The sequence below is a fragment of the Ruegeria sp. HKCCA6707 genome (assembly GCF_013033515.1).
Taxonomy (GTDB): domain Bacteria; phylum Pseudomonadota; class Alphaproteobacteria; order Rhodobacterales; family Rhodobacteraceae; genus Ruegeria.
In genome coordinates this window covers 1-57671 of record NZ_WQEG01000013.1, presented here as the reverse complement: position 1 = coordinate 57671, position 57671 = coordinate 1, and the positions used below count along the sequence as shown (strand labels likewise).

Here is a 57671-nt window from a genome sequence, read left to right as displayed (position 1 = left end):
CGGCGACTGCAGCAGTCCGCTTCGTCCTTGAGACGGACATAGCTTCAATTTTAGCCACCAACTGCTCTCTGATTTAAGCAGCCTTTCGCGGCCGGAACTTCGAAAATACCTCCGCAAACGTCGGCCACCCGCATCATACCAGTCATCTGAAAGAAACCGTCGTTAAACCGAGTCGCCGACGCTCGCATTTGTAACTCCTGTCGAAACAAAGTGCGTAGCGCTGCGTTGCGGTTAGAATGAAGAAGCCAAGCGCGCCACCGGGAACGGTGCGAATTGTTGGGTGAAAACCGTAGCAGGCCCCATGTGTAACGGACAACAACCCAGTCGAACCCGAAATCAGGGACAATCCGACCGCAGCAGCTAAATTAACCAGCCAGAGTTCGAATGTCATTTCTCTTTCCAGAATCTCATACGAAAACGCCATGCGCCGATACGAGTTCAAAAGCCTTTGCAGGAGTGAGACAAACCGAGTCGGTATGAGGATTACTCAAACGTCGGAGCGCGCATAACGACCGCTTTGGGTTACAAGAGCAGTGGGAGAATTGAATTTGATGTGTCGTTGAAGTGAACTAGACTGCCATCTATCAGTTCAGCTAGCTCACTAAGAGGACATCATGGCAGCTCCTTTAGTCCAAAACTGGGAACTGACCGCCGCCATACAGGACATAGCAGATTGGCTTGTTCAACAGGGCTTAGAGAATGCGCCGGTCGAGATCTGGCTGGAAGCATTCTGCAAGCGTCTTGTATCGGCAGGGATTCCGCTGCAAAGAGCTAACATTACCGTGCGCGCTCATCATCCCGAGATTGGGACGGTCGCTTTCCGCTGGCACAGGGATGGGGGAAATCAGCGAGAGGATTTTGCCCGAAGATCGGATGCACCTGAACAATATATCCAAAGCCCGATTTACTATCTTTTGGTAAACAACGTCGAAGAGATCAGACAAGATCTGACAGCCGAAGAACCCGAGCTTAACTTTCCAATCTTTGATGAACTTCGCGAGCGCGGTGCCACAGACTACTTCGCTGTTAAACGCTTTTTCCTGTTACAGGATAATGCTACGCCTGTTGACCCAATGCAGGCCGAGGAAGGGGCCATAATTTCACTGACGACTGACGCGAGCGGGGGCTTCACAAGTCAACAACTTGACGGTTTGCGTCAACTCATATCTCCACTTTGCCTGACGCTGAAATGTGGTGCGAACAGGCTGATGGCTGAGGACATTACCGCCGCTTACCTGGGCAAGGACGCGAGTAAGCGTGTGCTTTCAGGGGACATCACCAGAGGTTCATCGGAAACGATTTCGGCGGTGATTTGGTACTTTGATCTACGAGGGTTTACCAAGTTGTCAGAGGCGCTTCCGGGGCATTCAATCATTGAATTGTTAAACGACTACTTCGCGGAAGCTGTTGACGTCGTTGAACGCCATGGCGGTAACGTTCTGAAGTTCATGGGAGATGGAATGCTTGCCATCTTCGATATCAATCAAGTTCCGGACGCGCGCCGCGTCGCAATTCACGCGGCAGCGGAGTTGCGAGATACCTTTGACGAACTCAACCAACGACGGCAAGCGGATGGGTTGCCAACGACCGGCTTCACTCTTTCGTTGCACGCAGGTGATGTTCTTTATGGCAATATTGGCGGTCGGTCTCGCCTGGATTTCACAGTGGTTGGCCCGGCAGTGAATACGACTTCCCGCATTCTTGGCATGTGCAGCGCGCTCGATCAGAACATTGTTGTTTCCGACAAAGTGGCCGGCGACTTGGTGGGCTCCATTCCAAGTCTTGTTTCCCTGGGGCAATACAGATTGCGCGGTGTTGCTGAAAGGCAGGAGCTGTTTACGATAGATTAAACGCGAATTGAAAGGTGCCGCCTAACCAGAAGGACCCTCGGACAGTTTTGAATATTTACTTGTCCGAGGCGGTGGACTGTTACGACGTTCAGTCAGCCTTCGCCATAAACGCCTCGAAAGCCTCCTTATAGTCTGGATGCCATCGGCTTAGTGCGGGGCGATTTTCGACGACGTCTCCGACACTCCAGGCAATGCGTTTCTCATCGATATCTCGTGAGACATCATTGTCGGGGCAGAGGATGTAAAAGTCCCCTCGGTTCACGCTGTCGACAAAGAAGTCGACCGTCTGCTCTGCGGTCCAAGCGGAGGCAGGTTTTTCAGGCAGGGAGATCATACCAGTATAAACAAAGCCAGGCACAAGGAGATGCGCTGTGATCTGATGGCCGGGGCCGTTTCTCAGCTCATGTGATAGCGCCTCGGTGAATGCTTTCAGAGCCGCTTTGGAGACGTTGTATGCAGGGTTACCCGGCGGTGTGGTGATACCTTGCTTGGACCCTGTATTGATTATTGCACCTGGTCTGTTTCGCGCGATCATTTTTGGTGCGAATACCTGAGTGCCGTGGATCGGACCCCAAAGGTTCACGCCCAGCATCTTTTCCCACGCCGTGGGGTCCCCAATGGTCGATGATTTACCACCGACACCCGCGTTGTTCATTAAGATGTCTGTTCCGCCATAGCGGTCTGCTACCATCCGTTCCAACGCTTCTAACTGCGCGCGATCATTGACATCTGTCTCAGACGTCATCACATCGGCCGCACCGGCGGCAGACACCGTGTTTGCCGCGGTCTCTAGTTTCTCAGTGTCTTGATCAACAATAGCAATGCGCATGCCCATCTGAGCGAACTTCACTGCGGCAGCGAGGCCGATGCCGGAGGCACCCCCGGTGATCACGGCCACAGAGTCTGAGGTAAATGCGGGGTGTGTCATCGGCTAGGCTCCTCCTATGCCCGTGTTGGATCGACAGGCCCGGAATACCCCAGACCTGCCATAGTTATTAGGCCGCGTTGGCAACGTTAGTCTTGAGCTTCATCATACCTTCCATACCATAGGCGGTGAAGAGCACCTCGGTAGCCTTTTCCGCTTGCTTGTTCATCGAAATGACGGGGTCTGCCATGCCGCTCTTGTCCACTTCATTTCGGAACCGCCGCTGTCCAGGCGTGGCATGGATCACCCCAAGCACTGCGTCTGACACGATCTGCGGAACCTGTAGCGGGTTGTTGGCCAGGGATTCCCCCATGCTTTGCAGCATGGCCTCGGGCGCTCCGGCAAATTCGCCATAGCTTGCATCCCGATCACGCGAAGACGGCTGAATGAGGTTGGTGAAGAAGTTCGTCGGAAAGCCACCGGGCTCGATGACGGCGACATCAACGCCAAACTGGCTCAACTCCCAGCGGTAATTTTCGCTGAGCGCCTCCACCGCCCATTTCGCCGCGTTGTAAGGGCCGAGGAAGGGGACCGTCACGCGACCAAGAAGGCTAGTGACGTTCAATATCAGCCCGGATTGCCGCGCTCGCATCTTGGGAAGGACGGCGCGGGTCATTCGCTGCACTCCGACGACATTGACGTCGAAAACGCGCTGGAAATCGTCGCCAGAAAAGTTCTCTTGCAGACCGTGTGCGCCAGCCCCAGCGTTTTTGACCAACACGTCGAATTGCCCGAGCGTGGCTTTTACCGAGACCACGCCCGCTTCGACAGAAGCATCGTCTGTCACGTCGATTTCGACAACCTCTACGCCGAGATTGAGCAGGGTCTGCGCGGCCTCCTTGTTGCGTCCTGCGGGATCGCGCACCGTCCCGGCAACGCGATGCCCGGCCTTGACCAAATCCGCCACAATCAGATTTCCAAATCCGCTGCTTACCCAAGCACGTCTCGCGCTCATATTCGGTTTATCTGACATTCCGCCCGGGCTCGCGGCGCATCGCACGAGTGGACGCTGTCGCCTCGCTTGCAGAGGAACTGGTTCCGAAACTCCTTTCTGGCGGTTCGACTTAGGATCTTCGCCGCAAAGAATCACGGACTCGTGGACGGACCTCTGCGCAACAACTTCCCACGAAGACTAGAACTGGCCTCCAAGATCAGGCAACACTGCATGTGACCTGCGATTGACTTGAAAGGTTTGAACGAGCGCTTGCAGCGAATGACAGCTATTCAGGCTGCGTTCGAAGCATTTTTTGCGGTTGGTAAAAGGCGGGAATAGGCCGGACCATCACCTTGGCGAAACATCCGAAACACCTCGAAAATCAGATACAGCAGATAATGACTAGGTCTCCGCTTCGACAAAATCCTCGGTTTGAACCTAACAGATACGTGAGAATACGGGGTTTGATCTATGAAAGCTTTGCTCTCCTGACAGTCTCAATTCAATATTGAAGCAATTGACTTTTCTATCGGAGACTTACTTGCGATTCAGCGTGGGCATAGCTGTGTCAATTCTGGTGGCCGTGTCCATCGGAGTATCGACGGTTATCGTGCATTCCTTGTGGTGGACAACAGCGCGCGACAACAGCCGTATGCTAGCGGCTGAGATCAATAGCCAGATTGCGAACACCGTCCGTATCGAGGTGGGCGTGACCCTCAGGTCGGCAGAAGCCGCCTGGGCAGCCGTTCGCACTATCTTTGTTCAGAACGTTATCGCGACACGGCAGGCCGACAAGCGAGAGTTTGTTTTTTTGTCACAATTGCAGGCGCAGCCGAATATCTCATGGATTTTCTTCGGCTGGCCCGATGGAAATTTTTTTGCGTCACATCGCTTGGGTGACGGTGGGCTTGAGATGATTGAAATCGATGAGGATATCCGGGATCGAATGCTAAGGAAGGACCGATACATCTTCATTCCCGGTGACATCCAATTTGAAGAGCGGACCTTTACTGAAACATCCTATGATCCGCGCGAACATGCTTGGTTTGAAAACTTCATGGGGCTCAACTCTGCCGGGTGGATCGAAGCGAGAGATCTTCCAGAGAGAGACAAAACCATCTACGCCTTTGCCGGTCCGATAGATGTTAACCGAACGCGGCAAGGGGTTTTGGCGGTGGCGATCGAAACTGACCGATTGTCACGCTTTCTCGCCACGCTTGCACCGGGTGAGTTTGGTGCGGCGTTTATTCTGAACGCCGACGGAAAAGTCATAGCGGTTCCTGATGCAGAAGCGGATGAAACTACACCGGCACGCATGGGCGAGGGTAAGCTTTATGAAGCCGCCATGATCTCAGGCGAGAGGCTATTGGCTGAACCCCAAACGAATACTCCGGGCACTTTGACGAAACGTATCGTCGTCGACGGGGTGCCTTATGCGGTAGCGCTGACGCCGCTGGGGTTTTACGGCTGGCGCGTTGCCACGGTCATTCCTGAAGCGGCCTTTCTTTCGGGTATCGATGAAACGCTTATCAACCTTGTTTACGTGCTGATCGTTGTAGTGGTCCTCGCAAGCGGGCTGGCCATCTGGTTGATCCGCAGGGTTGTGGCAAATCCGTTGGCGCGCATTGCTGAAGACCTTGGTAGCATTGAACGCTTTGATGTCGAACGGATCGAGCGTAGGCCTTCCAAACTGTCTGAGCTTGAAAATCTCTCGGCGGCGACCGCAAGCATGGCTGCAGGTCTGTCTGCATTCCGAAAGTATGTACCGACCGATCTGGTGCGCATGCTGGTTGCCGAAGGCATCAAGACGCAGCCTGGTGGGGACATAAAGCGAATATCGGTGCTGTTTTGCGATGTCGCTGGCTTCACGGGAATGTCAGAAAAACTCGGTCCTAATGTCGTCCAATTGATGGAACCTTTTTTCAGCGCAGCCGCTTCGGCCATTACTCACAACGGTGGGACGATTGATAAATTCATTGGCGATGCAGTGATGGCATTTTGGGGCGCACCACGAAACGATTCCAACCACGCTGAACATGCCTGCCGCGCAGCGTTGGACCTTGTCGCTTCCGTGGACGCGTCCGGAATTGAAGATGAGGCGGGCAACCCGCTGCGCGTCAGGATAGGGCTGAACAGCGGTGAGGCTCTGGTCGGAAACATCGGTTCAGAACAGCGTCTGAATTACACTGCGATTGGTGATGTCGTGAACGTTGCCAGCCGATTGGAAGGGTCCAACAAAGACTATGGCACGCTGATCCTGATCGGGCCGGAGACGAGACGTCAGGCGGCCGACTCGATAGTGGTTCGCGAACTGGACACACTTAACTTGTCAGGGCGCACCGAAGAAATAGTCGTTTATGAACTGTTCGCGATGCGAGATGCGCTTGATGGACCCATTGCTTGGATTAACGCTTACGAGCAGGGACTTGCACACTACCGGGCCGGGCAGTTGCAAAAGGCTATTGCTGCATTTGAGGCGGCAGACCAGGCCCGAAACGGGGATCCGGCCTCAGTCGCAATGAAAGCCCGCGCCCAAAGCCTATTGGACAGGTCACTGGCAGAGGATTGACGTGCCGTGACGAGATCCAAGAAATAGTAACAGACTTCTTGAACCGCTCATTCGCATTTTGCAGCGCCCGCATCAGCGACAAGTGAGGCCTGTTGATTTCGCCAAAATCTCGGCGTTCGCGGCTACAAACTTAGATACTGTATCGGCCCAAGGCCAAAATGTTCGACATACCTTTAGACGTTGGTCTTCTTACGCCTGATAAACTTGTCGGCGTGTTTCCAAGGATATCTTATGACATGGGCGAGTTTTCTGCGATACGTGTCGCGCTCTGCCAGCGCGATGTCCCGTTCGGCAAAAGCAGCGTTTCGCTCTGACAGTGCTACGTCTCGTTCACGAATGAACTTTTCCTTTTCCGATTTCAGTTTTTCAATAACCAAGTTGGAGCGTTCCTCAAGCAGTTGCGCCTCTTCTTGGAACTGCCAACTTGATCTAACCTCGAGCATCTGCAACGACTCTTTCTCGGATGGGGGTCTGCCACGAAAGAAATCGTCAAGAAAAACGGGTGGTTTGGTTCGGACGTTGCTGCGAATATCTAACGGATGAGGCAATTCTACTTCGAAACGGTCCTTTCTCTCGAAGCGGTCGTCCCGAAGAAAGGTGAGTTCCAACAAGGGTGGTACGTAGATTTCCAGGTCAGGAATATGGAACGGCCTAAAGTAGTTGTTCGGATGGGCATGGACGCATGTGTGATATTGATTTAAGCGCTCGAAGAACGGCAATAGCACTGCATCTAGAATGGCATCATTCACCATTTGGTCCAGCCCGTGCACTTCGATCACAATGATGCGGAATCTTTTCAGAGTTTCGTCGCTGCAAGCGAGTAGGTTTCGATACTCTGCGCCTTCGATATCAATCTGCAACATAAGATCGTCGCCGGAATTAGGTTGATGCCGAGCGACCCAATCGTCAAGGCTAATGCTGTTTTCTGTTCCGTCGACGTCAAGCCAGAGCTTCTCAAAGCTTTGCTTTCCTTTGACTAACGGAGTTCGGATGCTGTCAGCTTCATTGGCACCGTCGTACATGAATGCGCTTATTTCATATTGGTGTGTAAGGACGTCCTCGAAGTCTTTGAAATTATTTGTACCTGGAGAAAAACAGGCAGTAATGCCGGTTAAGTCGTCTGGCACGATGTATGTTCCGTCTTGGCCCGGACCGATACGAATTAGGGGGACTGGCGCAGGTTGGGGGCAGAGCTTGCGTAGCAGTTTCAGTTGATCGATGGACGAGGACCGTTTGCCGGATTCTGGCAGATCTATCCCAAAGAAATTTGAACTATGTTTGTCTTGCATTGCCCGCGACTTACTGATTTCTGCCTTTTGTCACTACTATGGTGTGATTATTTTGGGAACTGTGAAAGTGCGCCGAGCGCTCGTTTGCTGCCAAAGTCACTGTGACCTATTTCTCTTGAAGCTTTTGCAAGTTTAACGAAGCGTCGCTTTTTGCCTTTAGACCTTTGGCCGCAAGGATTTAAGGTCGCGCCGGGAGAATTGTCTTCACGTTGTCAGCCCCTCAGGGCGAATTGGATCGCGACCATGTTCGAGATTGGTTCAAGGATCGCCGTGCATGATCGCGTTGGGTATCGCGTCCTGTCGGTGTCTGTTCTTGGGAATTCTTCAAGTCTTTCTAATCTGGGTTTGATCTTCGGGTTTGGGGTCGCACTTCGCCTCTCAATATTCCGCTGAAGACCGATAATAAGACCGCTTAGAATAAGAGAGTAACGTCAGGGACTCGACTCTTCGACGATGGAAATCTAAAAAGAACAAATAGCGAACAAATGGTACTTGGTATGATCGATGGCGAAGGGCGTCGTATTGTTTCTTTGTGGTTTTCTCGCTTGGCGAGTGACCGGGTTCTGCGCGCATGTCCTGTAGAGGGGCCGTTCGTTCTGACGGCGAAACTGCAAAACGCCAACAGGATTTATTGCTTGAACACAGCCGCGCTGAAAGAAGGGCTGCATCCGGGCATGTCGTATGCGGATGCGCGCGCGTTTTGTCCCGATCTGCAAAGCCGTGTGGCAGAGCCCGAGCAGGATCAGAGGTTTTTGCGCAGTCTGTGCCGTTGGGCCACGCGGTATTGCCCGTGGGTTGGGTTGGAAGGTGAGGACGGGCTGGTGATGGATATCACCGGGTCGGCCCATCTGTTTGGTGGCGAAGAGGCAATGCTGGCCGATATGCGCAGCCGTCTGATGCGGGTTGGCATTTCGGTGCAGATTGGTCTGGCTGATACGCGCGGCGCGGCCTGGGCGCTGGCGCATTACGGGGAAGGCATTGCACCGCGCGGTGATACGCTGAAGGCCTTGAGAGCTCTGCCCGTGGCCGGTTTGCGGTTGGAGGAGCAGATGTCTGTTGCCTTGCAGCGTTTGGGGTTGCGCTGCATCGGTGATCTGGCGCAGGCGGCACGCGGACCGCTGACGCGGCGGTTTGGTCCGGGTCTTTTGCTGCGGCTGGATCAGGCTTTGGGTGCACAGCCCGAAGAGATTTCACCGCAATCGGACCCGCCGCATTACGCCGTGCGCTTAACACTCCCCGAGCCGATTGGTCTGATTGACGATGTGATGGCAGGTACACAGAGGCTGTTGGAGCAGCTTTGCACCAAGCTGAACACGCAAAACATGGGCGCGCGCAGGTTATGTATGAGTTTGCGCCGGGTGGATCAGGGGCAACAACAGGTCGAACTGCGTCTGGCCCGCCCGCTGCGCGATCCCAAGCGTATCCTGCCTTTGTTCCAGCGTGGATTGTCTGAGATCGACGCGGGCTTTGGTATTGATATGTTGCGGCTTGAGGCCACACAGGTCGAGCCTCTGCCGGTCCAGCAAATGAACCATGTTTCGGATGGCGGGAAAGATAAGCTGGATGATCTGACGTCACGCCTTGGAACGCGGATTGGATTGGAAAACATCCAGCGTTTTCTGCCGGCGGACAGCCATATCCCCGAGCGCAGTTTCATTATATCCCCTGCGGCTTATTCGGATCCTGCCGAGACTGGGTTTGGTGCGCAGCCGCGCCCGCTCAGCCTGTTTCCTCCTGAACCGATCGCGGGATCAGGCGCGCGTCCGCCTGCGCGCTTTCGGTGGCGGCGCATGGCACTGACCACCCAGCGGGTAACCGGGCCTGAACGGATCGCGCCGGAATGGTGGCTTGAGGATGACAACTGGCGCTCGGGGATGCGCGATTACTGGCGGGTCGAAACGCGGCAAGGGCGCCGATTGTGGTTGTTTTATACGCCGCAAAACCCCGGCTGGTTCGTACAGGGGGAATTTGCATGACCGACGTCAATCGCACGCGTGTGCAGGACTATGCCGAGCTATGCGTCACCACGAATTTCACCTTCCTGACTGGGGCGTCCCATCCAGAAGAACTGGTGCTGCGCGCCGCAGAGCTTGGCCTGTCGGCCCTTGCAATCACCGATCAAAACTCTTTGGCGGGGGTTGTGCGCGCCTGGAGTGCTTTGAAACAGCTCAAACAGGAAACGCAAGACGTTTTGAAAATCCGGTCTCACCAGCAGGTGGATTCATCCTCGCGCCAGGATGTCGGGCACCACAGGCCGCTGGAAAACCCCAAGGCGCAACGGCTGCCGAAATTGATCGTGGGGTGCCGTCTTGTCTTGCAAGACAGTTCGGTGGACTGGATCGCTTTGCCGCGTGATCGGGCGGCTTATAAACGGCTGACGCGCCTGCTGACACTGGGCAAGAAGCGGGCGGAAAAGGGCGAATGCCTGCTTTACACACAGGATATGGTGCCAGCCTGCAGGGGGATGATCCTGATTGCCGCGCCCGGGGCAAAGTTGGGCGCCGCGACCGCAGATATTCAAAAGCTGGCCCGCCATTTTCCGGGGCACGTCTTTCTGGGGGCTGCTCCGCGTTATGATGGCAGTGACCAAGCCTATCTGGCGGCCTGCGCCCAATTGGCCCGGCGAAGCTCGGCCCCGATGGTGGCTTTGGGGGATGTGATCATGCACCGCGCCAGTCGCCGGCAGTTGGCGGATGTGCTGACCTGTATACGTGAACATATCACGATTGATCAGATCGGCACCCGCGCCTTGCCCAATGGCGAGCGCCGTCTGAAGGCGGGCTCTGATATGGCGCGGATCTTTCGCGCGCATCCGGCTGCCCTGCGCCGGACAGTAGAAATTGCAGATAGATGCAGCTTTGATCTGGGCGAGCTTTCCTATGAATACCCGCATGAAGAAACGGTAACGGAAACACCGCAAGAGCGTTTGGAACGGCTTGCACAGGAAGGGCTAAGGCGCCGCTATCCCAAAGGCCCGCCCCCCCGGGCACTTGAGCTGATGGAAAAAGAGCTGGCCGTTGTCAAAGAGCTGAACTTTCCGGCCTATTTCCTGACCGTGCATGACATTGTGCAATTCGCAAGGTCCCAGGACATCCTGTGCCAGGGGCGGGGGTCTGCTGCCAATTCGATCCTCTGTTACCTTCTGGGGATCACCGATGTCAGCCCGGACATGATCGCCATGGTGTTTGAGCGTTTCGTCTCGAAATACCGAGGTGAGCCGCCGGATATCGATGTGGATTTCGAACATGAACGGCGTGAAGAGGTGATCCAGTGGATTTATGAGAAATACGGTCGCCACCGCGCCGGGCTGTGCGCCACCGTGATCCATTTCCGCACTCGTGCCGCCATTCGAGAGGTTGGCAAGGTGATGGGCTTGTCTCAGGATGTCACCGCCGGTCTGACCAGCCAAATCTGGGGGATGAGCAATGGCGGCGTGGATATGGACCGTATCCGCGAGCTTGGTTTGGATCCAAGTGACCGCCGCCTGATGCAGACCATTCGCCTGATCGGCGAGATCATCGGCTTCCCGCGTCACCTGTCGCAGCATGTGGGTGGTTTTGTCATCACCCAGGGGCGGTTGGACGAACTGGCCCCCATTGAAAACGCGGCGATGGAAGATCGCACCGTCATCTGCTGGGACAAGGATGACATTGATGCCTTGGGCATTCTCAAGGTGGATGTGCTGGGGCTGGGGATGCTCAGCTGTATTCGCAAATCCTTTGCGTTGATGCAGCAGCACGAAAACATAACCCACAGCATCGCCACGGTCCCGCAAGGAGATCGTGCGACCTATGACATGCTCTGCCGGGCCGATGCGGTTGGGGTCTTTCAGGTGGAAAGCCGGGCACAGATGAATTTCCTGCCCCGGATGCGACCGCGTGAGTTCTATGATCTGGTGATCGAGGTCGCCATTGTCCGCCCGGGTCCGATCCAGGGTGATATGGTGCAGCCCTATATTCGCCGTCGCAACGGGCTGGAACAGGTTGAGCCCTTTGGTCCGGCGCTGGAAGAGGTGACCCGGCGCACTTTGGGCGTGCCGCTGTTTCAGGAACAGGCCTTGCAAATCGCCGTCGTCGGCGCCGGGTTTTCCGCTGAAGAGGCGGATCATTTGCGCCGCTCGCTCGCGTCCTTCCGGCGCATGGGCACAATCGGGACACATCGTGACAAGTTCATCAAAGGTATGCTGGATAACGGCTATCCTCTGGAAGTGGCCGAGCGCTGTTTTGGTCAGATCGAAGGGTTCGCGGATTATGGTTTTCCCGAAAGTCACGCCGCCGCCTTTGCCATGCTGGCCTATGTGTCGGCCTGGTTGAAATGCCACCACCCGGCGATTTTTGCCTGTGCCTTGCTCAATTCCCAGCCGATGGGGTTTTACGCGCCTGCCCAGATTGTGCGGGATGTCCGCGAACATGGGGTCGAAACCCGTCCGATCTGCGTGAACCATTCCCAATGGGACAACACGCTGGAGCGCCGCCCCGATGGCGCCTTGGCCCTGCGGCTTGGATTTCGCCAAATTAAAGGGTTCAAAGAAGAAGACGCCGAATGGATTGTGGCCGCGCGCGGCAATGGCTATCCCGACCCCGAGGCGCTTTGGCTGCGCGCCGGGGTACGTCCTGCGGTGCTGACACATCTGGCCGAGGCGGATGCGTTTGCAGATATGGGCCTGACACGTCGCGATGCGCTGTGGCAGGTGAAGGCCATTCAAAGCCCGGCGCCATTGCCCTTGTTCAATGACCCCATTGATGGCGAGGCGATTCAGGAACCGGATGTGCAACTGCCCGCCATGCATCTGGGGGAAGAGGTGGTGGAAGACTATGTCTCGACCCGGCTAACCTTGCGTGCCCACCCGATGGAACTGTTGCGCCCTGCGATCCCCGGCCTTGTGACACATGCATCCCTGCCCGAGATTGCCTTGGGGCGCCACAGTGTGTGTGGCCTGGTGATCACGCGACAACGGCCCGGCACTGCGTCGGGCGTGATTTTCCTGACCCTTGAGGATGAAACAGGGGTCAGCAATGTGGTGGTCTGGCAGCAGATCTATCAACGGTTCCGCCGGGCGGTGATGGGCGCGCGCCTGCTGCGCGTGACGGGGTATCTGCAACGCGAGGGGATCGTGACCCATCTGATCGCGCAAGAGATCGAAGATCTCTCGCATAAGCTGTCAGAGCTGGGCCATCCGCAGCCCGAAGCGCTGACCACCGAAGGACCAAGGGCCGACGACACCCCCAAGACAGCGCGCTACCCCAGCCGCGCCATGCATCCGCGCGATCAGGCCAAACGATTGTTCCCCAGCCGTGATTTCCACTGACAGCAAGGGTCCGGGGCAAGATGCAGCCTCAGCGAATTCTGGCAACGGCCTGTTCGACCGCATGGCGGGTTTGGTCCAGATCGTCGCGCGTTATCGCCAATGAGGGGTAAAGTTTGCCCGGAGATTTGAAGATGCCGCTGGCCCGCAAGCTGTCATTATAGGTTTTGTTGCGCGCCGGGTCATCATGTCTGGCCTCTCGATAATCCCGGCAGGGCGATGTGGTGAAATAGACATCAAACAGGGCCGCGTCACCGACAATGCGGTGCGGGATATCGCCCTGGGTCAGCGCTTGGCTCTGCATGTCTTGCAGTGCCGTGCCGATTTCACGCAGCCTGTCGTATTGTCCCGGGCGCTTAAGGATCTCCAGCGTTTTCAGACCGGCTGCGGCTGCAACCGGATTGCCTGAAAGCGTGCCCAGCTGCATCAGCCAGCGGTCATCGCCCACAATGGATTTGTCAAAATGCTTCATGATCTCGGCGCTGGCACCAAGGGCCGCCAAGGGGAACCCGCCGCCGATGACTTTGCCCAGGGTGCAAATGTCGGGCGTGACACCGTAACGTTCCTGCGCGCCGCCATAAGCAAGTCGAAATCCGGTGACGATTTCGTCGAAGATCAGCAGGACACCATGTTTGTCACAAAGCGCGCGCAGACCCTGAAGATAGCCAGGCTCGGGCGGGATGATCCGTTGCAGGGGTTCGGCAATGATTGCAGCAATGTCCTTATGCTCTGACAAAAGCGCGGCCACGGCCTCCAGATCGTTATAGGGCGCGACCAGAACCTCTTGGGCTACCGCGTCCGGGATGCCTGCGCTGTCGGGCACAGGTTGCGGAAAATTCACGCGTTTGGATGGCGCAAGGCTCATCTGCGCTTCGGCACTCATACCATGGTAACCGCCTTCAAACTTCAGCACTTTCGAGCGCCCGGTATAAGCCCGCGCCAGGCGGATCGCGTACATGTCCGCCTCGCCTCCGGTGGCTACGAACCGAACCTGTTCGCAACAGGGCACGGCGTCGATGATGGTTTCGGCCAGTTCGATGCCTTTGGCGTTGTTGGCAAAAAACGTCATGCCCTTGGGCAGTTGTTCCAGAACAGCTTCCATAACCTCGGGGTGGCCGTGACCCAGCAGCATGGGCCCGGATCCGATCAGATAGTCGATATATTCATTGCCATCCTCATCCCAGACGCGGCTGCCGTCGCCGCGCGCAATGACGATGCCGGGGTCGAAATTGCCGAACCCGCCAGCGGGCAGCACGGCCCGAGCGCGGGTGATCCATTCAGCTTGGGTGGTCAGTTTCTGCATGTCTCAGTCCAACTCCAATATCGGGGTCCCCAGAAGATCAAGATCGGGCGTTACGCCCAAGCCGGGACCTTCGGGTGGTGCGATGCGACCGTTCTTGCGTATAGGCGCGTCGGGGCAGAGGCGCGGTGCCACATAGGCCGACAGATCACACGTGTTCAGCAGCGATTTTTGCGGGGTTGAGGCCGCGAAATGCAATGAGGCGGCGGTTACGATATCCGACCCCCATGTACATTCGGCGCAAATCTCGGCCCCCAGATGCACCGTCAGATCACGGGCGCGCCGCATCGCGGAAAGGCCGCCGAATTTGGACAGTTTCAGGGCCACCGCGTCCAGACACCCCAATTCGTGCGCCCGCAGCAAGCTTGCCAGATCAAAAGCGTTTTCGTCGATCTTCATGGGTAAACCCGTGGCCTGACGCACGGCGGCACAGTCCTCCAGCGTCTGGCAAGGTTGTTCCAGCATGATATCCAGATGCGCCACCGCACGTCCTGTGCGCGTTGCCTGCAAACGCGTGGCACCGCAGTTCCAATCACCATAGACCAAAGGCCCGGGGCCAACGGTTTCGCGAACTTTGGCTAACCGCTCGGCATCTGCTTGCCAGTCATCATCCGCACCCAGTTTGACTTGAAACTGCCTGATCCCGCTTTGAAAAGCCACGCGCGCGATCTGCGCCATCTGATCCGGTGCGGTACATGTGATCGAATGGTAAAGCGGCATGTCTGCGCACCTTCGCCCGCCCAAAAGGGTATAGACAGGCAAGTTAATGGCTTTGCCGAACAGGTCCCACAAGGCGATGTCGATGATTGACTTGGCATAAGAATGACCGGGTAAAAATGCTTTCAATTCCGCCATCTTGGCCTCGATGCCCATTGGCGTTGCCCCCAGTAACAAGGGGGCCAACTCGGTCACCGCGATTGGAACGCCCTTGGCATAGGCGGGCAGATAGTGCGGGATGGGACAGACCTCGCCCCATCCTTTCAGGCCTGTGTCCGTCTCAAGGCAAAGGACGTGAGTTTCAACGGTCGCGCAGGTTTTGCCATCAGCCATGTAATAGGTTTCATGGCTTTTCAAATCGATGGACCACAGTGACAAGCGGATGATCTTCATCGGCTCGCCCTTTGGAGAGGCTTCGAAGCGTTCCACTTACTCATTGTGCCGTCTCAAGCGCGCTGTCAGTGCGCGGCAACAGGCTGCCTGGATCATAAGCGGGCTCACCCAGCACCCGTGCGGCCCGTGGCATTCCGTGAATAACGACGCTCAGCTCGGTGCCCGGTGAGGCGGCCTCGGGTTTGACATAGGCAAAGGCCAGGATCTTGCCGACCGTATGCCCGTAGGCGACAGAAGCGGTCGAGCCGACAACGCGCCCGTCCAGCATCACCGCCTCGCCGCCGTGCCCGTCAATCTCGCCATCCGGTTCGATCTCAAGATAGGCGCAGATCCACGGCAGATCGGTGTTGAGGGTCTTGTCCTTGCCCAAATAGTCCTTGTCGGTGCGCGCAAAGCGCAGCACATCAGCCTCGGCCAGCGTGACCTCATTGGTCAGTTCCCCAGCGCCTTTGAAACCTTTCTCCATTCGCATCACGTTCATGGCAAAGCTGCCATAGTCGGCGATGCCATGCGGCCCACCCGCCGCCCAGAGCGCGGTGTAGACATCCAGACAAGCGGCGTTGGGCATGTGCAGCTCCCAACCCAGCTCACCGGCATAGGACATGCGGAAGGCCCAAACCTTGTGGCCCGCGATGGTGATCTCTTGCGCCGAAAGCCAGCGGAACCCGGCATTGGTCAGATCAGCATCGGTGCAACGCGCCAGCACGTCGCGCGACCGGGGGCCGTTCAGTGACAGGGCCGACCAGTCGGCAGAGAGCGCGGTGATCTGCACAACCTCGTCGTAGCGCTGTTGGGTGAGGTGATCCAGCAGGCGCTGTTCAAAGAACGCGGCACAGACCAGATAGAACCGGTCTTCGGCCATGCGCACGATCGTGGTCTCCAACTCGATCCGGCCCCGGCGGTTCAGCATGTGGGTCAGGGTGATCGAGCCCAGTTTTTGCGGCATCCGGTTTGCGGTCAGCCGGTCCAGCAGAGCATAGGCGTCCGGCCCCGAAACCTCGACCTTGGTAAAGGCGGTGACATCCATGATACCCACACGCTCGCGCACCGCCTTGACCTCGACCGCGACCATGTCATCGGTTTGCGTTCGGCGGAAGGAATAGTGATCGCGCTGTTCCACCCCGTCGCGGGCAAACCAGCGAGGGCGTTCAAAGCCAAAAACCTCCTCATGCACGGCGCCTTTGGATTTCAGCAGATCGTGCAGGGGTGAAGGTTTCACCGGGCGTCCGGCCAGTCGGTTGAAATGCGGGAAGGGGATTTCGTGGCGCAAGCAGTAATCTTCCTCGGCCTTGATCACCTGCCAGTCCTTGGTGGCATAGCTGCCGAACCGGCGCGGGTCGAATTCTCGCATCGAGATATCGGCGGCCCCATGCACCATCCAGCGCGCCAGTTCGCGGGTCAGGCCCGGCCCCCAGCCGATGCCGATCTGCGTACCGCAGCAACACCAATAGTTCCGAACGCCCGGTGCGGGCCCGATCAGCGGGTTGCCGTCCGGCGGGTGCGAGATCGCCCCGTGCACATCGCGCTGTATTCCAAGCTCGGCAAAAATCGGCATCCGGTTGAGGCTTTCCTCAAGCCACGGCATCACCCGGTCGTAATCGGCATCAAATAGCCAATTCTCATATTCCCACGGACAGCGATCATGCCAGACCGAATTCGGGTTCTCTTTCTCATAGATCCCGATCAGCCCGCGCTGCTGCTCCATACGGATATAGCCCGAGACCTTGCGGTCGTCGCGGATCACCGGCAGTTCGGTATCCAGGTTCTGAAATTCGGGCACAGGCTCGGTCACGAAATAATGGTGTGTCATCGAAGTCATCGGCAGTTGCAGCCCCGACCATTCGCCCATTTGGCGAGCATAGGTCCCGCCCGCGTTCACCACATGCTCGCAGGTAATGGTGCCCATCTCAGTCTCAACCACCCATTCGCCGGTCTTGGCCTGCGTGATGTTGGTGGCGCGACAGTTGCGGAAGATACGCACGCCCTTTTGCCGCGCGCCCGCCGCCATCGCCATGGTCACGTTGGTTGGGTCCACATGGCCGTCATCGGGCGTATGCAGCGCACCTAAAACACCGTCGAGATTGTAGAACGGGTGCAGTTCAGCCACCCTCTCAGGCCCGACCAGTTCGATGTTGAAGCCCAGCGACCGGCCTACCGACAGGGTGTGGCGCAGCCAGTCCATCTCATCCTCGGTATAGGCCAGACGGAAAGAGCCGCACCCATGCCATGTCACCGGTTGACCGGTTTCCGCCTCTAAAGCACCGGAATAAAGGCCGATGTTATAGTCCACGCATTTGCCCAGCCCAGAGCTTGAGGTCGAATGGGTGATCTGCCCCGCCGCATGCCAGGTACTGCCGCTGGTCAGTTCTGCCTTTTCCAGCAGGATGGTGTCATCGCCCCAGCCTTCATGGGCCAGATGATAGGCCAAGCCGACCCCCATGACACCACCGCCTACGATCACAACGCGGGCATGAGTGGGCAGTTTCTTCTCGGACATGACATTTCCTCTTCCCGAGTCGCTTTTCTGCTCGACAGGCTAATTCCACATTTGTACCATCGTCAATCATGAATGACACAAATGTATCAATGACCGTCTTGACGCGCCTGACACAAGAGTGGGAGGCGCTGACCCCAGAAGCACAAAAAGCCGCGCGCTATGTGTTGGAGAACCCCACGGATGTAGGGGTCTCAACCGTGCGAGAGATTGCCGAGGCCGCCAAGGTCAAGCCCAACACGTTTGTACGTATGGCCCGGCAGGTGGGTTTTGACGGCTATGAGGATTTTCGCGCACCCTTCCGCGATGCGATACGCAAGGGCAGCGTGTCCTTTCCGGATCGTGCCCGTTGGCTGCAGGATATCGGCAAGTCGGGTGAGCTGGGCGGGCTTTATGCCGATATGGTGGGCGCGGCGATCCGCAATATCGAAGACACGTTTGCAGGGATTGATGCTGCTGCGCTGAAGGCTGCGGCCGAAGCAATATGGAATAGCCGCCAGATCTTTACGCTGGGAGTTGGCGTCAACAATTCGAACGCGCGCAATTTCACCTATCTGGCCTCTACCGGGATGAAGCAGTTCCATGCGATTCCGCGGCCTGGGTCCACACCGGTTGACGATCTGGCTTGGGCGGACGACCAGGATGTGTTGATCGCCATCACCTGCCACCCGTACCGGACCGAAGTGATCGAGGCCGTAAAGCTGGCGCGCGACCAGGGCATGACGGTTATCGGGATTTCCGACAGCCCGGCCAGCCCGGTGATCCTGAATGCGCAGCACGGGTTTGTGGTGGCCGTAGATACGCCGCAATTCTTCCCGTCATCAGTGTCCACACTCGCCGTTTTGGAAACTCTTCTGTCCTTCGTTATCGCCGTTGCCAGCGATGAAATTGTCGAACGGGTTGAAAGGTTTCACCGTCGTCGCCACCAGCTTGGCCTTTACGTGGAGGAGCCCGAATGAATGCCCCCCTGATCCATTCGCTCGACGCGCGTTATTACACCGATCCCGAGCTGTTTGCGAAAGAAATGCAGGGCCTGTTGGCGCGAACCTGGCAGTTCGCAGGCCATGTCGCGCAGGTGCGCGCGCCGGGCGATTATTTCGCGTTTGAAATTGCCGGGCAGAACCTCTTTTGCATCAAAGGGCGTGATGGCGAAATCCGCACGTTCTATAACGTGTGCCAACACCGCGCGCATGAAATGGTAAGCGGAGCAGGCAATACGCGCGTAGTGGTGTGCCCCTATCATTCCTGGACTTACGAGTTGACAGGCCAATTGCGTGCGGGGCCAAATATCAAATCGGTTCCGGGCTTTGATCGCAGCGCGATCTGTTTGACCCCGGTGCGCACCGAATTGTTTAACGGCTTCATCTTTGTCAACTTGGATGACGACGCGGTCCCGATGGATGAGTGGTTTCCCGGCGTGCGCGAAGAACTGCGCGCCTTTGTTCCGAATATCGACGCGCTTGAACCGCTGGAATGGGTCGAAATACCTGAGAACTGCAACTGGAAGGTCAGTATCGAGAACTACTCGGAATGCTATCACTGCCCGACCAATCACCCGACCTTCGCCGAAGGCGTGGTCAAGCCCGAGACCTATGACATTCAGCCTGACGCGGGCGGAGGCTATGTGCTGCGTCACACCACCGAATGTCAAAGCCTTGAGAATATGACATATCCGATTGACCTTTCGGTGCCGCATGCTGGTGATTATCAGTCGTGGTTCCTGTGGCCCATGTTTTCGTTCCAATGCTATCCGGGCAATGTGCTCAACACCTATCACTGGCGCGCACACGATGCCGATCACAGCACCGTCTGGCGCGGCTGGTATACCGAAGGTGGATCTGAAAGCGCCGTGATCCGACAATTGGCTGTGCAAGACCGTGAAACCACGGTCGAGGAAGATATCCACCTCGTCGAAAGCGTCCATAGGGGGCTGAAATCGCGCGGCTATCGCCCGGGACCACTGGTTCTGGATCCCAATTGCGGGGTATTGTCTGAGCATTCCATCGCGCGGCTTCAACAATGGATGCGCGACGCGGTGGACGAGTGAGCGCATACCAAACATTCAGTTATTCGAGCGGAGAGACAGCATGGCCGACATATTTGATGAAGACCTTTTTCTGAAAGGTCTGGAGCAGCGAAAAAGCACGCTGGGCGCGGAATATGTCGAGCGCAACCTCGAAGCTGCAGACGCGTTTACGCGCCCTTTTCAAGAGGCGATGACAGCTTGGTGCTGGGGCTTTGGCTGGGGCGACGATGTCATCGACGCCAAGACCCGGTCCATGATGAACCTGGCCATGATCGGTGCGCTGGGAAAGATGACGGAATGGGAAATTCATTGCAGGGGCGCCTTGCGCAACGGTGTCAGCTCGGATGAAATCCGCGCCATCATCCATGTCGTCGGCATCTATTGCGGCGTGCCTCAGGCCCTAGAGTGTTTTCGCGTCGCCAAAAAGGTGCTGTCAGAGGCGACCTGACCCCGTTGATCCGCCCCGAGGGATCGTTTCGCAGAATCCAGAATGTCTGTTACTGTGTCAAAGTGATCCTAAGGCTTGGGTGGGTTCTGCCTTTATTTCATCGCGTTAAGTTGGGCCTTGTTTAACGGCCTGGCACGCATTTTCGCGGATGCCATGAATGTGCTGTGCCCTTATCGCGCTGACAAAAGACACAGAAAACATAAAGGGTGAGGGACAAAAATGGCCGATCAGAAACTGCGCACAACCGATGGAAACGGACGCGTCTATGACAGCGTGCTGGACACGATCGGCAACACTCCGGCCATTCGGGTCAACAATCTGGGCCCTGAAGGGGTCGACATTTATGTGAAATTCGAAGCGTTCAATCCGGCAGGGTCGGTCAAGGACCGCTTGGCTGTGAACATCATCGAAGCGGCAGAACGTAGTGGAGCGTTGAAGCCCGGACAAACGGTTGTCGAAGCCACCAGTGGCAATACGGGGATTGGGCTGGCCATGGTCTGTGCGCAAAAAGGCTATCCGCTTGTGGTCACCATGGCTGACAGTTTCTCGGTCGAACGCCGCCGCCTGATGCGGATGCTGGGGGCCAAGGTGGTGCTGACTCCGCGTGCCGAGAAAGGTTTTGGCATGTATCGCAAAGCAGCAGAGCTGGCTGAGGCCCACGGTTGGTTGCTGGCGCGCCAGTTCGAAACGCAGGCCAATGCCGACATTCATGAGGCAACCACCGCACGAGAAATCATGTCGGATTTCGCGGGGCGTACTCTGGATTACTTTGTGACCGGGTACGGCACCGGCGGTACTCTGACCGGTGTGGCCCGTGTGCTGCGGAAAGAACGCCCCGAGACACGGATCATTCTGTCAGAACCTGCCAACGCGCAGCTGATCGGCAGCGGTATCGCAACCGAGCGTGGACCTGACGATGATCCTTTGTCTGGCCACCCAGCGTTCGAACCTCATCCGATCCAGGGCTGGACACCCGATTTTATCCCAGCAGTTTTGCAGGAGAGCATCGACAATAAATACTATGACGAATTGATCCCTGTGCCCGGACCAACAGGAGTGGAGTGGGCCCGAAAACTTGCCAGTCAGGAAGGCATCCTGACTGGAATATCCGGCGGATCAACATTCGCCATCGCAGTGGGCATCGCTGAAAAGGCCGCGCCTGGTAGCACCATTCTGTGTATGCTGCCTGATACGGGCGAGCGCTATCTGAGCACGCCTCTTTTTGAGGGTATTGCCGAAGAGATGACCGAGGAAGAGATTGAGATCTCAAAGTCCACGCCAGGTTGCCAGATGCCCTGAAAGGTCATGAAACCGTTACAGTTTGTCAGTAGTGGCTGACATTCATCGGTAAGTTCTGACCCAAAGACGGAAGAAAAATGAGCAAGTTCAAAGCGGTTGTGTTCGACTGGGCTGGGACCGTCGTCGATTTTGGTTCATTTGCGCCGATGGGGGTTTTTGTCAAAGCTTTTGCTGAATTTGGGATCACGGCGACAATCGAACAGGCCCGTGGCCCGATGGGGGCTGCCAAGTGGGACCACATCCAAACCATGATGGCGATGGATGATATTGCTGCCCAGTGGGAGGCAAAATTCGGTAACCCTCCCGGCGATGCGGATGTCGACAAGGTCTATGAAGTCTTTGTGCCCATGAACGAGAAGGTTGCCGCAGATTATGCAGATTTGGTGCCTGGTGCCAAAGAGGCCATCGACGCGTTGCGCGAAATGGGACTCAAGATCGGGTCGACCACCGGCTATACTAGATCGATCATGGAGAATGTGCTGCCGGTGGCCGCGCAGCAGGGCTATGTGCCCGACAATTTGGTCTGTTCTGACGATTTGCCCGAAGGGCGTCCAGGGCCATTAGGTATGTATAAATGCATGGTCGACCTGGTCGCTTATCCACCAGCAGCACTTATCAAGGTTGACGATACGGCCCCCGGTATCAAGGAAGGTATCGCCGCCGGATGTCTGACCGTTGGTGTGGCCATGTCAGGCAACGCGGTGGGAAAGACACCGGATGAGCTGGCCACGCTGGGCGAGGCTGAGGTTGGCGCGTTGCGCCAACATGCGACGAAGATCCTGAAAGACGCAGGCGCGGACTATGTGGTCGACACGGTGGCAGACTTGCCTGAACTGCTGCGCCAGTTGGACAGTGCAGCCTGATCTTGGCGTAAGCTTAACTTGGCAACACGCCACCAAATGGCTATCATTCTGGAAATTGAAGCGATCCGAGAATTCGGAGCCAGGTAATTTTTCTACCTACGGCCCGGTACCGGTCACACAAGGAATACCAGTTTATTGTGCCGTCCTAACGGCTTTTGAAATATTTGTTTTTAATTGGTACCAGGGACTGCGGCACGATGGACGTCAAAACCTGGTTGGAAAGCAACGCGTTGGGAAAATACGTAGATGCTTTTCTGGCCAACGCGATTGATCTGGATATCGTCGCATCGCTGAGCGAGGCGGATTTGGTTGAGCTTGGCCTGTCGCTGGGTGACCGCAAGCGTGCGATGCGCGCGATTCAAGAGCTTCCAAAATATGGTGCTGTCGCGGAATGGCCCGATCTGCAACAGACCGGGCACCTGGCGCATCATGCGATCCCAGAGAGGCGGCATCTGTCCGTCATTTTTGTGGATCTGATTGGATCAACGCAACTGTCCAATCAGATGAACCTTGAGGATTATCGCGGTACGCTACATCGCTATCAGAACCTGTGTCTGGATGTCATCCGCGCGCATAACGGACATGTGGCGCAGTTTCTCGGCGACGGAGTTGTAGGATATTTCGGCTACCCTCGAGTCGAAGAAAACGATGCCGAACGCGCGGTCACCGCCGGGTTAGAGCTCTGCGAAGCAATGGGCAAATTGCGGCGAACAGACGGGCGCCCATTGGCGGTTCGGGTGGGCATCTCTTCGGGTGAGGCGGTCGTCGACGAGCATTCGACCTTTGGCGGTCTGGTGTTTGGCAATGTTCCTAACCTGGCAGCGCGCATACAAGCCCATGCCGACCCAAGCTCGGTGGCTATCAGCGACCGGACCAAGGATCTGATCGGCAAAAACTTTGTCTGCGACTGGAAGGGCAAACATGCGCTCAAGGGGTTTGATGACCCGGTTGGCGTTTGGCAACTGGTGCGGGCAGAGAAATCGACCTTGCGCTTTAGAAACAGGCCGCGTGCGCGCGAAGATACATTTGTCGACCGCGAAGATGAGCGCCGGGTGCTGGAAGATTGCTGGCGCCTGACACGGGGTGGCAAAGGGCAAACCGTGATGATCTCGGGCCAGGCGGGGATTGGGAAATCCTGTCTGATCGAAGTGGTCAGTCAGTCCATAGCATCGGGTGGGCGGATGCAGCTGGATTTTCAATGTGCCCCCAATCATGAGGCCAGCGCCTATTTCCCGATCAAGACCTGCATCGAAACTCTGGCGGGCATCCGCATTTCAGACGACAACGCACAAAAGCTTAAGAAACTTGAAAAGCTTCTGGATGACAACGACGGCAAGACCGACAGCACACTCGCACTTTTTGCCAGCCTGATCTCTGTGTCGCTGCCGGGGCAGCAAGAGGCACCCGATCTTGCCTCTAGCCAGTCAAGCGACCAGATACAGGCCGCCTTGGTCAAGATTGTCGGCTCAATGGCTGCGCGCCAACCGGTTTTGATGCTGTTTGAAGATCTGCAGTGGGTCGACCCGTCGACAGAGCAGTTGATTGACCTGCTATCAAAGCAATTGCGTTCGGTCCCGGTAATGATCGTCTGCACCTACCGGCCGGGCTATCACCCTCCTTGGGCGGGGCGCGACGGCGTTAACACAATCGAACTGCGGCGGTTGGGGCAGGGGGATGTGCTTGAGATGCTCAACAACCTGCTCAAGACCATTCCTGTCTCGCCGGATGTGAAACAAAGGATCGCCACCCGCACGGGTGGTGTTCCGTTGTTCACCGAAGAAATGGCCCGGATGGTTGAGGATCGTTTTTCCGACACCGATCCCAAACGTTCCGAGGATGAGGCGCTTTTCCTACCGTCCACATTGAAAGAACTCTTCTGGTCGATGATCGACAGGCTGAATGAGGCGCGCGCGCTGGTGCCGATCTGCGCCGCCATCGGTCAGAACATCCGACCTGCCATGGTCAAGATGGTCAGTGAAAGCACGGATGCGGAAACGCAATCTGCGCTGAACGAGCTCGTCGAGGCTCAGATCCTTGTTCCGCGTGGCGACGATGCGGACCGGCTTTATGCGTTCCGGCACGGGCTTATTCAGGAAGCCGCGTACGAGCTGATGCTGCCCAGCCGAGCACGCGCTGTACACAAACGCATCGCCGCCGTGATGCGTGAAGACTTCAAGACCCTGTCCGATCAACATCCCGAACTGTTGGCCTATCACTTCTCACGCGCCGAGATGTTTTCCCAAGCGCGCGATGCCTGGTGTCAAGCGGCCGCAGTGGCGGCAAGCCGGTCGGCCAACGAAGAAACGATCCGGCATCTGAGATCGGCACTGAGCGAAAACGAAAAGACCGAAGCATCAGCGACGCGTGACCGTGAAGAGATCGCTGTTCGAAAAATGCTGAACCTTGCGCTGAGCAAGCGGGCCTTCGGCTCGGCCGAAGTGATGGAAAATTTTCGGCGCTATCGTGACCTTCTGGAGCGCACAAGCGGAGATGGCGCGGATACGTTTCTGGCCGTTCACGTGCAGTTTGGCGCGCAATTGATGCAGAGCGACGCGCCGGGAGCCTTGGTGCTGTGCGACTATCTTCAGGAAATTGCTGACCGCGCCGGGGATCCGACAATGCAGGCTCTGACGGCGCATAACCTCGGCATGAGCAACTTTATGTTGGGCCGCCTGGACGCGGCGATTTCTGCTTTCGATCAGGCCCTATACTTGCGCAAGCAAACTTCGCGGGCAGATGTGCTGACCTATCACGAGTCGGATATCCAACTTGTTGATGCGGTCATGCGGTGTTGGGCTCATGCGCTGAAGCCGGACAATCAAGCCACGGCGCAGCAGTTGATTTCCGAAGCGCAGGAATTGGTGCGAGCCGATCAACACGACTTCACCCGCTGCTATGCGCTGAACGTCCTGGCAACGGCCTACCAAAACCTTGGGGATGTTCCGCGCCTGCGTCGTCTTGTTGATGAGGCGATGGAGATCAGTGGCAAGCGCGAGTTCCGTTATTGGTACGCTTGGGGTGAAATTCTGCTGGGGTGGGCCCATACAACCCAAGGCGAATATGAACGCGGGATCGAAGAACTACGAAAAGGCATACAAGATTACCAGGCGACGGGCTCGACGCAGATCTTGCTTTATGCCCGCACATTGCTCGCCGATGCCTATCTTGAGGCCGCTCGATACGAGGAAGGTCTGGAAGAAATTCAGAGGATCCGTGAGGACGAAAAACGCCTGACTGTTCGCTATCAGATGCCACTGACAGACCGTGTGGAAAATACGCTGAGATTGACCCTGGGTGCGACCGTGTTGTGACGATGAATGTTGCGCTTTTCGCGTTATGTTTGAAATTTTTGGAAAAAATCGTTAATATGAATATGCATTAAAGCTTCTTAAAACCTTAGTTTCAGGAGAGAATAATGTTCACCAGCAAGACATTCAGAAGATTTTGCCTCGGGGCATTGACGTCTGTTGCGGTCCCGCTTGCGGCCATCGCCAGCGAGATTGAGTCCCAAGATGGTGAGGTCAAGATCGAGGGGGAACGCGGCGATTATTCTGGTGGACAGTACCAGTTTCGGTTCCATTATCACCCCGAAGCAGACAGCCGCGCGTTGTTGGAGGAGGGTTTGCCGTTTGACACCTCGGGCGGTGCGGTCGAAATCAATTCGGTCGACCTGTTCCAAAAGTACCGGGGTGAGGAATTGATTGAGGCCCCCGAGTTTCAGGCCCTGCAGCGCCAATCCGCAAGGGGTGGCGTAGCTGCGGCGTTCTCGGACATGGTTTTGTTTGAACTTGCGGTTTTACAGAAGAATTGCGTCGCGAATGGCGAGCCGATCGCAAATTCGGCGATCACGCCTGTCTATAGCAACATCCGATTGCACACCAACCCGATCCGCGGCAATGCGGTATTCAATGTGTTTTCCTACAAAGAGATCACCTGCACGGAAAACGGCAATCTCCTGACCATACCTTTGAAGCGGCGTTGGGTAATCTCGGCCTTGCGCGGCCTGGAGCAGCGCGACATTACCAAGACCATTACCTTCGTCGACGCAAGCGGCAATACGGTCCAGACCGATATGACTTATATGATGTCGGCGGGAGGCAAGGATTTGCGGTTAATGGCCTATTATTCGAACCTGACGCTCAGCGGGGACCGCTACCAGCAAGATATGAAGCTGGTTTCAGCTTTTGATGAGTTTGGCAATGTCGACCCGCGTAACAAATACTATCGCCCGCACGAAGACAGCTGTCTGGACATCGTGTTCAAGAACAAGCCAACCAATGACCATAAGATCTGGTCCAGCCCGACCTCGATGCTGTTCTGCGCGCGTGGCTGTATTCCAGGTGATGTCAGCGCAACCAAATAAAGCGAGCATTTCCGTGACCCCTCTGGGGTCACCAACCGCGTCGTCCGAACAGGGCGTGAATGCGGTTCTGGGTGGCAAACGGATCCGTTTCGGTGGGCTTTGAGAGGCGTGTCGTGACACGGCTGACCAACACCCATCCGATGGCCGCAAATATCACACCTCCAAAAGCTTGCCCGAGCAGCACCCCGGGGGCACCGGCCAATTGGGATCCGATCATCACAAAAATCCAGGTTCCGATCGAGTGCCGCCCCCAATTTATCCATGTGGAATAGATGGGGTGGCCCAGATTGTTGAAACTGGCATTGGTGACAAAGATGACGCCGTTGAAGAACGAAGCCAGCGCCAGCGGCCCGCAGAACAGGTAGATCAGCGTGCGTGTTTCACCTTGAGCGTCGAAAAGACCGGCGATCGGGGCTCGGAGCAAGAACAAGATGGTTGCCATGATCAGGACGTAGATGGCGGTGAATTTGACCCCTGCCAGAAAGGCGGCACGGACCCGGTCAAAGCGGCCTGCTCCGAAATTCTGCCCAATGATGGGCCCGATCGCACCGGACAGCGCAAAGATGACAGAAAACGCGACAGGCATCAGACGGCCTATGATTGCCATGCCTGCCACCGCCTCGGTGCCATAGCTGGCAATCTCGCGCACCACGATGGCGTTGCCAATCGGTGTGGCGACGTTGGTCAATACGGCAGGCACTGCGATAAGCCGGACGGCTGAGAAATCCCGGATCACCTGAGCGGGTGATGGGCGCGCAAACCCGTTATGCACACGGATCGCGGGCAAAAGCGCAGCGATCAACATCGTGATCCGCGCCAGGACGGACGCGACGGCCGCGCCGTCCAGGCCCAGACCGACCCCAAAGATCAGGATCGGGTCAAGCACTGCATTCACGATGCCGCCGTAGATTGTCGCCATCATTGACCGGCGGGCATCGCCCCGCGCGCGCAAGACGGCCATGGCGGTCATGGCAAAGGACATTACCCACATGGTGGGCAGGATGATCGTCATATACCGCGCGGCCAGACGCAGCACCTCACCTTCTGCGCCAAGCAGAGACAGCAGGCTATCAAGGTTGAGCAAGACGATAAGCGAGATCAAAATCGCGCTGCACACGCCCAAGGCGGCGACGCTCGCAGCATAAGTCCTTGCCTGATCAGATCGACCCGCGCCCAGCTCGCGCGCGACCAACGCTCCGGCTGCGATGGACAGGCCGATATTGACCGCATTGGTGAAGAACAACAGCGTGCCAGCATAGCCGACTGCTGCGGCCAGAGCGTCATTGCCCAGCATCGAAATGAAAACCATGTCGACAAAATCGACCGCGAAGATCGCCATCAGGCCAATACTGGTGGTCAGGGACATGCGCACGACGTGCCGCATCAGGCTGCCGGTCAGAAACACCGCCTTGGTTTCGGAAGCCTCTGCCATACCGTACTGATTCCCCGCTGTGTCAGGCCACACTGCCTTTTATTTCAACCTGCCGACAAGGGCCGTCTTCATCTCGCATTTTTCAAAACTCCGGTTTTCGTTTTCTACGATGCTGACGTGTTTCAGTTGCTCGAAGTGCCGTCAGGGCGGTGTAATTTGGAAAGGCATTGGGAGGTGTTGAATGAAATCGCGCACAAAAGTTGTGGTCATCGGCGGTGGTATTGCCGGATGTTCGACCTTGTACCATCTGACGCAAGAGGGTTGGAGCGATGTCGTTCTGGTCGAACGCAATGAGCTGACCAGCGGAACCACATGGCACTCTGCCGCGCAGGTGACGAACTTTGGCATGAACCAAACCATGGTTGGGTTAAAGACCCATTCGATCAACCTGTACAAAGAGCTGTCCGAAGATCCTGAGTATCCCATCAACTATCACCATGGAGATGGTGGCATCCGTTTGGCCAATACAGAGGCGCAGATGCAGGGCTATCGTCACTTCGCCTCGATGGCGCGCGGTATGAACGTGCATTTCGAGGTGATTGATGCGGCAGAGTGCGCGCGCCGTCATCCGTTGATTTCGACCGACAATTTGATTGGCGGGCTATGGGACCCGCTCGACGGCGATATCGACCCTGCGCAGTTGTGTCAGGCCTTGGCGCGGCGCGCGCGAAAGGCGGGCGCGGAAGTTTACCGCAACACGCCCGTCACAGGTCTGATCCAGCACCAGGATGACACTTGGACCGTGCAGACTGACAAGGGAGACATCGACTGTGACATCGTGGTCAATGCCTGCGGATATCGGGTGAACGAGGTTGGTGCAATGATGGGGGTTCATCACCCCGTGGCCTCGATGGAGCATCAGTATTTCCTGACAGAAGAAATCCCGGCGATCAAAGAGGCCGGTCACCGGATGCCCCTGATCCGCTGTCCGATCAGCGACTATTATTGCCGCCAGGAAAAAAATGGCCTGTTGGTCGGGTTTTACGAACAGGATTGCAAAACCTGGGGCATGGACGGGATTGACCCCAACTTTGTCAATGCGTTGTGCCCGGATGATCTGGACCGCGTGACCGATGTTCTGGAAGGCTCCTTTGCCCGGATGCCTGCCTTGATGGAGGTGGGGATTCACACCATCGTCAACGGGCCGATCACCTATACCATCGACGGTTCTCCTTTGGTGGGTCCGATCTCTGGCAAGCGCAACGCATTTTGCATCATTGGACTGCGCGCTGGGCTGGGCGAGGGTGGCGGGCATGGCTGGCTTTTGGCACAGCAGATCGTTCATGGTGAGGCGTGTTATGACACGTGGTGCCTGGACCCGCGCCGTTTTACCGGGCACGCGAATATCGAACTGACGGCGCTGAAGGCGATTGAGGATTATCAAAACGAGTTTCGCTTTCACTTCCCCCACGAACATCGCCCTGCCGGACGCCCAGCCAAGACAACGCCGCTGACACCCGTGCTGGCAGCGGAAGGCGCTGACTTTACAGTGGTGAACGGATGGGAAAGGGCAGATTACTTCAAGCCAGATCCGGAGTTCTATCACACGCCAGGCTTTCACTTTGACGAAGCGTTTGACGTCGTGGGTGCCGAAGTGCGCGCGGTGCAACAGGCCGTGGGCCTATGCGAGGTGAACGGGTTCAACCGGCTTGAGATCACCGGCGCAGATCGCCAACGCTTTCTGGACCGCTTGGTCTGCGGCGCGGTGACCAAACGCGATGGACGCATCGGCCTGGGATATCTGCTGAACCATCATGGCAAGATCAAAGCCGAAGCAACCATCGCCAACCTGCCCGCAAGTGATCGCGGGCCTCAGCGGGTTTGGTACGGGTCAGCAGCTGCAAGTGAATTTCACGATATGGATTGGTTGCAACAGCATATCCAGCAAGGCGAGGACGTGCAGATACGGTCCTTGACCAATGACCAGACCATATTGGTTCTAGCCGGACCCAAAGCGCGGGATGTGCTGACCGCTTGCACGCGCGGCGACTGGTCGAATGAGGGTTTCCCCTGGCTCAGCCTGCGCGAATGCTTCGTTGGTTTTGCACCGGCAACGGTCATGCGGGTCAGTTTCTCGGGCGAGCTGGCCTATGAAATCCATGTGCCGAACGCCTCGCTCTATGCGGCTTATCTGGCTTTGCGCCAAGCGGGCGAGGAGGAGCATGGGCTAAAGGTGTTTGGCGCGCGCGCTGTCGAGTCGATGCGGATGGAGAAGGGGTTTCTGCATTGGAAAGCCGATCTGATCACCGAATTCGATCCATATGAGACTGGGTTGAGCCGGTTCGTGAAGCTGGAAAAAGGCGACTTCGTTGGCAAAGATGCTCTGATCGCGAGAAAAGCCAAGGGCCCGCAGCGCAGGCTGGTCACGTTACAGCTTGATTGCGATCACGCGCCTGCGCATGCAGGTGCTTCTGTCATGCTTGGGGATCGTGTCGTGGGTACGGTAACGTCTGGCGCCTGGGGGTATCGCGTCGGCATGAACCTGGCTTATGCCTTTGTTACGCCGGAGTTGGCAGAGAACGGCAACCAGATGCAAATGGATCTGTGCGGTGACATAGTGCAGGCGCGTGTGATCCCACCATCCCCCTATGATCCGGGTTTCGAAATCATCAAATCGTAAAAAAGAAAAACCCCGGGTGGTAGCCCGGGGTTTTCTGTTTCTTTGAAAGATCAGCTGCGACCTTTCCAGGGCACCAACCAGTTTTCAGCCATGCGCATCAGGATGTCGATGCCGTACCCGATGATACCGATCAGGACGATACCCATGATGACGATATCGGTCAGCTGGAACTTGGATGCGGCGATGATCATCATCCCGGCACCTTTCTGGGCGGCAACCAATTCGGCCGCAACCACGGTGCCCCAGCAGACGCCCATCGCAACACGCGCGCCCGTAAAGATCTCGGGCAGCGAGTTGGGAACGATGACATGGCGCATGATCTGCCATTTCGAGGCCCCCAGCGAATAGGCCGCGTGGATCTTCGAGATATTGACCCCGGACACACCAGCCCGCGCCGCGATGGTCATGATCCACAAGGCGGCCAGGAACAGCAGGACGATCTTACCCGTCTCCCAGATGCCGAACCAGATGATGACCAGCGGGATCAAGGCCAGCGGTGGAACCGGGCGCATGAATTCGACGATCGGATCGAACCAACCGCGGAACCAGCCCGACAGGCCCATGGCATAGCCCAGTGGAATGCCGATAAGCGCGCCGGTGACAAAGCCTGCAAAAACACGGAACAGGGACCAGCCCAGATGCTCCCACAGCGAGAAGTTCTGATAGCCTTCGGTCGCGATTTCAAAGAAGCGGGCAACAACGGTTTCAGGCGCAGGCAGCCAGATCGGGTTCATCTGCAATCCCTGAGCAGGCGTAAAGGTAATTGCGCCTTTATCCGTCAGAGAAACGGTACCATCCCCCACGTCAACGCGGGCGTCTGGTCCGATTGGAGTGCCATTGATCGCGACGATCTTGGCGCCATCCTTGCGGCTTGTTTCGTCGTTCTTGTCGAAGATGAAGGTCGAGGACCGACCGCTTGGAGCTCCGAACCCGTCATCTTTCGCAAACCCATCACCGGGATCAACGTCAAACGCCTCGGCATCTTCACCGAACGGGGGGACGCGGACAAAGACTGTCGCTTCGTCGGTCGATCCGTCAGGGTGTTCCAACGTATAGGTGAACTGCGTGTCACCGACAAAAGGCCCCGGAACATGGATCGGAAGCAGTTTCGATCCGGTGAACGCGCCCCAGATCACAAAGATCACCAGAACCGAGATGAACGAGGCCACTCGGTCCGCACGCACGGCGCTTTCGTCGCCGAAGGTAACGGTCTTTAGGCTGGTAAAGTCCTGACGGCTTTCCAGACCTTTGCGCAGCAGGTTGACGATCAGAAACGCGCCGCCAAACAGGCCGACATAAAACAGAAGAACGATCATGATGCTTGCTCCGTGCGGCCCATGATTTCTTCTTCCATTTCCCAAATCATGGTCAGGATTTCGTCTCGGGTTTCGGCAAAACCCTCGGATTTTTTCACGTCGCGCAGGTCCGCATTCACGCCGCGTTCCGCGAATGGCAGGTTATACTGCTTGTGAATGCGCCCCGGACGTGGGGCCATCACGATCAGGCGTTCGCCCAGCAACAAAGCCTCCTCCACCGAGTGGGTGATGAGGATGATGGTCTTGCCGGTCTCTTTCCAAAGCTTCAGAACCAGACCTTGCATCTTTTCGCGGGTCAGCGCGTCCAAGGCCCCCAGAGGTTCGTCCATCAAAATGACATCAGGCTCGTTGGCCAGGCACCGTGCCAGCGCCACGCGCTGCTGCATCCCGCCGGACAGTTCGTAAACCGCTTTGTCTTTGAAGTCTTGTAGGCCAACAACTTCGAGAAGGTGGTCTGAGATCTTGTTTCGTTCGGCCAGGGGCATCCCCTTCATCCGCGGGCCGAAATCAACGTTTTCGCGGACGTTCATCCACTCAAAAAGCGCGCCTTTCTGAAACACCATGCCGCGTTCGGCGTCGGGGCCTTTGACCACATGGCCGTTAAGCTCGACCCGGCCCGAAGTTGGCGCCAGAAACCCGGCTACGATATTGAGCAAAGTTGTCTTGCCGCAACCCGACGGCCCCAGAACCGAGACCAATTCGCCTTCCTTCAAACTGAGCGATACGTCCTGAAGCGCCTGCACAGAAGTGCCATTGGGCAAGTCAAAACGCATGGACAGATCGATAATGTCCAATTCGGGCATTCTGTTTCCTTCCTGCTGTTATAACTGGGGGCTGGCCTGGCAACAGGACCAGCCCCCAGAACTTTGCTTGGTTGTCTTAGTTGGACGCTGCGGCCAACGGCGCCGCGTTCACCGCACTTTCATATGTGTCCAAGGCTGAATCGATGCTACCAGCCGAGACAAAGACGTTTGCCACGCCTTTCATGAAGTCCTGAGCGCCACCACCCAGCCATTTTTCCGACAGCTGTTCTTCGGCAGACGGGAACGAGAATGTTGCGATCGTTGCTTTTGCATCGGCAAGATCCATACCGGCATCCTTGGCGATGACCTCCAGCATGGCATCCTGGTTGTCACCCGCATTCCATTCCGCGTTCGCGGCTGCAGTGATCTCGAGGAACTTGGCCAGCAGCTCAGGCTCTTCCTCTACAAAGGACGAAGGCGCGCTCGTTACGTCAAAGACGAGGATACCCAGTTCTTCTTTTTCAGCACCGGTCAGCAGAACGTTACCGTGTTCGGTCATGCGGCGCAGCGCTCCACCCCAACCGCAGACCATGTCCAGGTTGCCCTGAGCAAAGGCAGCTGCACCATCTGCAGGAGCCATGTCAACGATTTCCAGCGAGCTGAGATCAACACCGAAGTGTTCCATCTGAGACAGGAAACCATAGTGGGCGGCGGTTCCGATCGGTACACCGACCTTCTTGCCGTTCAGTTCACCCGCGTTGGTTTTGTCGATTTCCAGAGCTTCGGCAACAACGCAGTTGTCGTTTTCCGAATAGCTTACGGCAACGTCAACGGCTTGCAGATCCTGACCGGCAGAGGTGGCGACAACAAAAGGCGGTACGCCCTGGCTCACGGCGATTTGGACATCGCCCGAAGCCATTGCAGCCGACATCGCGGTGCCGGTGTCAAAGGATACCCAGTTGATCTTGACGCCCATTTCTTCTTCGTAGGTGCCATTGGCTTTGGCATACTGGAAGGGCATTGGCCATTCCAAGAAGTAGGCAACAGTGATTTCATCCGCCGCTGAAGCCTGAGAAGCAGACACCGCAGCCGCCGCGGCACATACCGTCGAAAGCAGATATTTCTTGAACATTTTGATTGTGTTCTCCCTGTAGATTATAGCTGTTCGCTTTTTGCGACCCCAGGATTTCGGGTCATTGAAAAAGCATAGACGCGGCTACCGCAAACAGGGAACTAATTTTTTCATTGCGGGAAATGCGAAACTCTGTTTCGGTTTTCTCGTATTGATGTGGCCAGGGATAGGGCAGATGACCAGAAAAGCTCTCAGTTTGAGATGGCTCGAGATTTTCAGTCTAATTTCGAAACTCGGTTCTGTCCAAAAGGTTTCCGAAGAGGCGGGTCTTTCGGTTAGCACGGTCTCGAACCATTTGCGCAGTCTTGAGGATGCGTTGGAGGTTGAACTCGTCGATCACAGCCGCAGACCGATGGGGTTGACGCCAGCGGGAACCGTGTTTGCACGCCATGTCAATGAAGGTCTCACAGCCCTAAGACGGGGCGAGGTCGAGATCCGCTCGGGCAGTTGGCAGCATGCTACCGACCTGCGCCTTGGGCTGATCGACGATTTCGACAACTCGGTGACGCCAGAGCTGTTCCGATACCTTTCCTCTGCTCTGCCGCGCTGCAATTTTCGCCACTTCACGCGCCCCAGCCATGAGATCATCGAAAAACTGCAGGCACAGAAACTGGATGTGGGTGTCGCGACGCGACCGGCTGGGAATGTCAAAGGCCTTATCGAATACCCGTTGATGCGTGACCCGTTTGTGATTGTATTGCCGTCTCAGTTTCAGGGCAGCTTTGACGATTTACGCAGCGCTGATACAACGCTTCCTTTCTTGCGCTATTCCCGAGATCTGACGATCGGGCAGCTGATCGAGATTCAGTTGTCGCGCAGCAAGATAAATTTACCGAACCGGTTCGAGTTGGAGTGCAACCCTGCGATCATCGGTCTGGTGGCCGAAGGCAGTGGCTGGACGATCACGACGGTTGGCAGCTATCTGAGGGCGAAAGAGTTCCACGGGCAAACCAGGGTCGCCCCGTTGCCTGGCAAGGGGTTTATCCGCACCGTTTCTTTGTTTACGACCGACGTCTATCCCGCATCAACGTCGCGCCTGATCCACAAGACTCTGCAAGCCCTGATAACTCAGTATTTTGTCGAACCCATGCAAACGCAGTACCCGTGGCTGAGCGATCAGTTCGTGACTTTGCCTCGTTCTGCGGCATGAGTGTTGACCTAAGGTTGGGCAGACCGCTATCTGCTGTCCACAGTTGACCTAGTTTTGTGCTGTGTTTCCAATCGCTCACAAGATGCGCGTATCCGGCGGAGACGTTGATGGCGATTGGTGATCGGTCAGTTGCGACCAGAGTTAAGGAGGCTGATATGGCCGAACCCGAATCGCTTTTGCGATCGATGTTTTCCACTGCTGTCGCGACAGCGGATCCGATGCAGGTTATCCCGGCACAACTGCCCGAAAAACCGCCCGGGCGCGTGGTCGTCATTGGCGCAGGGAAGGCGTCGGCACGTATGGCCGAAGCGGTTGAGCATGTTTGGGGCCCGTGTGAGGGATTGATCATCACGCGGTACGGGTATGCACGACCCACCCAGGGCGTTCAGGTCATCGAAGCAAGCCACCCGGTGGCAGATGAGGCCGGTCAGGATGCCACAGCACAGTTGCTGGCACTGGTTGCATCACTTGGTGAAGACGATTTTGTTCTGGCGCTGATGTCCGGCGGCGCATCGGCGCTGCTTTGCGCCCCGGCGGGGGATCTGACGCTGTCGGACAAGCAAGAGGTGCACCGCGCGTTGTTGTCTTCGGGTGCGCCCATCGGGGCAATGAACACCGTTCGCAAGCATCTGTCTCATGTCAAAGGCGGGCAGCTTGCGGCGGCAGCTTATCCTGCGACGCTCCTCAGTCTTGCCGTTTCCGACGTCCCGGGGGACGATCCGGCTGAGATCGGGTCGGGGGCCACGGTTGGTGAGGCCTCCTCGGTTCAGGATGTCTGGGACATTGTGGAGCGCCACTCGATTGATTTGCCGCCTGCGGCACGGGCGCATTTGCAGCGCAACAGCAGCACAACTGTCGCACCCGATGACACACGGCTCAGCAAAACCACAAACATCGTCGTCGCGGCCCCGTCACAGTCGCTGGCGGCAGCCGGGCAAGAGGTGACACAGCTGGGATTTGATCTACGAATTCTGGGGGATGCGCTTGAGGGTGAAGCGCGTGAGTTGGGTGCAGAACATGCGCAGCTGGCGCTGTCGCTGCAAGCCGGGCTTGGCCCCCAAGACGCGCCAATTGCGCTTTTGTCGGGCGGGGAATGCACGGTAAGCGGCAATCAGGGGGGGATTGGCGGGCCAAATGCGGAATATGCACTGGCTGCGGCGATCGCGCTGAAGGGCCAACCGGGCATTTGGGGTCTGGCCTGTGACACTGACGGTGTGGACGGAGCGGCAGAGGTGGCCGGTGCGGTCTTTGGCCCCCATACGCTGGACGCGGCGGCGCGCACCGGGGTTGATCCTGGCGACGCCTTGGCCCGCAACGACGCGCATAGTTTTTTCGAGGCCGTGGGCTCTCAGGTCGTGACCGGCCCCACATTGACCAATGTGAACGATTTTCGCGCGATCCTGATCTATCCGCACTCAGAAGAGTGATGTCGTACTGTACACCCATCCCGTCGTTAGAACGGGCTAGAGACCCTCAAGTATCTGCTTTGCGCTGTCGCGATAGTCGGCCTGCTTTTCAGGCGTCATCTTATCCCATGTGCGATATGCATGCCCCAGCCGAGGGTTCCCGCGCAGCTTTTCGGCGTTGCGATCAAGAAAATCCCAATAAAGCGGGTTGAAAGGGCAGGCTCCGGGCCCGGTCTTCTGCTTTACGTCATAGGGGCAACGGCTGCAGTGATCGGACATCTTATTAATATAGTTGCCACTGGCCGCATAAGGCTTGGACCCAAGCAGCCCGCCATCGGCAAACTGGCTCATGCCGATCACATTCGGGGCCTCGACCCATTCATAGGCATCTGCATAAACCGCCAGATACCATTCATGCACCTGTTGCGGGTCAATGCCTGCAAGCATGGCGAAATTCCCGGTGATCATCAGGCGCTGAATGTGATGTGCATAGGCCTCTTGCCGGGTTTGGGAGATCGCGGCGGCCATGCAGGCCATATCCGTCTGGCCCGTCCAATAGAAATCCGGCAATGCGCGGTGGGCACCCAGAACATTCTTTTGCGTGTAGCCCGGCATTTTCAGCCAATAGATCCCGCGCACGAATTCGCGCCAGCCGATGATCTGCCGAACATACCCTTCGACCGCATTCAGCGGTGCTTGCCCTTCGTAGTAGGCGCTTTCGACCCGCCGACAGATCTCCAAGGGCCCAAGTAGCCCGGCATTTAGGTATTGAGACAGGACCGAGTGGTAGAGAAAGCTTTCGCCCTCCAACATCGCATCCTGATAATCGCCGAAATGGGGCAGGGCGCTCTCTACGAAACAGTCCAGCGCTTCTAGCGCTCCGGTTCGGGTCACGGCGAACCAAAACGGATAAAGCTCGCCGAAATTTGTAACAAACCGAGCCTCTACAAGCTCCAGCACCTCTGTGGTGATCTTGTCGGGTTGGGTTTGAGGCGGGCGCGGCATGAACAAATTCGCGGATGCGGGTTTCCGGTTTTCAGAGTCGAAATTCCACTTGCCACCTTCTGGCTGAGCACCATCCATCAAAAGACCCGTCTTGCGCCGCATTTCGCGATAGAAATACTCCATCCGCAATTGCTTGCGACCTCTGGCCCAATCCTCAAACTCCTGATGTGCCGCGATGAACCGGTCATCGTCCAGCACATCAAGCTGGATGTTCTGCTGATCCGCCCAATCTTTGATAGCTGTCTTCAACCGGTATTCCGCTGGTTCGGTCAGGCATAGCCGACTAAGCGAAAAATCGTTCAAGGCGCGCTGGGCCTCACCCGTGATAGAACCCGTGTTTTCAGGATCATCCAGGGTTACATACCGAACTTGCCACCCTTCGTCAGACAACTGCGCCGCGAAATGGCGCATGGTCGAGAAGATGAAAGCGATTTTCTTTTTGTGATGCGGGGCATAGCTTGCCTCTTCCGCAACTTCGGCCATCAGAACGGTGTCTTTGCTTTGGTCAGCCGACCGAAGCGCCGGGATATCCGGGTTCAGTTGATCGCCAAGGATCAGGATCACTTTACCGAGGGAGGTGTCTTGCCTGCTTGTCATCTGTGGTGACCTAGCGCCTAAGCTCCCGCCTGCAACACAAATTGGTTCGAGGATTTTCCTCGAACCAATCAATAGGCCCGGACAGCGGTGCTAGAACAGCTGCAAATCCTTTTTGCCGCTCTGGATCTCTGCCAGATTGGGCATGTTCTGGATCAGCGCTGGAGCGGGCGTGGCTCCTGGCATGGCCACGGTGGGTTTGGGCGCCAAAGCTTTGCCAAAGGCGGGTTTTTCCAGCTCACCACGGATGTCCCGCAGTAGCGTTTTGTGATCCGGCATGGTTTTGAGAATCTTCGCAAGATCCACTTTGGCCCCCTTCCACCACTGGAACCAGATGGGCTTCTTCAAGGGGCGGATGCGATCCCGGATGCCGGTTCCATAGCCGGTGTCGTATGATTGCTTGCCCAACAGAACCGTTTGGTAGACGCGGTGATCGAAAAGCGTAGCGAACTCGACGTCATGTTGCATCGGCAAGCGGTGCTGCCAAAGTTCCAGGTTTTCGGCCAGCCGGTCGGGGATTTTCATCTCGGTGCGCGCGTCGATCCAATATTGGTCGTCGGTGCGGTTGCCCAAGCGATAATGCAGGCAGATAAATTCAAGCACCTCATTGTAAAGCTTGTCCATTTGCCGGTTGTATCTGTCGCGCAGCGAAGGTGCGATATCTCGCGTTGGCAAGTGTTCTGCAAACCAACGTATCGCATGGTCGATCATATGGATGGCGGTGCTTTCCAGCGGCTCGATGAACCCGCCTGACAAACCAATGGCCAGGCAATTTTTGACCCAGGCATTGCGGACCCGCCCGACGCGCATCGGTATCACCCTTGGGGTGAGCCCTTTGCCACTGTCCCCTAGCCATTCGAGGTACTCATCGGCGGCTTGATCATCGGAGCGATGCGCCGACGAATAGACGTAGCCCGTTCCCACACGATTGAAGAGCGGCACACGCCATGTCCACCCAGCCCCAAGGGCCGTGGATCGCGTGGCGCTTTCGATTTTTTCGGGATCGGGATGTTCGACCTGCAACGCCATTGCGCGGTCGTTGGGCAGGTAATCCGAGTAATCCAGAAACGGCTCACCCAAGGCTTGATTGATGATCAAACCCCGGAAGCCAGTACAATCCACCACCATCTCGATGTCATGACGGCCCTTGGCCTCAAGCATCAAATGGCTGACATTGCCCTGTTCATCCAGCTCTACCGATTGCACCTCGTCCTGAATATGCTCGACGCCGCGCTTGGTGCAGATCCGGGTCAGCATTCCTGCGAATTTCACCGCGTCCAGATGGTAGGCATAGCCAAAGCGCTGTTCGAATTCAGGCTGCCCCAGCTCGCGCGCGCCTTTGCAAAGACGGGCCAGATCATCATGGGGTGAGATCGACTGAGTGAAATCCCGATCACCATTGCCAAAGCGCAGGAAATACTCGGCTGCCTCCAGCCCCTCCAGCATCTGACCATGCGCGAACGGGTTCATATAGTCGATGCGATTGCCCTTGGCATCGTTGTTCCAATTGCAGAACTTTACCCCCAGTTTGAACGATGCGTTCGTCTCACGAAAAAAGTCGCGCTCGGTGATACCGGCTTGCCTTAGCGTGACCGGCATACGCGGCACTGTCGCCTCACCGACACCCACTGTCGAGATATTGGGGCTTTCGATAAGACAAAGGTGGGGGCGATCCTTGGTCGCGGATGTGCGTGAAAACACCATGTCGAGGATCAGCGCGGTCATCCAGCCAGCGGTGCCGCCACCCACAATGGTGATTTGGCGCAAACGATTGTTCATATTGGTCTGTCCCTGTTGGCTTGGGGAATTATTTTGCTGCGACGTTTCCGGTTTTGGAGAAGCTTCCGCAGCTATCCCCTTTTTTAGCTTTCCGAAGAATATAACAGCTTTCATGCGCGCAGCCAGTTCTTATGAATATTGTATGTGCAATTCACCCGAAACGTCACAGTTGGGTGCAGATGCAGAGGGCGCGCCACCAAAGTTATGCGCCGGACCCAGACGCCGCCATCAACGTAGTGGTTAAACACAAATGCGGATTTTGACGCCGAATTCTACGGAAATTCTAAGACGTCGTGGCAGTGCGCGTAGTCATGAGCTATGCAATCTCGGCTCAAAAGGCCTGTTTATGAGGAATTTACAGGAAAAACTGGCGGTTCGGGCTTCGAATGCGCCAATGCTGGTGAATTTTGCTCTGGCTACCTGCTGTTTTACAGAGGGCTAGAAAGCGATTCCCTGTCCTTTAAGAAACAGGGAATTCTTGCGCTGTGATCAGGGAAATAGCTGAGAAGAGCACGCAAGCGAACAAGCGAAATCGGGAGCGGCTTTTGAGATGCGTCAAAAGGCGGTTCTGCTTCCGTAATCTCATTGCCCTCTGTTCTTCCAACCGGTCATCTTCTTCAACGTCATCCGGCAGCTATGCCCAGAGTAGGCTGACAGTAATGTGCCCGTCCCCTGCCACGCGCGTCTGATCGTAGAGCTCCAGATGCGCCCTTATCGGATAACGTGAACTGAACACCTAGCGTGATGCACGACTCTGTTGGCCGTTGAGCCCAGGAACAAGTCCTGGAAGCCGGGTTTGTGTGATGCCAAAACGATGCAATCGACATCGTTTTCATTTGCGAAATCGACAATCGCTCTACCCGCATGCCCCGAGATGAGCCGTGACGAAGCCCCGGGTATTTCAGAGGTTTTTTGATGTAGCTTTTCCAGAATTTCATGCCGCGTATGCGCAAGCACTTCGTTCGGGATCTGAGATCCAACATATGCTGGTATTGGCTCTTGAACGTGTACGACGGTGAAGACAGCGTTGGCATCGGCCAATTGGCGGGCAGCTTCAAAGGCCGCTCCTGTGTCATGGTCCAGGGTGACAGGTATCAGGATGTTCTTGTACATACGAACTCCATTCGGAAGCTTCTGCTATTTCAGCCAGACGTCTGCAGCACAAGGAACGCTACACAGGTTCAGACTTCGACGATTTCCCAGCGCTCTTTGTCGCGGTCGAAATATCTTCGACTGTTTTCTCTACAGCCTCAACTTCGGTTTCCGCTACATATGCCGCACAACGTGCGACAGTCTCGAACCATTCCTGAGCATCAGCGACTAGACGTTCCGAGGAATGACGCTGCCATTCAGCTATGCTCTTTAAAGCTTCTGAAGGATCAGATGGATTCGCCGACGAAACGTTGCGCGCGGCCTGCAAAGCCGTGCGAACGGCCATGTGGCGCCGTTCAAACCAGTGCTGGGCAAAGGCCTCTGTTTCTTCCAGCATTTTTTCCTGAGCATCCCAGAACTGTTCTATCTGCGCGCCAAAAGCTGCATTACCTGCAGTTTGCGGCTGCATTTGCTTGAAGATGTCTACAAGAGTAGCTGGGTAGTTTGAGTTAGATTTCTGTGTCGACATTGCGATTTCCTCCTCATCCCCTGAAGATTTCATATTGCCATATGCTGAGAAAACCCGCCTTAACTTAGATCAAAATCCCAAAATACGTTTCTGTAACCTAATGGCGGCCAATTATTTGCGTCATCAGGGACACTGGTTCCTAATGGGTTGGATTGGAGTTACAGTGACCCCAACAAGTGCTTAATGCGCGGTTTTCTATGAACGTTTCCGGCCTTCTGATTACTCTCGGTGTTCTCTTCCTCGCTGGTTTGGTGGCAGATCAACTTGGCCGGGCCACGCATCTTCCGCGTGTTACAGCTTTGCTATTTCTTGGTTTGATTGCGGGAAATGCAGGAACGGGGGTTATCCCTCGCGATGTCGCAATGTGGTTCGATGAGATTTCGATCGTTGCTCTGACGATGGTCGCGTTTCTGCTTGGAGGATCTTTGACGCGGCAGAACCTGGTTCGACACGGACGCGCAATTCTGGCGATCTCAATTTCGATTGTGGTTGCGACCATCATCATTGTGACTGGCGGACTGACCGCAATTGGGCTTCCCCCAGGGTTGGCATTGGTCTTGGCCGCAATCGCGACCGCCACGGCTCCGGCCGCAATGACAGACGTGATCCAACAATCTGGAGTATCCAACGGTTTCACTGAAACCCTTAAAGGTGTGGTCGCGATTGATGACGTTTGGGGGCTGATGGTTTTCAGCATAGCCTTGGTGGTTGCAGGTCATACGGATGGTTGGGTTTCGGTCACGACAACTGCACTATGGGATTTCGGCGGGGCCATTTTGTTGGGCGTTGTGTTGGGGGTGCCATCCGCTTACCTAACCGGTCGCTTGAAGCCGGGCGAGCCAATGCAGGCTGAAGCGATTGGGATTGTCTTTCTCACGGCAGGCTTTGCACTTTGGCTTGAGGTTTCGTTCCTCGTAGCAGGTATGGTCGTGGGCGCGACCATTGGAAATCTTGCCCGGCATCACGACCGTGCCTTTCACGAGATCGAACATATTCAGTGGCCATTTATGATCCTGTTCTTTTTGCTGGCTGGAGCCACATTAGATATTGAATCCTTTGGCTTAATGGGGTGGGCTGGCGTGCTTTTCCTGATCTTGCGCACAATGGCACGTCTTATTGGTGGCTATTGCGGCGCAAGGCTGGGAGGCTTACCGGTTCGCCATGCCTACTGGTACGGTCCAGCGCTACTGCCGCAGGCCGGAGTCGCTGTGGGTATGGCCCTTGTTGCCGGAGAGCAATATCCGCACTGGGCTGCGTCGATCATGGCTTTTACGCTGGCCAGTACGGTGGTGTTCGAAGTGTTGGGGCCGCCACTTACACTTTTCTCGATCAGACGCACCGCTGATACCAAATAGCGGCAGGGCCAGTTCCTAATCGACTTGGACCGATTCAAGAAAAGCAAGCAAATTCGCCAGCGGAAGACCTACCATCATTGTTTGGCCATTCGGTAGAGCCAGCGCGAACAGTTGGTCTGTCTCGAAAACCGCGCCAAATATGGGCATTTCTCCTCCATGAGCCAACAATCGTGACCGACCATCAATCTTTTCCGCTACCCTGTCTATCGGAAACACGCCCGCGTTCTCCAAGGCCAACGTGGTGAGGTTCGGTGTCCGAATTGCCAGCATCTCAGCCATTGGCCCGTCCCCGGTCGCTTCGAAACCGTGGCATTGCCAGCAATAGGTCCGGAACAGATCTTTCCCATCCTGAATGTTGACTTCCTGCGCTACCGCGGTTCCTGCAATGAATAGCGACATCAAAACCTTGCGAATTACCGGCATCTGCCTCTCCTCTGTCCGAGCCTGTTGCCGACCAGATTAAACGATCTTGGGGTCAGTTCTTTGACCTCGCTCATATCGGTCGCACCGCTGCTGTTCGGCCCAACTCGCGTGTCCTTTGACCTAAATCAAAGCCCATAGACCACTGATAGAATGAAATACGATCGTTTCGATATGGTCGAACTACCACCCCTGGAGGCTCAGCAGGAGCGGTTACGAACCCTTCGTCGTCTGTCGGCGTCGAATTCGCATAGACGCCGACAAATGTAAACTTCGATGGGGTTTTGATCATCGAAACAAGATGTGTCGCCAATGGCGAAGTGTCCGGAGAAAGACCTTGCTACCCTTCTACAAACAGACCGACCAATGAGAAACGCTTATGAGTTCCACTGCCCCTAAGGAACAGAAACTAAAACGGGCCCTTACAACTCCGTTGCTCACGCTTTATGGCCTTGGCGTAACGATCGGAGCGGGTATTTACGTTTTGGTCGGTGCAACAGCTGATGTTGCTGGGCCGTTTGCGGCCTTGTCTTTCGTTGTCGCGGCACTTGTCGTTTCGCTTACTGCGCTTTCGTATGCAGAGCTGGCAACTCGGTTTCCAGTCAGCGCGGGCGAAGCGGCATATGTCGAGGCGGGACTTCGAAGAAGTTGGATGGCAGTCTTGGTCGGCCTGGCGGTCGCGGCCTCGGGAGTTATTTCAGCGTCAGCCGTCGCGATCGGAGCAGCATCATACCTGCACGCCCTCACTGGCTTAGCGATCCCGTTCCTGACCATCGGCGTTGTGTTGATCATGGCTGCCATCGCACTTTGGGGGATCACAGAGTCGGTGCTCATCGCAGCCATTATTACAATCATCGAAATCGCCGGTCTTCTGTTCGTGATGGGTTGGGGTCTAACGATTCAGGATCCGCAGGGATACCGGATCGGTGCGATGCTTCCCGCGCTTGAGCTTGATGTCTGGCGAGGTATTTTCGCGGGATCACTTCTAGCCTTCTTTGCCTTTGTCGGCTTTGAGGACATGGCTAATGTCGCAGAAGAAGTCAAAGACCCTTTGCACACTATCCCGAAAGCGATTTTTCTAACTCTCATTCTGGCGACGTTATTGTACTTTGGAACCTCTATGACAGTTTTGCGTGTGGTTCCGATCGATGTTCTTTCGACATCTGCTGCACCTCTTGCACTTGTCTTCTCAAACGCGCCTGACGAGATCAAAAAGGGCTTTTCTGCAGTGGCTATAGTAGCGACCGCCAACGGAGTATTGATCCAGATGATCATGGCGTCGCGGGTGATATATGGCCTCGCAGATCGGGGCTACCTACCGAAAACCCTGGCGGTAGTGCCTAAAGCAACACGGACACCTGTTTTCGCCACGCTATTGGTCGCGGCGATCATCATGCTCTTGACCCAAACCTTTCCAATAGACGTTCTTGCAGAACGCACGTCTCAGGTCGTTCTTATGGTCTTTGTACTGGTCAACTTCTCGCTGATACTGTTGAAAGCTAAACCTGATAGAACGAACGAGCATTTCCAAGTACCTCCTGTCGTGCCCATCCTTGGAGTTATCACAAGCATATTGCTTTTCGGAGCAGGGTTTCTCTAGGCATATGACGCCGGTCAATTTTGCCTAAGAGTGCGTTTATCTGTCTGGTGGCACAGAGCCTTCAAAGATGTGGGTCAACAACTACGGTCGGCCTATCTGCCGCCTTTGAAGGTATATTTCACGGCAGGCCCGACTGGTCGAACATCGGCAATTGGTGCTTTGTTCCCGGAAGAAAACCTGAACCTATCCGCATCATTCGATGCTGGGCTGGTCTATGGGGTCTTTTAGCGCTGGTTTCCTAATTGTCGCCAAAAGCGGAATAGCCTGTCCGGTTATCTCATGGAAAAAGCCAGGACAATGGCGAAAACCAAAATATTGATGGCCCAGACCGCCAGCTTCACCCGTTTACGCGCAGGCTGGTTTCTGAACCGATCAATCATAGTCAAACCTTTCGGACAAGATCCGTTCTGACGAAGTTCCCCGCGCGATCAGGTGATCTTCGACGTTGTCCATCATGGCAGTCGGCCCACACAGAACAAACAGCCAGCCATCAAAATGCTCTTTCGACAAGTTGCGATCCAAAAGAGGCCCGTCGATCAAGCCTATTTCGCCTTGCCAATCTTTTGACGGTTCGGACACAACAAACACTGTATCTTCTTGGGTCAGTTCCTCACGATAGACAATTTGCTCCACTAACCGGTTGCCGTAGATAAGTTTGATATCGCGCGGTCTTCCGCACAACTTTGCTTGACGCAATATGCTCAGCATGGGTGCGATGCCGACGCCACCTGCGATCAGGACGATGCCATTCTCAGAGCGGTTTTTGATCGACAGGTTGCCATGCGGGGCGTCTAGATAGACCGGGGTTTGCTGAGCGATTTGCCCAAGGCCGCATGTGAAATCCCCAAGCTCTTTTATCACGAATGAAACCTCGGGGCCTCCGCCTGGTGCCGAACTGATCGAGAAAGGATTCTCGTTTAGCGAGAATGGGCTATGACCAACATTCAGCCACGCAAACTGACCTGCTTCATAGGTCAGACCCTTGTGACCAACAGGTTTGAGGCGCAATTCCCATTGCCTCGGTGTCAGGCGAGACACGGTACTGACGCTCCAAGGTCTTTTTCTCTGACGAAATGGGCGAACGAGGTAGACATACAATAAAGTTCCGACCGCAATACCGGTTAGTACAAACCAAAGATATGACAGTGACGGATGTCCTCCGTAGCGTCCGGCATATACCGTGTGGTGCAGCAGTAAGCATACAAGGACCAAAGCCCCGAGACCGTGAAACAGGCGCCATGTCTCATATTTGCATTCAAGGGACTTACGAAAAATCGCTGAGGCGGCCAGAATAACAAACAAAAAATACGCACCTATGCCCGTTACCAGCGCAGAAAAATCGGTCGTAAGCGTGAGTTGATGTGTCACGTCCCATGGGCGATGCCCGCCAGTTGGTGTGCCCTGATACAAAAGCGGATGTATGAGCGCAAAGCCAAGTGCTGTTCGCGCCATTAGCTGATGCACCCGCATGGTCACGTCCATACCCACGTTGCCCGAGATGAATTTGAACCGTCCCGACAACAGGAATTCGATCAAGATTATTGAAAAAGCAAGCATTCCAAGACCTGATGCAAGCTCTTGATGAAAAGGTCGCGAGGGCCAGTTCAGCGACCAGGAGGCAGCCAGTGGGGATAGGATCACCAAAACGTAGATCAGCACTAGATACGGCCATTTCATTCGGTTCTGGTCCTATGCATCACAGGAAGGCAACTCGTGCTTGTTGTGCATAGACGCTAGGTTGATCGAAGGTTCCAATCAAGATCAGCGGCAACCTGGCAGCGGCTCAGGCCGCTGGAGTGTGCAATGCGAAATGCTTCGGCGTGGAACATCGGGGTTGGTTTCGATGCCATGATGTCTCTCCTTTGTGGCAAAATACCAAGTCAAAGAAGCGGCACAATTCCGTGACAGGTCCACTCCTAACAAGAGAGAGCATCACTTTGCCTGATCAGAGAGACTGATAACGCGGAAAATCTGCACAGGGTTACCGATGCCTTTGAGTTCCCTTTCTCCTAACTTCTCTGTCTCCACATGCTCTTCTATGTCCAATAGCGCCCGCTGGTTCAAAAGGATCTGTCCATCGCTGGCAAAGTCGCAAAGCCTGGATGCGGTATTCACCACTCCGCCGATTGCGGTGTAGTCGGCGCGACCATGAAACCCGATAAGCCCAAGTGTCGCGTAACCGCTGCTGATCCCGATACCCAAACCCATCGAGTGTCCGAGTTTCTGCCAGGGTGCTCGTATTCCGTCGAAAGTCTCGCTTATTGCCTTGGCCAGTCGCACGGCTTGGAGAACCGGTTGATCGCAGGGAACCGGATCATTGAAGAAAACCATCAACCCATCTCCAGCTCGGTATCCGATTGTTCCCTTGTGTTGGGCAACTAGATGACCAACTTCATCGTGGAAGTTTTGGAGAAGAGTAATGACATCTTCTGGCTCAATCGCCTCGGAAATCGCTGTGAAATTCCGGATGTCGCAGAATAGGCAAGCGATGTATCGACGATGAGTTTTAAGAAGCTCGTCAGCGTTTTCTTCGACGACAAGCTCTGCTACCTGAGGCGCAAGGAATTGTTTGAGTCGCCCGAGCCTGTCAATCTCGCTTTCCTGGCGCTTTACCTTCTCGGTCAGTCTTTCGTTCAATGCCTCTATTTCATGTGTCTGGTTGCGAACCGTGTGGTTCAAGGCATCGAGTATGAAGTTCTGGTTTAGCAAAGCCGCGATCGCCAAAAGCACATAGGCAAGCGCTTCGACGCGCTCATCATAGCCGAAATACAGCGTGACAATCAGGATGGCAGCAGCAATTCCACCGAGGACGAGTGGAAGTTCCTTTGCATGCCGTTTTCGGTCTCTCCATAAGAAACTGACCGCCAACAACGCAAACACCCACATAAGCACAGCTTGCGCATGTGGGTTTAGGGAAATCGCTTCGTAGCCAACCAAATATGTCAGCAAAATCCCGGAATAGCAGGTGGCCAAAGAAGCCAAAGCAGCCAGGACGGCGCCAACCCCGATTGGCATCGAGATCTTGAATTCCTCTGTTGCTACCCCGATACCGTCGGCAAAACTACGCGGCGATGGTTCTGCAGCAGAGTCATTTCTGTGTTTGGATTCAGACATGGTCCTCGTTTGCGCTTGGTGCTGCCAGAGTACGTTTGAAATGAGGTTGCGTCAAAATCACATACCTGCATGCGGCAGTTGAGGGTTTCACCAATTCAACAACAACCAGAGAAACAACCCCATGTTTAAGAGAACAAAGTTGCAATCACCCGTCTCGGCGTAGTCACCTAGGACATAGGGATGGAGAAAGCTGATGGCCCGATGGAAGTTCTTGGTTTGTGTTTGGTGTGTGCTGACTCTTGTTGCTTGCGCTCCCAAAACGCGCATCTACGAAAAGAGCGTATCGGCCTCGCTTCCTGCAGACGCGCGCACAGCGCTTAGTCAGACGGCCAACCGGCTTGGTGACCCCAAAGACGGTCGGTCGGGGGTCAAGCTGATCAGTGACGGTGAAGAAGCTCTTGTCTCAAGGCTATTGATGGCTGCTGCGGCCGAGACAACGATAGACGCCCAATACTACCTTCTGCACAACGACCCAACCGGTCACCTGTTCGCCGCCAGTCTTTTGCAAGCGGCAGATCGGGGTGTACGTGTTAGGCTGTTGCTGGATGACATGGATACATCCGGGTACGACGCCATGACCGCAGCGTTGGACAATCACGAAAACATTGAAATCAGACTTTTTAATCCATTTTGGCGCGAACAAAGCTTGTTGATCGCGGGGTTGACGGATTTCAAACGCATCAATCGCAGAATGCACAATAAATCCATGACGGCCGACAACGTGTTCACGATTGTGGGTGGGAGAAACATCGGTGCCGAGTACTTTCTCGCGCGGGAAGAAATGAACTACGCTGATCTGGATGTGCTGGCCGCAGGCCCCGTTGTGCGCGAGGTGTCGCGCAGCTTTGACTCTTACTGGAACAGCGAGTTCGCAGTTCCGGCGCGCGCGGTCGTGGGCGAACCAAAGGAATTTGACCTTAGCGATGCGCGAAGCAAGTTGAATGAACTGGTCGAGGAAGCGAAGCGAACCCAGTACGGCGCTGCGCTCAGAAGGTCTGCACAAGAGAACTTCGCAGATGGAGCCCTGTCACTAGATTGGCTGCCCGCCAAACTCTATTCCGATCCGCCTTCAAAAGCCGCCGGGCTTGAGAACTCAGGCCCCGTTCTCGCATCTCAACTGCTTCCGTACTTTGAGAATGCCTCCAGTGAGGTGAACATCGTCTCCGCCTATTTCGTGCCACGCAACAACGGCGTGAAATGGTTGACCGAACTGGAGAAGCGAGGGGTCGACGTAAAGGTTGTAACCAATTCGCTTGCATCTAATGACGTTGCACCCGTTTACGCGCACTATGCTAAAAAACGCCGTGCATTACTACGTGGTGGGGTAGAACTCTATGAACTGCGACCGGACGCCTATCAGGTCCAACGCCGGGGCGTTAACTGGGCTCAATCCAGATCAGGCTTGCATTCAAAGGCATTTGCCGTTGATGACCGCTACTTGTTCGTAGGATCGTTCAACTGGGACCCGCGGTCTGTCAACATCAACACCGAGATGGGAATTCTGATAGACTCGCCGGCATTGACGGCACAAACCATGGGTGCCTTGGACGACGCTCTGCCGGCATACACATATAACGTGACGCTCGAGAAAGCTGGTCAGCTCAAATGGACAACAAGAGGCGATGATAGCAACGTTATCGAATATCTATCAGAGCCAACAGGATCGACTTGGGATCACATAGTTGCTGGATTTCTAAGTATTCTGCCAATTGGGTCGCAGCTTTAGGTTCTTGAGCATACGTCAGTCCATGCGGCTATTCGCACAGGCGCAGCGAACGCACGCTTTGTTCGCAGAGCTACTGGAACCCTCCTCGGAACCGGACACTCACAATGCCAAGGCCCTCGCTTTGTTTGGCACGCATAGAACACCTGCGAAGAGCCTGGGCAGAAACTCGCATGAACGGATCAGCCTAATGCTGCTGCGACAGGAACTGCCGGGATTTTGCAGAAACGGCGCTGCCGGTAGGCATATCTCAGCCTTTAGGAGTATACCAAATTGGCGAAGTGTAAGCGCGTTCCTGCGTTGACGTAGGCACGTCGGCAGGCAGCTCGTCTCCAAACCGAACGGCGTCGTAAATTGTCCACCTCGGTGTGGGAATCTCCAGGACACGGGCATAGTAGAAAGCGCTGACTGAAGGATCGAATTCAGGATCCGTCCAAACAGTGATTAGCTCTGGAGACCCGATCGAATTGGTAAACGTGCCCGATGCAACATCCACGGTGTTCCCCACCGCTGGCAGCTTGCCGTCCGCATCAAGCTCCCGGTCTCCCGACCAAGCGACGTCATAGATCCGCTCTTCAGTTTCGCCATTGGCATTTAGCCAACCTTTCACAATCTGAACACGGTCGAGATTGCCAGAAAACGGATCTTTCAGAGCAGCTACCAAGAATGTTGGGGCGTCCGCACCTTCTGTCGCGTCGGCGAGATCCCCACCCATCGGAACGCCTTTTTCATATCCGACTTCGGCGGGCAGTCGAGATTTGGCATCAGCTTCCGTAAAGTCCCAGCCGCCGAAGAAGCGAACCGCAATACGACTACCGGTTGTCCCATAGACTTCTTTTCGTTCCATAGCGTCGAATATTGCTTCGCGCGTGTTATCTTCCGCCCAAACTGCAGCGTAACCTGACGCTGCCATTTCCCACCCAAGAATTCTTGTCGTATCGAACTCACCAACAACGTGCTGCCAACGACCCGGCTCTGGTTCGACGCCAGAGTGTTTGCCAAAGAAATTGTCTTCTTCCGCCGTTGCCAGAGCGGTATGGCTGTCTGTCGAACCTACCACTCCAAATTTGTATGGGTTGGTGCCAAGTTGAGCCTCAAGCTTCAACCCGTTCTTCAGAGCCTCTCGGGCGTATTCGTACTGGAGCATCCAGTCTTCTTTGGGCGTTGGTCCAAGGTTGGATTTGTCCCAAGTTTCATAGTCTGCGAACTCATCGTTTGGGCTCAAAAACGGATGCGCTTCTCCATCACCTTTGATTTGGGTGATCTCATACATCGGCTCCCACTTGGCACGCCGCTCTGCGTAATCTTCTGTCAAAGGTTCACCCGTTTCAGGGTTCGTCTCAACCGGAAACATTAGGCCGTTGGAGACGTTGCCATTGTGGGCAAGGGCCAGCACACGACCGCCGGTCTCCTGTTCATATGTTTCCATCCAGTCCCACAAACGTTCAGGATTAAAGGTTTCTGCTGTTGTGAAGGGCAACAATTGCCGAGCGCGAATGGCATCATCGCGGTAGATCACATTGCGATGGAGGTTGTTTCCAGCTTCGGTGGAAGTCCATTCGTATCCAATGAAAGCAGTGAATGTACCAGGGGCGTTGTGTTGATCTGCAGTTTGTGTGAACTCGTCCCATACGGATTGTACAAACCTACGGTCTGAAACAGCTTCAGGCAGAGCATCCCCGGTGATGCCCGCAAAGGTTTCAATAACTTCCATGGTTGCGCCCAAAGCGACGTCCCCGCCGGCGTTGAGGCGTTCGTTCCAGTCTCGAAGGGTTGGATCACGCATCAGAGTGGAGTTCCCGGCAACGATCTCGTTCATAGCCCCCATTGCGTCCGAGTGATCAGATACGACAAGCCAGTCGAGGGGGCGCGATAACTGCACGCGCAGGCCATGCGATGTTGTGACTTCCTCACCACGTGCAAACCTATAGGCATCGTCTGGGCTCAGAATGACGCCAAATCCGCGTGCATCGAGCGAGTTTGACGTGTGCAGGTGAGTGTCTCCCCACAGCGGGCGTGTGGGAAAATCTCGACCTGCATAAGGCGAAAAATCAGCAGGTGCGGGTTCACGCATATCATCAACAGATATTGTCATCTCTCCAACTTGCCCGCCTTGAGCAGCGTCTTGAGCATTTGAAGAGCTTGCTATGAATGATGCGGAAATTATTGCTGTCGATGTCTTCAGAAAAAGCTTCATTTGAACCTCCCAGCCGAGCTGAATGCCAACCCATGGCACCATCTGAACGGACTGTTCGTCAAGGAAAACTATGGTTTTCCCGGTTGAGCACAAGAGATCCAGAGAGAGGTTTGGCTGTTCCCAGATCGCTGCTTTGCCGATAACTCGATCGCTCAGCCGCCAGTGGAAAATACAGTGCCGAGTGGATGTTCTTGACGAACAGTGACCTGGTTCGTCAGTCTTCAACCTGTGATCTTGATTGGAGGCGCCGTTATGAAGTGGTTATCGCGAACAGTCTTACTGTCCTTGTCCTTTTTATTTGCCGCGGGCGCGTCAGCTCAGGACAAACCCAACATCGTATTCATATTTATGGATAGTTTTGGCTGGGGCGAACCTGGATTCAACGGGGGTGGCATAATCCGTGGTACGGCGACCCCCGAGATGGACGCCCTCGCGGCGAAAGGATTGCGACTCACGAACTTCAACGTGGAAAGCCAGTGCACACCGTCCCGCGCAGCGACCATGACAGGACGTTACGGTATCCGAAGCGGCAACCATACGGTCCCACTGGGTGGCGGCGTCTACGGTTTGACCCAGTGGGAAATCACGATGGCCGAAATGCTGAAGGATGTAGGATACAACATAGCCATGTACGGCAAGTGGCACCTTGGATGGACCGAAGGACGCTACCCAACGAATCAAGGATTCGACGAATTCTACGGAGTTGAGACCACTGACGTTACAGTCTGGCGCACGCTTCCGGGATTTGCTGAAGCCAACATGGAAGAGCCCGTAGTGATGCAAGGTGTTGCGGGCGAGCCCGCAACCATCGCGCGGGACTACGATCTGGACTATCGCGGTGAGATAGATGGCGACCTGACGAAAAAGGCTATCGAATTTATCCAAGCGAAGAGTGCCGAAGACGCGCCGTTTTTCATCTATCTTGCATATACGCAGACCCACTATCCAAACATCGTGTCCGATGAGTTTGATGGCGCCACCGGAAACGGGGTTTGGGCCGATATTCTGCTTCAGACAGATACCTATATCGGACGCGTGATTGATGCGCTTGAGAATGCGGGGGTTTCCGACGACACAGTCGTGATCTTTACTGCTGACAACGGACCCGAAGCTCTTCCGGTTGGAAATGCAAATGTCTCGCCCGTGCCAGCGGTACACGGTACCGCCGGACCTTGGCGCGGCACTCTGTTCACAAGCCTCGAAGGAAGTATGCGGGTGCCTTTTGCGATCAAGTGGCCAGGAAAGATCCCTGCGGGTTCTGAAAGCAACGATGTTGTCCACTCTATGGATCTCTATCCGACACTTGCGGCATTTGCTGGGGGCAGGGTGCCTGATGACAGGGCGTTTGATGGCATTGATCAGTCAAAGTTCTTTCTTGGTGCCCAACCAAACTCAAACCGAGAAGGCGTGATCGTCTACATGGGCGAACAGATATTCGGTGTAAAATGGAAGGACTGGAAAGTTCTTTTCAAAGAGAATACGACGGCATTTGGTGCAACGGAGTCATTCGATACGCCACGCGTCTACAATCTTCTGAATGATCCACACGAGCGTGAAAGCGTACTCTTCCCACACACATGGGCGGCCGAAAAGGCTTTGCCACAGTTACAGGAGCACCTCGCCACATTCGAAGATTATCCTCCGATACCCCCAAGGAACACCGGATCCCTACGAACCACCGATTGACTAAATGACGGCTTGCTCAGCGACCTGTAATACCCCTTGTCGATCTTCGCTGCGCTATGAACGAGTATCCGCAAACTCTCCCGCCGTGTGGAGCCTTGAACTGGGCTGGTCGCTTGGTTTTGCCCGGATCGCCCAAACCTGTTTGGGCAGCAAAGCGGTCGTTGCCAACCACTTGAGCAATGGCCGCGGTGTCCGCGACCTGTGAGTTACAAAGAAGACCCTCGCTGCGCGGCTTTCGAATGGTCAGTTTTCACGGCACTTTGCGAAGACACCGACGATGCGAGTGCGGCATAGTTCGCGCTGCGCGTGCAGCGCAATTTTTCGATGGCGAGGTTGGGCTCGGTTCGGTCATTCGCAGTAGATGCTTGAGCGCCTGTACGGCGATATCAGCTACCTTAGGCTGCTTCAGACAATTGGTTCTTTGCCCCCTGTGCCTTTGATTGAAAAGCGCCCGCCCAGTTAAAAATTTTTGAGCGAGCACAGTTTCAGTCACGTTTTTTCAGTGTTACCCTTCGCTGTACTGCCCGCAATTTGGAGGAGAGGGGCAAACCTTGGAACGCAGGCTTGCCGCCATATTCGCCGCAGACGTCGTCGGTTTCAGCCGTATGATGGCCGAGGATGAGGTCGGTACCTTCGAACGTTTGACCATTGTGCGCCAAGACATCCTGACCCGTTTGATCGAAGAAAAAAACGGACGGGTCGTTAAGCTTATCGGCGACGGGCTACTGGCCGAATTTGCGAGTGTGGTTGATGCTGTCGAGGCTGCGATCCAGATACAGGAGGCGGTTAGAAAAAGAAACGCCACCATTAATCCCAACCAGCGTATCGAATTGCGGATCGGTATCAACCTAGGCGATCTGATTATCGATGGTGACGACATTTACGGGGACGGCGTCAATATTGCAGCGCGTCTGGAACCACTTGCGGAACCCGGAGGCATCTGTATCTCGCGCGAGGTTTACAAACATACTCGCGGCAAGGTGAGCAGATCGTTTGAGCCTGCAGGCATTCATCGGGTGAAGAACATACCTGAGCCTCTTGCAGTCTTTCGGATGGCTGACCCGAACGGCTCAAACTACTCACTAAAGTCCCGCTTGAAGGTTCGCGTCGCTGTCGCGGTGTTAGCCGTGACGGCCATTCTTTCAATTGCCGCTTTTGTTTTGCGTGATGACTTAGTTGCCCGTTTTAGCGGCGCTGATAGTGAAATGATCGTGGCAGAGAACACGCTGCCTTCTCTCATCGTATTGCCCTTTGAAAACCTCGGGCTGCCAGACGAGGAAAGGTACCTGGCCGACGGGCTCACGGACGATCTGATTACCGATTTCTCGAAAGTCGCCGGGCTGATGGTAATCGGCAGCAATACCGCGTTTTCCTATCGGGACCGAACAATCGACGGCAGGGCCATCGGTCGCGAATTGGGGGTTGGCTACGTTCTCGAAGGCAGCGTACGGAGAGCGGGTACACGGCTTTTGGTCAACGCACGGCTGACAGACGTGAGCAGCGGGCAGACGCTTTGGGCCGAGCGTTTGGAGCGAGACGAAGGCGATATCTTCGCCATTGAAGTCGGGTTGATCAACGAGATCATTGACCAATTGGATGTGGATGTGAGTGTTTCCGAGAGGGAACGGATCGAACGCCTTCCCACAACGGATCTGGAAGCATACGACTTCTTCCTGAGGGCCGAAGAGGCCGCTCGTAGCGGCTTTCGGCCCGGGTTGCGCGAGGCATTGAAACTCTATTCCGACGCAACAGCAATCGACCCGACTTTTGCCCGGGCCTTTGCGGCCCAGGCGCGTACCGAGGCATTGGTCATGCGCCGCAACTATGACGATGTGCTGCCGTTTCCAGTTGCCCGAAAACGCGCCTACGAACATGCTGGGCGCGCCTTGGAAATTGATCCCGATGCCGCGATGCCTTTCGCCGTTTTGAGCGAATTGCAAACTGTTGATCGAAGGTATGAGGAAGCGATACGTTCGGCGCAACTGTCTGTCGAGAAAGCTCCAGGTGAAGCGTCTGCGTATCTTGCGCTGAGCTTCGCTCAAACCTTTTACGGTCGACATGAAGAGGCGATTGAGAATTTCGAAACGGCGCTGCGTCTTAACCCACTATTGCCGGGTTATGCTCGGCAGATCGCAAGCTTGTCTCATATTCTCACCGGTCGTCCCCAACGTGCCGTCGAAATCCTAGAAGAGATAAAGGGCAATTCTCAAGGCATTGAGGATTACTTCAACATCCTCGCGGCCGCCTATGCGGAGGCTGGCCAGATTCAAAAGGCGCAATCAACAGCGCAAGAGGTGGCACGATTTGCGCCGCATACCTCGGCGCAACTCTACAGGGTCATGTTTGCGCATTTTCGGCAGAAGGAAGAACTCGATCGGATCATTGATGCAATGTTGCGAGCGGGCGTGCAGGAATGGCCTTTCGATTTTCGACCTGGCGCGCGCGAAAAGCTATCTGCCGACGAGGTCACCGCCCTGATTGACGGGAAAGTCTGGCAGGGAAACTTCGAAGGCCGTGGACCCGGCTTGTTGCAGATTTCAGAGAACGGAAGTATGGCCTTACGCGCATCCACATTGTTTGTCACTGGATCGGCTTTTGTGGAAGATGACAAATTGTGCATACAACAACCCGGTCTTGCGCTCGGTCGCCCGGCTTGTGGCTCGATCTACAAAAGTGCCGAAGAAGCAAGCGAAGCGAGCTTGCCGTATAGTTACATCAACGCGCACATTTTGTTTAACTTTAGCCCGGAGGGATGACCCTCAACCGAGATGCGCTTCAGTTAGAGTAATCCTTGGCGGCAAGCGGCTTTGTCTTCTCCCAATTCGCATCCGCCTTGGCGATCACCGCTTCCCCTTCCGGATGGTCAAGCATTTCTGCACCAGTGGGGTCCGATATGAAGTAAAGCTTCCCATCAATGATGCGCCAGGAATTTACAGGGTCGATGTTCTCAGACGCGTTGGCCCCAAGGCCGACACCCAATGTGCAATACCCACCGTATTGCGGTGCGTACTTAGTTGGGTCAGACACAAACAGATCGCGGTTATTTGCGCTGTTGAAGTGCCATGGCGTACCAAGCCAATCATATGCGAACTCACTTGATCCTTTCACCGCGCGGTTTTCGGTGAAATAAGCGACAGTGTCATAGCCTTTGATCGCAACATCGCCGAAGGGTCCAGTATTGATGGGCTCATCGGCCTGCGCGCCAAGGGTCATGGCTGCAAGAAACAGGCCGCTTATCAGAAGTCGAAAGTTCATTTTTTGACCTTCCCTTAGGTGCCTGCTTCCAGGCACAGGCGGTGAAATTCCGGACCAAAGGCGTCTGGCGGAGGGCACGTGGCCCCGTTTTGCTTCAGCAGCCCAACGATATCATAGTGTTTACGGAACATGGTTCGGATCAGAACCGAAAAACCATCATTATCGAGGGTCACAATATCTGCCCCATTGTTGACCAGCAGCTCGATCATCTCGATATGGCCCTCGTCGGCCGCCATGAAGATGGGTGATTTTTCGGCCCTGTTAATGCGCCCATTCACATCTGCGCCTTGGTCGAGAAGCAACTGCGCTGTCTCAATATTACCGCCGAAGGCCGCTGCGTGAAGCGGTGTGAAACCACTATGGTTGCGCGCCATCACGTCAGCCCCTGCCTCGATCAGGGTCGCAGCGGTTTCGGTGTTTCCAGCCAACGCAGCAGCAATCAAGGGAGTAGCCTTGTTTGGACCTCGCTCGTCGACCGAGGTACCGCTTTCCAACAAAGCCATAACGGTCGATGTATCGCCCCGCTTTGCCGCATCGAATAACGGACCTGCTTGAGCGGGCCCAAGTATTAAAAAGGCTGTTATAAAGATGGTGCCAATCCAACGCATGGATCTACCCCCCCTGCGTGAATTCTACAATGAGCCGCAGTTGCACGCAACGACTGGTTACTAGCCGCAGTACTCATGTCGGTTTTGGAGGAATTGGCGCTGCATCCGACAGTCAAGCCGGTGCAGATGATCGCAGACGC

The 57671-nt window shown here is 55.6% G+C and carries 40 protein-coding genes; 19 read left to right on the top strand and 21 right to left on the bottom strand.

Features of this window, described 5'->3' with window-relative positions; all coding sequences use genetic code 11:
• Window positions 1-142: 142 nt before the first annotated feature.
• Window positions 143-424: a hypothetical protein gene (locus GOW40_RS20265; protein ID WP_171231139.1), complete on the bottom strand. Its 282-nt coding sequence runs from the start codon at window positions 422-424 to the stop codon at window positions 143-145.
• A 190-nt stretch (window positions 425-614) separates the two neighbouring features.
• Between GOW40_RS20265 and GOW40_RS20260 the strand changes: the two genes are divergently transcribed.
• A complete protein-coding gene (locus GOW40_RS20260; RefSeq protein WP_171231138.1) occupies window positions 615-1850 on the top strand; it encodes an adenylate/guanylate cyclase domain-containing protein in 1236 nt (411 codons plus the stop codon).
• Between the two features lie 88 nt (window positions 1851-1938).
• On the opposite strand, the gene GOW40_RS20255 is transcribed toward GOW40_RS20260, so the two are convergent.
• Both GOW40_RS20255 and GOW40_RS20250 read right to left on the bottom strand, forming a co-directional pair.
• Window positions 1939-2778, bottom strand: a complete 840-nt coding sequence (locus tag GOW40_RS20255; RefSeq protein ID WP_171133649.1) for an SDR family oxidoreductase — start codon at window positions 2776-2778, stop codon at window positions 1939-1941.
• Window positions 2779-2845: 67 nt separating this feature from the next.
• Window positions 2846-3730 (bottom strand): SDR family NAD(P)-dependent oxidoreductase, encoded by an 885-nt coding sequence (locus tag GOW40_RS20250; protein WP_171133650.1) that lies wholly within the window; start codon window positions 3728-3730, stop codon window positions 2846-2848.
• Between the two features lie 520 nt (window positions 3731-4250).
• Here GOW40_RS20250 and GOW40_RS20245 point away from each other — a divergent pair.
• Complete coding sequence (locus tag GOW40_RS20245; protein WP_217352334.1) at window positions 4251-6278, top strand: adenylate/guanylate cyclase domain-containing protein; 2028 nt, start codon at window positions 4251-4253, stop codon at window positions 6276-6278.
• A 173-nt stretch (window positions 6279-6451) separates the two neighbouring features.
• Here GOW40_RS20245 and GOW40_RS20240 read toward each other — a convergent pair whose 3' ends face one another.
• Window positions 6452-7567 (bottom strand): FkbM family methyltransferase, encoded by a 1116-nt coding sequence (locus GOW40_RS20240; RefSeq protein WP_171133651.1) that lies wholly within the window; start codon window positions 7565-7567, stop codon window positions 6452-6454.
• Window positions 7568-8064: 497 nt separating this feature from the next.
• Between GOW40_RS20240 and GOW40_RS20235 the strand changes: the two genes are divergently transcribed.
• The gene (locus GOW40_RS20235; RefSeq protein ID WP_171133682.1) at window positions 8065-9543 is read left to right on the top strand and encodes a DNA polymerase Y family protein; all 1479 of its coding nucleotides are present in this window, start codon (window positions 8065-8067) and stop codon (window positions 9541-9543) included.
• A complete protein-coding gene (locus GOW40_RS20230; RefSeq protein WP_171133652.1) occupies window positions 9540-12875 on the top strand; it encodes an error-prone DNA polymerase in 3336 nt (1111 codons plus the stop codon). Before GOW40_RS20235 ends, GOW40_RS20230 begins: the two co-directional genes overlap by 4 nt.
• Window positions 12876-12903: 28 nt before the next feature.
• Here GOW40_RS20230 and GOW40_RS20225 read toward each other — a convergent pair whose 3' ends face one another.
• The 3 genes from GOW40_RS20225 to GOW40_RS20215 are packed head-to-tail and all read right to left on the bottom strand — an operon-like array spanning window position 12904 to window position 17779.
• On the bottom strand, window positions 12904-14175 hold the full coding sequence (locus GOW40_RS20225) for an aspartate aminotransferase family protein (RefSeq protein WP_171133653.1): 1272 nt from the start codon (window positions 14173-14175) through the stop codon (window positions 12904-12906).
• A gap of 3 nt (window positions 14176-14178) precedes the next feature.
• Window positions 14179-15282 carry a mandelate racemase/muconate lactonizing enzyme family protein gene (locus tag GOW40_RS20220; protein WP_171133654.1) on the bottom strand — a complete coding sequence of 368 codons (1104 nt, stop codon included), beginning with the start codon at window positions 15280-15282 and terminating at the stop codon, window positions 14179-14181.
• 40 nt (window positions 15283-15322) lie between these two features.
• The gene (locus GOW40_RS20215) at window positions 15323-17779 is read right to left on the bottom strand and encodes an FAD-dependent oxidoreductase (RefSeq protein ID WP_171231137.1); all 2457 of its coding nucleotides are present in this window, start codon (window positions 17777-17779) and stop codon (window positions 15323-15325) included.
• Window positions 17780-17847: 68 nt separating this feature from the next.
• Between GOW40_RS20215 and GOW40_RS20210 the strand changes: the two genes are divergently transcribed.
• The 7 genes from GOW40_RS20210 to GOW40_RS20180 all read left to right on the top strand — a co-directional run bounded on the left by GOW40_RS20210 (window position 17848) and on the right by GOW40_RS20180 (window position 26775).
• Window positions 17848-18735 (top strand): MurR/RpiR family transcriptional regulator, encoded by an 888-nt coding sequence (locus GOW40_RS20210; protein ID WP_171103467.1) that lies wholly within the window; start codon window positions 17848-17850, stop codon window positions 18733-18735.
• Complete coding sequence (locus GOW40_RS20205) at window positions 18732-19823, top strand: aromatic ring-hydroxylating dioxygenase subunit alpha (protein WP_171133656.1); 1092 nt, start codon at window positions 18732-18734, stop codon at window positions 19821-19823. Before GOW40_RS20210 ends, GOW40_RS20205 begins: the two co-directional genes overlap by 4 nt.
• Window positions 19824-19863: 40 nt before the next feature.
• Window positions 19864-20250 carry a carboxymuconolactone decarboxylase family protein gene (locus tag GOW40_RS20200; protein ID WP_171133657.1) on the top strand — a complete coding sequence of 129 codons (387 nt, stop codon included), beginning with the start codon at window positions 19864-19866 and terminating at the stop codon, window positions 20248-20250.
• 219 nt (window positions 20251-20469) lie between these two features.
• Entirely contained in the window at window positions 20470-21549 is a 1080-nt protein-coding gene (locus tag GOW40_RS20195; RefSeq protein ID WP_171133658.1) for a PLP-dependent cysteine synthase family protein, read from the top strand.
• Window positions 21550-21626: 77 nt separating this feature from the next.
• Window positions 21627-22412 carry a phosphonoacetaldehyde hydrolase gene (gene phnX, locus GOW40_RS20190; RefSeq protein ID WP_171133659.1) on the top strand — a complete coding sequence of 262 codons (786 nt, stop codon included), beginning with the start codon at window positions 21627-21629 and terminating at the stop codon, window positions 22410-22412.
• Between the two features lie 197 nt (window positions 22413-22609).
• A complete protein-coding gene (locus GOW40_RS20185; protein WP_171133660.1) occupies window positions 22610-25723 on the top strand; it encodes an AAA family ATPase in 3114 nt (1037 codons plus the stop codon).
• Window positions 25724-25827: 104 nt separating this feature from the next.
• The gene (locus tag GOW40_RS20180; protein ID WP_171133661.1) at window positions 25828-26775 is read left to right on the top strand and encodes a hypothetical protein; all 948 of its coding nucleotides are present in this window, start codon (window positions 25828-25830) and stop codon (window positions 26773-26775) included.
• A gap of 28 nt (window positions 26776-26803) precedes the next feature.
• Here the strand turns inward: GOW40_RS20180 and GOW40_RS20175 are convergent, their stop codons facing one another.
• On the bottom strand, window positions 26804-28207 hold the full coding sequence (locus GOW40_RS20175; protein ID WP_254444528.1) for an MATE family efflux transporter: 1404 nt from the start codon (window positions 28205-28207) through the stop codon (window positions 26804-26806).
• A 181-nt stretch (window positions 28208-28388) separates the two neighbouring features.
• On the opposite strand from GOW40_RS20175, the gene GOW40_RS20170 reads away from it, so the two are divergent.
• Window positions 28389-30827: an FAD-dependent oxidoreductase gene (locus GOW40_RS20170; protein ID WP_171231136.1), complete on the top strand. Its 2439-nt coding sequence runs from the start codon at window positions 28389-28391 to the stop codon at window positions 30825-30827.
• A 50-nt stretch (window positions 30828-30877) separates the two neighbouring features.
• On the opposite strand, the gene GOW40_RS20165 is transcribed toward GOW40_RS20170, so the two are convergent.
• The 3 genes from GOW40_RS20165 to GOW40_RS20155 form a co-directional block, all read right to left on the bottom strand.
• The gene (locus tag GOW40_RS20165) at window positions 30878-32143 is read right to left on the bottom strand and encodes an ABC transporter permease (protein ID WP_171103480.1); all 1266 of its coding nucleotides are present in this window, start codon (window positions 32141-32143) and stop codon (window positions 30878-30880) included.
• Window positions 32140-32946: a taurine ABC transporter ATP-binding protein gene (locus GOW40_RS20160; protein ID WP_171133663.1), complete on the bottom strand. Its 807-nt coding sequence runs from the start codon at window positions 32944-32946 to the stop codon at window positions 32140-32142. The genes GOW40_RS20165 and GOW40_RS20160 overlap by 4 nt, the downstream gene beginning before the upstream one ends.
• A 76-nt stretch (window positions 32947-33022) precedes the next feature.
• The gene (locus tag GOW40_RS20155) at window positions 33023-34018 is read right to left on the bottom strand and encodes an ABC transporter substrate-binding protein (protein ID WP_171133664.1); all 996 of its coding nucleotides are present in this window, start codon (window positions 34016-34018) and stop codon (window positions 33023-33025) included.
• Between the two features lie 175 nt (window positions 34019-34193).
• On the opposite strand from GOW40_RS20155, the gene GOW40_RS20150 reads away from it, so the two are divergent.
• The gene (locus GOW40_RS20150) at window positions 34194-35168 is read left to right on the top strand and encodes a LysR family transcriptional regulator (RefSeq protein WP_171103485.1); all 975 of its coding nucleotides are present in this window, start codon (window positions 34194-34196) and stop codon (window positions 35166-35168) included.
• 155 nt (window positions 35169-35323) lie between these two features.
• Window positions 35324-36595, top strand: coding sequence for a glycerate kinase (locus GOW40_RS20145; RefSeq protein WP_171133665.1), 1272 nt, complete (start codon window positions 35324-35326; stop codon window positions 36593-36595).
• Window positions 36596-36631: 36 nt separating this feature from the next.
• On the opposite strand, the gene GOW40_RS20140 is transcribed toward GOW40_RS20145, so the two are convergent.
• The 4 genes from GOW40_RS20140 to GOW40_RS20125 form a co-directional block, all read right to left on the bottom strand.
• Entirely contained in the window at window positions 36632-38176 is a 1545-nt protein-coding gene (locus GOW40_RS20140; protein WP_171133666.1) for a cryptochrome/photolyase family protein, read from the bottom strand.
• A gap of 90 nt (window positions 38177-38266) precedes the next feature.
• The gene (locus GOW40_RS20135; RefSeq protein WP_171133667.1) at window positions 38267-39952 is read right to left on the bottom strand and encodes a tryptophan halogenase family protein; all 1686 of its coding nucleotides are present in this window, start codon (window positions 39950-39952) and stop codon (window positions 38267-38269) included.
• A gap of 711 nt (window positions 39953-40663) precedes the next feature.
• Window positions 40664-41065, bottom strand: coding sequence for a universal stress protein (locus tag GOW40_RS20130; RefSeq protein WP_171133668.1), 402 nt, complete (start codon window positions 41063-41065; stop codon window positions 40664-40666).
• 58 nt (window positions 41066-41123) lie between these two features.
• Complete coding sequence (locus GOW40_RS20125) at window positions 41124-41573, bottom strand: phasin family protein (protein ID WP_171133669.1); 450 nt, start codon at window positions 41571-41573, stop codon at window positions 41124-41126.
• Between the two features lie 197 nt (window positions 41574-41770).
• On the opposite strand from GOW40_RS20125, the gene GOW40_RS20120 reads away from it, so the two are divergent.
• Complete coding sequence (locus tag GOW40_RS20120) at window positions 41771-42928, top strand: cation:proton antiporter (protein ID WP_171133670.1); 1158 nt, start codon at window positions 41771-41773, stop codon at window positions 42926-42928.
• Between the two features lie 15 nt (window positions 42929-42943).
• On the opposite strand, the gene GOW40_RS20115 is transcribed toward GOW40_RS20120, so the two are convergent.
• Entirely contained in the window at window positions 42944-43327 is a 384-nt protein-coding gene (locus tag GOW40_RS20115; protein WP_254444531.1) for a c-type cytochrome, read from the bottom strand.
• Between the two features lie 400 nt (window positions 43328-43727).
• Between GOW40_RS20115 and GOW40_RS20110 the strand changes: the two genes are divergently transcribed.
• A complete protein-coding gene (locus tag GOW40_RS20110) occupies window positions 43728-44948 on the top strand; it encodes an APC family permease (protein WP_171133672.1) in 1221 nt (406 codons plus the stop codon).
• Between the two features lie 372 nt (window positions 44949-45320).
• On the opposite strand, the gene GOW40_RS20105 is transcribed toward GOW40_RS20110, so the two are convergent.
• Complete coding sequence (locus tag GOW40_RS20105) at window positions 45321-46625, bottom strand: ferric reductase-like transmembrane domain-containing protein (protein ID WP_171231135.1); 1305 nt, start codon at window positions 46623-46625, stop codon at window positions 45321-45323.
• A 255-nt stretch (window positions 46626-46880) separates the two neighbouring features.
• Complete coding sequence (locus tag GOW40_RS20100; protein WP_171133674.1) at window positions 46881-48062, bottom strand: adenylate/guanylate cyclase domain-containing protein; 1182 nt, start codon at window positions 48060-48062, stop codon at window positions 46881-46883.
• Between the two features lie 415 nt (window positions 48063-48477).
• Here GOW40_RS20100 and GOW40_RS20095 point away from each other — a divergent pair, with 415 nt between their 5' ends.
• Entirely contained in the window at window positions 48478-49788 is a 1311-nt protein-coding gene (locus GOW40_RS20095; RefSeq protein WP_254444527.1) for a phospholipase D family protein, read from the top strand.
• A 247-nt stretch (window positions 49789-50035) separates the two neighbouring features.
• Here GOW40_RS20095 and GOW40_RS20090 read toward each other — a convergent pair whose 3' ends face one another.
• Window positions 50036-51982 (bottom strand): DUF3604 domain-containing protein, encoded by a 1947-nt coding sequence (locus tag GOW40_RS20090; protein ID WP_217352333.1) that lies wholly within the window; start codon window positions 51980-51982, stop codon window positions 50036-50038.
• A 201-nt stretch (window positions 51983-52183) separates the two neighbouring features.
• Here GOW40_RS20090 and GOW40_RS20085 point away from each other — a divergent pair, with 201 nt between their 5' ends.
• Together GOW40_RS20085 and GOW40_RS20080 are read left to right on the top strand one after the other, a co-directional pair.
• On the top strand, window positions 52184-53668 hold the full coding sequence (locus tag GOW40_RS20085; protein WP_217352332.1) for an arylsulfatase: 1485 nt from the start codon (window positions 52184-52186) through the stop codon (window positions 53666-53668).
• Window positions 53669-54219: 551 nt separating this feature from the next.
• Window positions 54220-56424 carry an adenylate/guanylate cyclase domain-containing protein gene (locus tag GOW40_RS20080; protein WP_256367881.1) on the top strand — a complete coding sequence of 735 codons (2205 nt, stop codon included), beginning with the start codon at window positions 54220-54222 and terminating at the stop codon, window positions 56422-56424.
• 19 nt (window positions 56425-56443) lie between these two features.
• Here GOW40_RS20080 and GOW40_RS20075 read toward each other — a convergent pair whose 3' ends face one another.
• Window positions 56444-56923, bottom strand: coding sequence for a YHS domain-containing (seleno)protein (locus GOW40_RS20075; protein WP_171133677.1), 480 nt, complete (start codon window positions 56921-56923; stop codon window positions 56444-56446).
• Window positions 56924-56937: 14 nt separating this feature from the next.
• Window positions 56938-57531, bottom strand: coding sequence for an ankyrin repeat domain-containing protein (locus GOW40_RS20070; RefSeq protein ID WP_171133678.1), 594 nt, complete (start codon window positions 57529-57531; stop codon window positions 56938-56940).
• Between the last annotated feature and the right edge of the window lie 140 nt (window positions 57532-57671).

Coding starts and splice junctions, on each gene's coding strand:
- GOW40_RS20265 (WP_171231139.1), bottom strand. CDS start 424: ATGGCGTTTTCGTATGAGATTCTGGAAAGAGAAATGACATTCGAACTC.
- GOW40_RS20260 (WP_171231138.1), top strand. CDS start 615: ATGGCAGCTCCTTTAGTCCAAAACTGGGAACTGACCGCCGCCATACAG.
- GOW40_RS20255 (WP_171133649.1), bottom strand. CDS start 2,778: ATGACACACCCCGCATTTACCTCAGACTCTGTGGCCGTGATCACCGGG.
- GOW40_RS20250 (WP_171133650.1), bottom strand. CDS start 3,730: ATGAGCGCGAGACGTGCTTGGGTAAGCAGCGGATTTGGAAATCTGATT.
- GOW40_RS20240 (WP_171133651.1), bottom strand. CDS start 7,567: ATGCAAGACAAACATAGTTCAAATTTCTTTGGGATAGATCTGCCAGAA.
- GOW40_RS20235 (WP_171133682.1), top strand. CDS start 8,065: ATGATCGATGGCGAAGGGCGTCGTATTGTTTCTTTGTGGTTTTCTCGC.
- GOW40_RS20230 (WP_171133652.1), top strand. CDS start 9,540: ATGACCGACGTCAATCGCACGCGTGTGCAGGACTATGCCGAGCTATGC.
- GOW40_RS20225 (WP_171133653.1), bottom strand. CDS start 14,175: ATGCAGAAACTGACCACCCAAGCTGAATGGATCACCCGCGCTCGGGCC.
- GOW40_RS20220 (WP_171133654.1), bottom strand. CDS start 15,282: ATGAAGATCATCCGCTTGTCACTGTGGTCCATCGATTTGAAAAGCCAT.
- GOW40_RS20215 (WP_171231137.1), bottom strand. CDS start 17,779: ATGTCCGAGAAGAAACTGCCCACTCATGCCCGCGTTGTGATCGTAGGC.
- GOW40_RS20210 (WP_171103467.1), top strand. CDS start 17,848: ATGAATGACACAAATGTATCAATGACCGTCTTGACGCGCCTGACACAA.
- GOW40_RS20205 (WP_171133656.1), top strand. CDS start 18,732: ATGAATGCCCCCCTGATCCATTCGCTCGACGCGCGTTATTACACCGAT.
- GOW40_RS20200 (WP_171133657.1), top strand. CDS start 19,864: ATGGCCGACATATTTGATGAAGACCTTTTTCTGAAAGGTCTGGAGCAG.
- GOW40_RS20195 (WP_171133658.1), top strand. CDS start 20,470: ATGGCCGATCAGAAACTGCGCACAACCGATGGAAACGGACGCGTCTAT.
- phnX (WP_171133659.1), top strand. CDS start 21,627: ATGAGCAAGTTCAAAGCGGTTGTGTTCGACTGGGCTGGGACCGTCGTC.
- GOW40_RS20185 (WP_171133660.1), top strand. CDS start 22,610: ATGGACGTCAAAACCTGGTTGGAAAGCAACGCGTTGGGAAAATACGTA.
- GOW40_RS20180 (WP_171133661.1), top strand. CDS start 25,828: ATGTTCACCAGCAAGACATTCAGAAGATTTTGCCTCGGGGCATTGACG.
- GOW40_RS20175 (WP_254444528.1), bottom strand. CDS start 28,207: ATGGCAGAGGCTTCCGAAACCAAGGCGGTGTTTCTGACCGGCAGCCTG.
- GOW40_RS20170 (WP_171231136.1), top strand. CDS start 28,389: ATGAAATCGCGCACAAAAGTTGTGGTCATCGGCGGTGGTATTGCCGGA.
- GOW40_RS20165 (WP_171103480.1), bottom strand. CDS start 32,143: ATGATCGTTCTTCTGTTTTATGTCGGCCTGTTTGGCGGCGCGTTTCTG.
- GOW40_RS20160 (WP_171133663.1), bottom strand. CDS start 32,946: ATGCCCGAATTGGACATTATCGATCTGTCCATGCGTTTTGACTTGCCC.
- GOW40_RS20155 (WP_171133664.1), bottom strand. CDS start 34,018: ATGTTCAAGAAATATCTGCTTTCGACGGTATGTGCCGCGGCGGCTGCG.
- GOW40_RS20150 (WP_171103485.1), top strand. CDS start 34,194: ATGACCAGAAAAGCTCTCAGTTTGAGATGGCTCGAGATTTTCAGTCTA.
- GOW40_RS20145 (WP_171133665.1), top strand. CDS start 35,324: ATGGCCGAACCCGAATCGCTTTTGCGATCGATGTTTTCCACTGCTGTC.
- GOW40_RS20140 (WP_171133666.1), bottom strand. CDS start 38,176: ATGACAAGCAGGCAAGACACCTCCCTCGGTAAAGTGATCCTGATCCTT.
- GOW40_RS20135 (WP_171133667.1), bottom strand. CDS start 39,952: ATGAACAATCGTTTGCGCCAAATCACCATTGTGGGTGGCGGCACCGCT.
- GOW40_RS20130 (WP_171133668.1), bottom strand. CDS start 41,065: ATGTACAAGAACATCCTGATACCTGTCACCCTGGACCATGACACAGGA.
- GOW40_RS20125 (WP_171133669.1), bottom strand. CDS start 41,573: ATGTCGACACAGAAATCTAACTCAAACTACCCAGCTACTCTTGTAGAC.
- GOW40_RS20120 (WP_171133670.1), top strand. CDS start 41,771: ATGAACGTTTCCGGCCTTCTGATTACTCTCGGTGTTCTCTTCCTCGCT.
- GOW40_RS20115 (WP_254444531.1), bottom strand. CDS start 43,327: ATGTCGCTATTCATTGCAGGAACCGCGGTAGCGCAGGAAGTCAACATT.
- GOW40_RS20110 (WP_171133672.1), top strand. CDS start 43,728: ATGAGTTCCACTGCCCCTAAGGAACAGAAACTAAAACGGGCCCTTACA.
- GOW40_RS20105 (WP_171231135.1), bottom strand. CDS start 46,625: ATGAAATGGCCGTATCTAGTGCTGATCTACGTTTTGGTGATCCTATCC.
- GOW40_RS20100 (WP_171133674.1), bottom strand. CDS start 48,062: ATGTCTGAATCCAAACACAGAAATGACTCTGCTGCAGAACCATCGCCG.
- GOW40_RS20095 (WP_254444527.1), top strand. CDS start 48,478: ATGGCTGCTGCGGCCGAGACAACGATAGACGCCCAATACTACCTTCTG.
- GOW40_RS20090 (WP_217352333.1), bottom strand. CDS start 51,982: ATGAAGCTTTTTCTGAAGACATCGACAGCAATAATTTCCGCATCATTC.
- GOW40_RS20075 (WP_171133677.1), bottom strand. CDS start 56,923: ATGAACTTTCGACTTCTGATAAGCGGCCTGTTTCTTGCAGCCATGACC.
- GOW40_RS20070 (WP_171133678.1), bottom strand. CDS start 57,531: ATGCGTTGGATTGGCACCATCTTTATAACAGCCTTTTTAATACTTGGG.